The following is a 55,258-nucleotide window of genomic DNA, read 5'->3' on the forward strand; positions in this document are numbered from 1 at the left end:
ACTGATCGTCGCCAAATCGGCGCCGATGGCAGCCTGACGAGAATGCTTCGGCGGCGGTTGCGGCCCAATCGCTGCCGTCTGCTCACGCGTTCGTAGCGCGCAGACGCTCTCAGCAGACGAAGTCGGGCGAGTTGGCCCAGAAGGTAAGGAACGACCACGTCTGTGCGGCGACGATGCCGTCGACCGTAATCTCGGCGCACTTCTGGAATCTCTTGGTTGCCGCTTCGGTGACCGGACCGAAGGATCCGTCCTCGAGCAGCTTGTCCCCTTGCATCGACAGGTTGAGGTAGCACTGCGCCTGCTTGACCGCCTCCCCCGACGAACCAAGCTTGAGCGTCGGGCGGTTGATGGTGAAGTTGCACGGTTGACTGTCCGTGGTGGTCACGACGAGTTCCCCTTCTGTGTGTGCGTGAACGCAGTCATGCAACGATGAACTTGACGACGGGTATAGCCATGACGTGCGCCATGGCAGGTCATGAGCTTGCCGCCGCAAGCAATCGCTCTGACCCCTCTCAGAGAAGCACGGGACCGTACACGCCGCGCGACAAGGAGTTCCGTCGGGGTGATGGCCTGTGAGTGCCCACGCTCTGGCCGGCCGAACTGTGTGCAGGTATCACCCGGCCGGGGCTTGTGGATCGTGGTGGGGTTCTCCCCGGCCGGGGTTCGGCCCTCCAACGGAGTTCAGTACGGCCTGGGCCTGCTTGTCGACGAATCTGGTGAAGAGTTGCTGGGCGTAGCCGAAAATGACCGCCCAGGCGAGACCTGAGCCGACGAGTCGAGAGCTCTCAGGCCGGGAACGCACTCCCCGCGCATGAGGAGCAGCCCGAGCAGGGCGGTGAGCGCGCCAGTCGGAAGCTTCAGCAACGCGACTGCGACGGGAACGTTGTGCGAGGTGAGGTGCCCCGGATTCGCCGCTGTCGACGCGACCGCGGCGAAAGCGGCGGCCACGAGCCCGATGAACTCGACGACGAGGTAGTCCCACCGGGATGCCACCTTGGCGTACAGCTCATCGACATCGCCACGGGTCTCACGGCTCTGGTCGGACGTGTCGCTCGCCGTGGGGCAGACGACTCCGATCCCTTCGGGCTGGAAACACAAGGTCGCCGTATTCGGCCACAGACTGCCGAATACGGCGACCAGAACGACAGTGACCGCCAGGGCGATGGATACCCCGTAGACGATGTACATGAAGCTGCGGACCCGCAGGTTCTCTCTCAGATGCGCTTGCCGGGCGATGGCCATCGCGTCAACGAGCACTTCGCGCTGTCCCTGGTCGAGATCACCGCCCTTCCGGGCCGCCAGCGTGATCTCCTCACCGTGGACTCTCCGCTCATCACTGACGGGGAGGTGCTCCCGGATGAAGGCCACCAGGCCGGTGAACGGAGCGCGCACCATGACCGGCGTGTACCCGGACCTGACCTGCTGGGGAAAAGGCATCGGCGGCGGCCTACCTGTCTCCGCGCTGTCCGGCCACCGCTCGCTGATGGAGCTCGGCGATCACGCCCGGCCACTTCGCGGCCGACCCCCGCTGTTCCTGCTCTCGACTACCCACGGAAGCAACGGTGCAGGTCCCGCCGCCATGGTCGCCACCGCTACCGAGATCGCTGCGTGGAGACGAAGCCTCTGTGCCCCGCCGACCCCACCGGCCTGACCGGCATCGGTCGCCGTCTCCACGATGTCGCACTCGCCGACGGTCAGGAAGAGGTCGCCAGCGTGTTGACCTACGTCTTCGGCGATGCGACCTGCCCGGACTGTGAAACGGGACTTCTCAGTGGCTGCTCAGATCAGTCCCAGCCGGCCTGCCACACTGGGATGATCCGGCCGCTGCTTCGATGAGCATGGCAGTATGGCAACCGTCGATTGAACTCGGCTTTGAAGCGTTCGAACTTCGCGTTTCGGCGAGTGCGAGCTTTCGCCAGTGCGGGGAGGCGTAGAGCGGGATCGTCTCGATGTTTCTGGATGGACGGCGACATACCGGCGCGGGTCGAAGGGTTGGACTCGGGCCGTTGACCGGAGACGGCTCATCGGGGACAAGCCTCAGCGGGACGGCCAAACGATCACCCTGAAATTCGCCGCATCAGGATCCACGCATCGCAACGTGAGTTGCTTGCCACGCCGCCGAGGTGTCCAGCCATGGTGGAGCAACGCCTCGCGGATGACAGCCGAAACCAATCCCGGCGCGATCACAACTCCGTGCTCGACCCACGTCACCATGCGCTGCCCGTCCGCTTCTCCGTGCACGACGACGATAGCCAGACCGGGCTCGTCGTTGGGCGCAACCACCCAGCGATAGCTGTCCCCGTCGACAACAATCATCCGCGTGCCCTGTTTCGCTATGCCCATACAGCGCAGAATTCCACAACTCGCACGGTTGAGGACACGGGTCTCCTGCTCCGCGCCGGAGCCCAGCCACCCGGCACGTACGGAGAACACCTGCCTGCCGGGCGCCTGTCCCCGTCGGGCGAGGGCGAGGTGCAGCTGGTGTGGCCTGAGCCGGAGCTGCCACCACCGTCCCGGCAATCAGCGCGGTAGCCGCTAAGGCTGAAGCGAAGCTCCCGGCGAACAGCTTCTTTGTCCTGACCACGAGGACTCCCCCTGGTATCTCCAGTAGTTGGTGGAAATTCAGCCTCTTATCCAGGGCAGCAGACACACCAGGACGCTTATCGGCCACATCAGACCGACCCCGAGATTTCGATAGATCTGAGTGGGTCTTCTGTGAGTGCTTAGTGGAGTCGTAGTGCTTGAGGGCGGTTATCCGGTTCCTGGGCTTCCGAACTGGCCGGGGATGCCGTGCCCTGAGTCCTCCGCCAACTTGAAGTCGCAGGTCAAGGCTGGTGTGACCGGCTCTTGGGGTGCTCACACTGGCCGTGGGGCGGCAGTCTGCGGAGTGGATCGTCTGTCAGCACGGTTGGCTCGACTAACTCCGCTACGACACCGCGCTCGCCCGAGGCTGGTCGATTGCCACCGGCGCCGTCAAGGGCGCCTGTTGCCACCCGTTCGGCGGCGACCGCCTCGACATTCCTGGCGCGCGCTGGGGACTGACCGGCGTCGAGGCCGTGCTCAGGCTCCGCCCTCTGATCGGCAACGGCGACTTTGACGCTTGATGGCGTTACCACCTCGTTCACGAGCACCGCCGTGTCCACCCGGATCCCGGTGCGCTGAGATCCGCCGTCGCTGCCTGATTGTCACCAGCGCCCCTCACGCGGTGGACAGTTGGGACAGGAAGGTGCGCACAGTGGCGGCGAACTGGTCGGGAGCGTCGCGATGCACGACGTGGCCGGCTGGGAGTTCGGCCAGCTGAGCCTGTCCGGCCCGACGGGCGATCATTTCCCGGGCATGGTCCTGCGCCAGTACAACGCTGCCCGTTCCCCGGATCAGCAGGGTCGGGCAGATCACCGACTCCCAGTCGCTCCAGTGGTCGCCGGTGAGGGCTTTGTGGGACAGCACTGTGTGATCGATGTCGAACGAGTATCCCCAGCCGTCATCGAACTGACGGAAGGAACACTCGAGATAGGGTGCCGTCGAGCCGAGAGCCGAGGCCAATGCCTGGCGGGACTGTGCATTGCGAGGCAGCCGCGTAGTCAACGACCAGTCGGCGTTCACTACGGCGCCGATGTCCTCGACGATCAGGGCTGTGACCTGGCCTGCGTGCCGGGCGGTGTATTGATAGGCGTTCACGCCGCCCAAGGAGTGACCGAGAACCGCCACCGGGCCGAGTCCCAGATGGCGATGGAAAGCCGCGATGTCAGCGACGTAGTCGGCCCGGTGATAGCTCTGGGCCCGGTCGGACTCACCATGCCCACGCTGGTCCAGAGCAATCACTCGCCACCGCGGCGCCAGCGCCTGAGCCAGCGGGGCGAACACCGACGCCTCGTTGTAATGCCCGTGAAACGCCAGCATCGGGAGACCAGAACCACCGAAGTCCAGAAACGACAACCGCTGCTGATCGACTGTGAAGAACTCACGCATGACGCGCATGCTAGCCCCGACACTCAGCTTTCCGTTGACGGTCCGGCATCGAACGCGACTCGAACGCGCAGTGCTGAAAGGACCACGTCGACGGCAAGGACGTCGTCGTGACCAGATGATCGCGGCGCAAGCCCCGCTCTCCAGGACTCCGTTGGAGAATCCTTTAAGGAGGAGAGCGCGCCAATGCGTTTTCGTGACATCCCCGCTCGACGGCGTAGTAGGCAGTCGGCGAGACGCCTGGCGAACGGTCAGGCGGCGCGGCAGAGCTCTGCGGGGCCGGTCGGGGCCGAGGTGCGGGCCACGGTCGCGTGCACGGGGTGGGCGGTGCGGACGGTGGTCGCGGCGTGCGCGTGGTTCCGCGCGAAGACGACGAGGCGCAGCACCACGAATCGCGCGATGCCGGCGAGTGCGGAGGCGGAGAGGTAGATGACCTGCTCGAGCGCCGCACCGGGTGCCGCCACCAGCTGTTGCAGGACGAGCATCGCCGTGCAGGTCACCGCGTACGCGGCTGCCGCGGAGCCGGCCGACTGTGCGTGCTGGCGCCGGGTCGCGCGTCCGCCGGCGCCGAAGGTGAAGCGGGCGTGCAGCTCGGTGGCGAGGAGTGTGGAAACCACGGTGATCAGGGCGTTGGCCAGGACCCAGGGAATCCAGGAGGCGACGGCCGTCACGGCGAAGCTGGAGGCGATCCCCACCCCGCCGCCGCAGAGCACGAAGCGGGCGAAGGCGCTGAAGGCGCCGGCCGCCACCTGCTCCTGGCTCTGTACTGTCTCCATGATCCGACCCCTTTGATGGCTCACCCCGCAAAACGCGCGCCCCTCGGCCTGCAAGGCCGAGGGGCGCGCTGCCCATGACACCATCATGGTGCACACATGGCGCCACGGCGAGCCATTTATGGCGCCATAGGCCCACGATCTGACCATGCCCCATAAAGCCCGCAGGTCAGAAGCCGCCCCCCTCCAGTTCCAACGCGACCAAATTGTTTGCGAACTCCATGGGTGGTCAGTAGCTCCCGAGCCCTCCGCACCCATTCAGCCCCTGCCGGTGATCGATGCGGCTGCAGTCGGGGCGCGTCAGGGGTGCGCAGCAGACGCAGGCCGACCTCGACCGCCGCCCGGCGAAGCACTCAAGATCCCGGTCGACCCGGAACATCTCGAAGTGGGCCAGGAAATCAAATGCATGCGCTAATGCGGCCATGGGGCCCGCCACCTTCCCCCACGACCTGGTGCAGGCCCAGCGAGACTGGTTTGCCGTCTGTGAAGCACTCGCCGCACCGCGTCCGCACGCCACTGCGGCGCTGCGCCGCCGCTTGATGCGGCTGTCCGCCCGGGTCTGGGGCCACCCCTTCTGGTCCTCCGGCCGGGGCCGTTCGCCGGCGGCCCGGGTGGAGCTGCGCCGTCTCGTCCGCTCACAGCAGCGGGAAGGGGCGGGAACGCCGTGAGGGATTGCCCGACCGAGCGCCAGCACCAGGTCCTGACTGTGATCCGGGAGTGGATCGCGGAGTATGGAGAGGGCCAGACCGTGAGGAGATCGGCGACCGGGCCGGCCTGTCGAGCACAGGGTCGGTTGCCTACCACCTCGACCGGCTGGAGGAGCACGGACCGATCCGCCGCGACCGGCGTTGGCGTTCGCTCCGCCTGGGAAACTGACACACCATGACGCCTCCGCAGCCGCCCGTTAAGGGCGACTCAAATACGGTGAGAGAGCCGGCGGGGCACCTGTACCAGTACGGTGGTTGCCCGGCCGCCGCGCGGCTCGGCCCGCCGGAGGTGCGCCGGCGAGGAGGACTGTTCCGATGTCCCATTGGCTGGGAATCTCGCGGAGTGGGCGCCTTCGCAACCGTCGCCGTTTCGTCAACCGGTGAGGACGCCGCCGGAGGAGGGCACGGGGGTGACCTTGTCGGGGGCCGGGGCCACCGCCTCCACGGGCTTGCCGAAGTCCGCGAGGTTCATCGTCACTGTGACACTGACCGGACCCATGGCGCAGGAGAGCAGGGTGCGGGCCACCCGTCCGTTCCGGTCCACCCAGACGTCCGCGAAGACGGGAATCTCACCGATCTGCTTCTTTCCGGCGGCCCACTTCGCCCGCATGTCCTGCGCCAGCCGGAGCGTGACCATGTCGTCCTCGAGGATGCCGCGGTAATGGACGGCGGGCGTGCCGTTCATCTTCTCCTCGCCGACCTTCGAGATCTTGCGCATGCCGGCTGCCTGGCGCAGGACGTGCTCGGGGTCGTTCAGCGGTGCGCGAAGCAAGTAGTGGGCCTCGGCCTCGTCCCGGGCGATCGAGCCCCAGGAGTCCCCCACCCCCAGGAACCCGCCCACGTAGACGGTGCCGTCGGTGAATACCTCGTCCACGTGCCGGGGGCCCGGTGCATCCAGCATGTCCACCGCCAGGCGGCCCTTGTCGCCCGCCAGGTCGAAGGCGCCCTTGACGGCGAGGGTGTAGGTGCGGGTGCCATCACCTATCTTGATCTGTTCGTCGATCCGGGCACTGGTCTTACCCGTGGCAGCCACGGCGGCCCGCACCGTCGGCCCGTGGTCCACGGCCGGAGCGGAGGCGGCTGCCTTCGCGGGCCGCTTCGGCTCATCGGCCACGCGGCCCCAGGAACACCCCGCGCACAGCAGGACAACGGCGCTGAGGGGGATGACGGAACGCCGCATTCATTTCTCCGGGAGGCTATGTGGTGACATGTCACAGACATCGAACACATGATCATACTTTCAGGATCCGGCGTGAAGTCGGGTGGGGGTGCGCCGCTTCCGCCGGCACCGGCCGCAGACCGACGGGCTCAGGCAGGCGGCACCTGCTCCTCGACTGCTCCTACAGGTCAAAGGGCCACTGGGCGGACACGCCCCGAACCACTCATGAGGACCGGACCTCTGGAACGAATCCCCCACACGGTATTGAATGACGTACGGGCTCGCTTTGAACACGAAGGCTCACCGCCCGCCAAGGTCGACCCCCGCGTGACCGCCTGCTGGTTGCGCATACCGCGACACGCCAATGCATGCGGTGCACCCCTACTACGCGGTGACCTGACCGTCCCCGTCCTCGGGGGCGCAGACCTGCCTGGCGAGATCGTTTTCCTGCGCAAAGTCGCTAAGGCAGACACATCCCCCAGATCCGCGAACTCGCCGTCCGCCTGGCCCGCCCAATAGCGACACCATGAGATCGGAGACCCTTTTCAACATGGAAATTCAAGGCAGCTGCAGCGACCAGTTCAGCGCAGTACGGGAGGTATTCGCCGACTCCCTGCGCAGCGGGGCGGACGTCGGTGCCTCGGTGGCGGTCTACCTCGACGGCGAACCCGTCGTTGACCTGTGGGGAGGGTATGCCGACCCGGCCCGCACCCAGCCGTGGCAGCGCGACACCATTACCAACGTGTGGTCCATCACGAAGACGATGACTGCACTGTGTGCCCTCCTCCTCGTCGACCGCGGCGAACTCGACCTCTGTGCGCCGGTCGCGAAGTACTGGCCCGAGTTCGGTACCGCAGGAAAGGACCGTGTCGAGGTCCGGCACCTGCTCAGTCACACCGCCGGCCTCCCCGACTGGGACCAGCCCATGACACTCGACGACCTGTGCGACTGGGAGAAGGCCACCACCCTGCTGGGCCGCCAGACGCCCCGCTGGTTACCCGGCACGGCGTCCGGCTACCACCGGTTCACCCATGGCTTCCTGATCGGCGAAGTCGTCCGCCGCATCTCCCAGCAGTCAACCGGCGCATTCTTCGCCGACCAGATCGCTGCCCCACTGGACGCCGATTTCCACATCGGCCTCCCCTCGGAAGACGACCACCGGGTCTCCGAGGTCATCCCCGCACCCGGCCCCGCACCCGCAGCCAACCCCCGCGTAACCATCCCGGTCGGCGCCTACGTGACCACCCAGGACACCTGGACCCCCCAGTGGCACCGCGCCGAAATCCCTGCCGCAGCAGGCTACGGCAACGCACGATCCGTAGCCGCAATCCAATCCGTACTCGCCTCCGGAGGCCAGACACCCTCCACCCGCCTCCTGTCCGAAGCCACCTGCCACACGGTATTCGACGAACAATCCCACGGCATCGACCTCGTGCTCGGCATCCCCCTACGCTTCGGCACCGGCTACGCCCTGAGCAGCGCCGACGCCCCCGTCAGCACACCCAACCCCAACACCGCCTACTGGGGCGGAAGAGGCGGATCACTGATCGTCAACGACCTCGACGCACGCATGACCATCACCTACGTAATGAACCAGATGACCCACCTCGGCCTCACCGACCCACGCGGCCAAAAGCTCCTCCAAGCCGCCTACAAAGCACTGCCACACTGACCCTGTCGGTTCATTCACACGCAGCGCTGACAACGAGCAAGCGTCAGTTGTTCATCTGCGCCCGGGGAGTCGAGGTCTGCGGCGAGGAGTACTGTCGCCTCCTCCCGCGACTTCTCCCGCAACCGCGTCCTGCCATGGGCGGGCCGTCGACCCAAGTGGCCGATGGTGACCAAGTTGTCCCGGGACCGCAACGGGCGGATAGTGCCCGGCAGTACCCGACTCGAAGGCCATAGCACCGTCCACGGTGCGCCTTCTGATACGGCCTGAGGGTGCAGACCGCCTCTGCCCGCCCCCGAGCCGACGCCGGCCACCTCCACCGCACCCGCCCCGCGCAACATGCCGGAGACCGGCGAGGTCCAGATTCCGGAGAAGGTCCCGGGCGGAGCCCCCCTGCTAACCGCACGCGCGTGGGGATGTTCCCGCCATCCCGGGTCGGCGTCGACCTCTCCAACTGCTCCCCGCCTACGTGGGGGGGGGACCCGGGATCGCGTTCGGCATGGACCTGGGGTCTTTCCTGCTGTCGTTGCTGGGCTGATGGCGGTGATTCAACCCGTCGGGTGAACGGACCGGCCGTTGCCTGGCCACCGGGTGCTGAACAGCGGGGCGGTTCTCAAGCGATCGCCCGGCCTTCGTGCGTTAGAAGACGGGCGGCCTGCCGGCGAGGGTCAGCCGTGCCACGGTGCGCCAGCTCATCGGCGTCCTGGTACCGCAATTGGTGCGCACTCCTTCTCGGAAGCCAGCCAGGGAGGTGCGCAGGACTTTGAGGTCACGGAAGCGCCACAAGGTCAGCAGGGTCCAGACGGCGAGGTTGACGGGTACCAGGACGCGCGGGAGGTTTCGGCGAGCCAGCCAGACCCGGTTGCGGGCGTTCATCCGGTAGAACATCGCGTGCCGTGCTGGGTTGGTGGCCGGGTGGTGCACGGTCACGTCCGGCAGGTAGTAGCCGGTGTATCCGTGGTCCCAGCATCGCCAGGCGAGGTCGATGCCCTCGTGGAAGAGGAAGAAGTGCCCCGGCCAGCCGCCGACGCGCTCGAACGCCTCGCGGCGCATCAGCATGATGCCTTCGGCCATAACGGTCACGGTGCCCGGGCGTGTGGCGTCGGCACGCAGGCGGGGCACCCAGCGGCGCAAAGTGACGCCGGTGTCCGGGTCGGCGATGCGCGGCTGTACGTACGCCAGGCTGGGGTCCTGCTGCAGGCGGGCGGCGAGCCGGGCAATACTGTCCGGCTCGGGGAGGATGGCGTCGTTGTCGAAGAACAGCAGCAGGTCGCCCTTGACCCTCTCGGCTCCGACGTTGCGGCCTCCGGGGATGCCCACGTTCTCCGGCAGCGCCACGGTGCGGACGCCGGGCGGTACAAGTTCTGGTTCGACGCCGTTGCCCACCACGACGACGTCGAGGTCCACCCCTTCCTGGGCCAGGAGCGAGTCCATAGCCCGGGTGAACTCCTCTTTGCGGTCGTTCATGGTCAGGACGACGGCGCCGATCGTCGGGGGCGGTGTACTCAACGGTCGCTTCCTCTCCCGGGGTCCTGTCGCGGCAGCGTACACACCAGAGGGCCGCCGACGGCGCCGCCGTTCACTCCCGCGTCGCCTGGACGCCGATAGCCCGGCGTCTGCCGGACACCGGCAGGCGTACGTGGCCTGCGGCCTTTCCGGTGCCGTGGCAGGCAACGTTTGCCCTGTCGATGGCCGTGTGTAGGCGCCGGTCGTCGGCGTGGCGGTTTCGCCAGATGATGTAGCGGCGGATCATGCTGCCCTGCTCCTTGTTGGTCGGCATGGTCGGGTGCCGTCGAGGGTGACGTAGCGCAGGGCGGTGAACTGGGCCTCGATCCGGTTCAGCCAGGAGGAGTTGGTCAGGGGGTAGACGATCTCGGTTTGCTGGCCCGCAGCAGTCGTCGCCCCTCGTCGTCATCACAACACGGTGACGGAGAAGTGGGACGCCAGCGCGGCCGGCCATCAGGCTTTCTGCAGCTTGACATCAGTAATGCGGCCTTCGTTGACTCCGGAGTTGTAAGGGGTACTGATTCCCTGGTCGACGGCATGCCGGTCTTCGCGCAGAGCTCCGGCAAGGCCGGCGAGAGGGGCCAGTCCGTTGTTTGCAAGGTCGTTCAACCAGCCTGGCAAGGGCGTCGCGTCACGGTTGTCGAGCATGGTGGCGAACCGGCGGACAAGGTCGTGGGTGTGCCTGAGTTCAGGGCACTGGTCGAGGAGCCGGGGCAGGCGACGCTGCTGTGTGGGCCGCTGCGGTCCGGATGGGTGGTGATCCAGCGGGCGGCTTCACACGGGGAGGGCGGTCGTCGTGTGGCCCGTCCAGGGGCAGGTCCCGTCTCAGGGGTACGACGTGGGCGGCGCATCACCTGGTTCCAAGGTCGCTGTCGAGATGGGTCCATTGGCCGATGCCCGCATCGACCACCGAAGTGATCATGAGGGTTGTTCGCTCGAGGGGCGGCAGTTCCGCGCTCGTACACGTGCAACTCGAAGCAAGAGGACCAGAAATGACCAAGGCAGACGACGGAAACCTGAAGCTCTCCTACACCGACGGGCGGCGTGCCACGATCGGCATCGATGCCGTCAACCAGGTCCTGCGCGCCGTGGGTGTTCACGTCAGCCAGACCCCGATTCCGGCGGAAGCGCACCCGATTCTGAACGCGTCCAGGACCCGGGCGCTCACGGAAGACGAGAACGCGAAACTGATCTCGCTGTTCAGCCTGCACCGCGGGGACCTGCTGGCACACGTCCAGCTGGCGGGGCGCGAGCCGGATGCGCACCGCGGCGGCTTCCTGAACCCCTCCGAGTACGGGGTCGCCCCCTACCCGAAGGTCTACGACATGAAGACCATGGATACCGACGCGCGGCACGCCGTGCAGGAGCGGTTCGGACGGCTCCACGTCAACAGCTCCGATCACGGTGTCGGCATCGACGAAGTGATGACGGTCGTCTCCGGCGGCCCGTGGACGTGGTTCTACCGGCTGCCCGACGGCGTGGTCGCCAAGCTGTCGGTGCCCGCCGTGGAGATCGGCGACGCGGCCTGGCGTGTCAGCTACCCCGGCATCCGCCCCCACGGCGCCTTCCTCGACGCCGAGCACGGCCTCATCGTGGCGTACGCCCACGGCCCCGAGAAGTTCGTCATGCGCTACGAGGAGCCGAGCGTGGAAGGAGCGGAGGCACTGGGCACGAACCCGTGGATCGACTTCAGCGGCGACGCCCCGCGGCTGCTGACCGAAATGACGTCCCATTGACCCGTACCCGAGGTGAACAGCCTGGCTGGTAGGGCTTGGTCAGGTCGATGTGCGTGTGGGTTTGTCGCGGTGGCTGGTGGGGCAGGTGCCGGTCCGGTTGCGAGGAGTGTCTGCAGGGGGCAGCCGCCTCCGCCCTCTCCAAGCCTCCTGTCCTGAGGCCGCTGGAAAGCCCGGACCGCTTTGGTCGGGATGGCAAGCTGGGCCAGCACCCTCTGCTTGCGCCGATTCGCGCCGCCGACAACGCCTCGCATCTCGGTCAGGCACGCGCGGCTGCCTGGCAGTTGGCCGACCGTCTTCGGCACGATGAGGGCCCGCATCACCCTCACACCGTTTCGGCTGACGAGCTACAGTCCCACTCCGCGCCGACCAGCAGCGGTGGGCGCTGGGAGCGGTCCGCCGCCCGATCGTCGACGACAGCCGCGCGGCCCGCGTCGGGGAGCGCGTCGGCACTGTCCGGGACGTACGAGATTTCGCCGTAGCGGAAGAGGTGACGCGCCAGCCGCCCGCTCCCGGGCCGCTGGCCGCGCACGTGCCCATCAGCGCTCATCAGCGGGCCGTCAGGACGCCCGCTTGCCCAGGGGCCCGGCAGACTGATGCCGCCACGGGGTACGAGCGTTCCCACCCGCACGATCCACTCCCGCGCGTGTGGCGGCAGACCGATCACACGGGCGGCAGCCTGCGGGCGAAGACGTTGCCGTTCGCGCCGAAGAGCACGGTCGTGCCGGTCCCGTCCACGAACGGGGAGGAGGAGGGCCAGGAGGTCTGCGAGCCGTCCCCGGCCACGCCGACCCGCTCGATCCCGCCGGTCCGCAGATCGCGCCGGAAGATGTCCGAGACGCCGTTGGTGTCACCGGGAACCAGACTGTCGGCGCCCGAGGCGAAGAACACCGAACGGTTGTCGGCCGTCATGGTGGCGCGGAAGGAGTCGAGGACGGTTTTGGTGCCGGGCAGCGGAGTGGCCACCTTCGTGACCGTCCCCAGCCGCAGATCGCGGACGTAGAGCTCCTTGTGCACCGCGTCCGGGTCCGTCCCGTAGCCGGGTTCGAAGATCCTGTACATGGCGTACCGCCCGTCAGGACTCAGGGTTCCGTCCGGGGCCGCGTCGCGCAGCACGCCGGCGGGGTCGACGCTGGCGCCCTGGATCCGGCCGGTGCGCGCGTCGTACACGTAGAAGGGGAACATGTGGCGTGCCGGAGGAGGCTTCGAACCGGCGAGGGCCGCGGGGGTGGGCCGTGCGTCGGCCGCCTCGGGCGGCCGTGCGGCGGGGGTCCGGCCTCTGGACAGCAGGTTGGTCGCTTTCGAACGGAAGCCGATGGTGGTGCCGTCCGCGCTGATCACCGGCTCGTAGGACGTGTTGTCGGCAGGGGAGCCGTCGGCGCCGGCTGTGACCAGTCGGGTGGTCCCCTTCCAGCGGTCGGTGACGTAGATGTTCCGGCCCGGCCCGGGCTTCTCGGCGGGCACCAGGTCGCTCCGGTCGGAGGAGTACGCCACGTACCGGCCGTCCCCGCTGATGGCGGGGCTGTGGGAGCTCCCGCTCCTGTCGCTGCCGGTCGGGCTTCCGCCGGCGACGAGCTCGGTGTGTCCGGTCCGGCGGTCGCGGACGAAGATGTTCGAGCCGCCGTTCGCGGGCTGTCCCGCCACGACGTCCTTGGCATCGGAGCTGAACGCCACGTACCTGCCGTCGCCGCTGATTGCCGCCTGACTCGTGGACCCGTTCAACTGCGAGCCGTCGTCGGTGACACTGACCCGCTCGGTACGCCGGGTCCGTAAGTCCCGGACGAACACGTCGTACAGGCGGTTGGTGTCGCCGGGCACCAGATTGGACGCCAGGGATGAGAAGAGGCCGTATCTGCCGTCCGCGCTCAGCCCGAGCGGTTCCGACCAGTCGTCGGGCTGCGCGCCGCCGAGGCCGAGGCTCACCTGGACGGTGCCGTCCCCCTCCGTGTCCGCCTGCACCGGTGCGGCTGCCCCCGCCAGGACGAGAGTCGCGAGAAAGCAGCTCCCGCGCCTCAGCCGACGCCCTCTGGCCCCGCCGTTCGTCCGTCTCGCCAGTCTCGTCCGTCTCACGATGATCTGTCCTCCCCTGTGGCCGGGCCGGCTCGCGTTTGCGCCCCGGACGGCTCCGGCGAAAATGATCCAGTCCGTGCGCGATTCGCACATATGATCTTTCCACTCATATCCTTCTTCATACGGGGGACTCTGCTCTGTGACCGCATCTCCGCGCGCGCTGCGCGCGTTGGTCTTGCTGGCCTGCTTCTATCTGGTCATCCTCGTCGTACTCGGCGCGCTCGTCGGGACCGATGTCGCGGCCTGGATCTGGGCGCCGCCCCCGGTCGCGATCAAGGTGACCCTCGTCTCCGCCTTGCTGGGATTCCCGGTCGTGCGGGGCGTCTTCGCGCTGGGCGCGAGCACCTGGGACGAGAGGGAAGCGCTGCCGGTCACCGAGACCGAGCAGCCCGAACTATGGGGCACCGTACGCTCGTTGGCCGAGCGCTCCGGGACCCGGCCGCCCGACGAGATCCTCCTCACCGGGGAGGTGAACGCGGCGGTATCCGAGGACGCCCGGTTGCTGGGCCTGTTGCCCGGGCGACGTCGCCTGTACCTCGGCGTGCCGCTGCTGAGCGGCCTGAGCGAGCCGCAGCTCCACTCGGTGATCGCCCATGAGCTGGGCCACTACGGCAACGCGGACACCCGCTTCTCGGGCATCACCCGGCGCGGCCGCGACTGCGTGCTGCGGACCGTTGCGGCATTCCAGGAGCAGGAGCGGAAGCGGATCGGCAAGGAGCGTTCCCGGCAGGAGAAGGCGAACGCAAAGCGTCGGCGCATGGGCAAGAAGGCTAAGGGCGTCGACACCGGACGCACCGGGCTCCGGTACCGGCTCATGGCCAAGCCGTTCCAGGCGTACGCGCGGTTCTACCTGCGGGTCACCAGCGGCGTGGGCCGGCAGCAGGAGCTCGCCGCCGACCGGATGGCGATCCGCGTCGCGGGCCGGGACGCGACGGCCTCGGCGCTGCGGGAGATCGCGGCGCTCGACGCCGCCCACGACTTCTACCAGAGCCGGTACGCCCTGCTGGGCATCGAGGCGGGCCTCCTCCCGCCGCGCGGTGAGGTCTTCGGCGGTCTGCGCCATCTGCTCGCCGACCCCCGGTGCCGGTCCACCCTGGCGGAGCTGCGCGGCGAACTGCCGGCCGAAGAGGAGTCCCCGTACGACTCGCACCCCCCGGTGGCCGAGCGGGTGCGGCTGATCGAGGCGCAGCCCGACGACGGCCGTGGGACGGGCCCGCAGCGGCCCGCACTGGCGCTGCTTCGCGACGCCGAGCGGGTGCTGATGCAGCTGGAGGACGTCCTCCTCACACCGGAGGCCCTGGCCATGGAGCGGGCGGAATGGCCGGAACTGGCGCACAGAGCGATGCACGCGCGGGCGACGGCGGCCGCCGGGTCGCTGCGGACGGCACTGGCCGCCGCGGGGATCGCCGCGGGCAGCGCGTCGGGCGCCCTCGCGGCCCTGCTGGACTCCGCCGACGCGGGACGACTGTGGCTGGTCGCGGGGCACTTGCCCAAGTCGTCGGAGGCGGCACAGGCGACAGGCCGGGCGGCGCGGGAGTTCCTGCGGCCGGCGCTGGAGGCCGGGACGTACGGGCTGGCGGAGCTGGCACTGGTGGAGAGGGCCGGGGCGTACTGGGAGCTCTCCTGGTCCGAGCAGGTGCGGCTACGGCTGCCGGGGACCGCATACACCGGTGACACGCAGGAGGCGCCTGAGGTGGAGGAGGCGCTGACGGCCGCGGTGCGGGCGGCCACCGCGGACACTCCGGACACCACGCCGCTACGCACGCTCCTCGCCCACTGAGCTCGCGGACCCGCCAATCCGCACCTCTGCACCTCTGCACCTCTATTGAACTCACGACTGATCGGACCGTAGAACCCATGTCAGGGAAGATCCTCCCGTTCGTCATCGTCACCGTCATGCTCTGCTTCTGGCTGCGGTCCAAGAGGCTCGCCAAGCGCGCGGAGAGACTCGCCGCCGAAATCGGCGCGGACCTGCTGCCGCCGGAGCGCCAGAACACGGACCGGGCGTACCCGGACCCCGAGGCGGAAGCCGTGCTGGCAGCCCTCTCCCAGGGCGATTGGCAGCCCGCCGCCCAGGCGCTCACCGCCACGGGCACCGACTGGGAACGCCGCTCCTACCTCGTCGGCGTCATCGCGAGGCGGGCGGCCGACGACGACACCTGGCTGCGGGCCTGGCAGGCCGCGCGCCCCGACGACCCGGACGCGGCCGTGGTCCACGCGGACGCCAAGGTGTCGCTGGCCTGGCAGATCCGTGGCGGGGCCTGGGCCAAGGACACCTCCGCCGAGCAGTTCGCCGGCTTCCACCGGGTGCTGAAGGAAGCCAGGGAGGACTTCGACCGTGCCACGTCCCTGGCCCACCCCGACGACCCGACGCCGTACGTCCTTCAGATCCCGCTGTACATGGGCCTGAGCGCCCCGCACGAGGCGCTGCACCAGCTGTGGGCCGAGGTCACCGCCCGCGCCCCGTACCACTACCAGGCTCATTGGCGCGCGCTCCAGTACTGGAGCGCGAAGTGGTGCGGCTCCGCGGACCTCGCCCGCAACTTCGCCGCGCAGGCCGCGGCGACGGCTCCGCGCGGTAGCCTGCTGACGATGTTCCCGCTGGTCAGCTGGTACGCACACAACGACGACGAGGCCCCGGACGAGGCCTACGGCTGGCCGGAGATGATGGCGCTGACCGAGGCCGCCCTGGCGGATGTCGCCGCGGCTCGGCCGGACCACCCCAGGGCCGCGGAGGTCCGGCACCTGCTGGCCTACTGCCTGACCAAGCAGGGCCGCCATGAGGCCGCCCTGGAACAGTTCCGGCTGGTGGACGGCTATGTGGAGGCCGTTCCGTGGCGCTATTACGACAACCCGGCCGAGGCCTACTGCCGCGTCAGGGACGTAGCGCTGAAGGGCGCGGCAGCGTCGAGGCTCGCCGGCTGAGTCGTCTCGGGATAACCGGCGGCAATTCACTCACGTCCAGGCGCGTCACCGAACCGCCGGTGGATTCCACGGCTGTGGTGATCGGGCCGACCGAGGTCCCGCTCGCCGGAGCCCTCCGGCCGGACCGTCATCGAGTATGACGGCACACGATCACCAGGTCTCCACGTGGTGCGTCGGCCGGACGCGGCGCGTGGACACCAGACTGCTCCGGCCGCGTCTGTGCTGGTAGTGAGAGGTGCCCGCCCCTCACGGGCGGCACCGTCGCCCGCTGCGGGCGGTCGGACCGCCCGCAGCGGAAGGGTTGGCCAAGCAATCGGCGGTGCATGCGGGACCTTGGTACGCGCGCTTGGCGGGGAGGCCAACGTGACAGGCACCATCGCGACACACTCGGCCGGGCCGGTTCGCCCGGAGCGGTGCCGCCCGAGCTGGTCGCGGTTCTTGCTCTGCAGCAACTCCCGTCAAGGAGTGTCACCGACCAGTCCCAACGACGCCGGTCGCCGGGGAGCGGGTCGCACCGGTGTCGATCTCGTCCCGTGCCCAGCCGGTGATGTCGAACAGCGGTAGTCCAGCGGGCCCCGACCAACTCGGCGTTTACGGCGTAGAACAGATCACGTGGGACTCGGCTTGTTTGAAGATGTTGCTGGGGTTGTTGACCACAACTGTCCAATTGTCGGGCTGCGCAAATGAGGACAGTACGTCGACCCCCGGAGAGTTGTTGAACCCTCCGCCCGTCGGCACGGTGCCTGGGTCGCACGGCACCCTGATGATTGCCGTCTCCCCTGGGCCCACGTTCCTTTGGACGGAATGTCGGATGAACGGCGCCTTCACGGCGGCGCCGGAATCTGCCTGCGCGACCGCAAGACCCAGCCCTCCAGCGAGAATTGCAGTCGCCAGGGCGATCGAGGTTCGTCTCATCTCAGCCTCCGGGCCCACGAATGGAGATGCCTGTACCTCTGAACTGCCCGTGCTCCACCAGACGGATGCAAGCCGTCACCCCAAAGGAGCAACAGCAGACTCGTCCAGTGCCACTCTCCGCCGCCACCTCGCACCTTGGCGAAGAAGAACTGCCCTTTCAGGGCCGGGTCAAGTTGACTGCGTGGTCCGTGCCTCGGCTTCGGGCTGTGGCTGGCTGAGGCTGGCGAGGAGCCGCAGAGTGATGCCGGCGTCCGAGCCGGGCGGTGCGCTGTAGATCATCATGGTCATGTCGGGGTCGTCCGGGGCGCGCATGGCCACGTAGTCGAGGGTGAGGTCGCCGAGCTGGGGGTGGGCGAAGCGCTTCTTGCCGCGGGTCTTGCCGTGGACGTTGTGGTCGGCCCAGAGGCGGCGGAAGCGTTCACTGCCCAGGGAGAGCTCGCCGATGAGGCCGGCCAGCCGGGGGTCGTCCGGGTGGCGGCCGGCGTCGAGGCGGAGGTTGGAGACGGTGTCGCGGGCCTTGAGCTCCCAGTCCGGGTAGAGGTCCTTGGAGGCGTCGTCGAGGAAGACCATCCGGGCCATGTTGCGCTCGGCGGCCGGCATCGCGGGGAAGTCGGCTATCAAAGCCCGGGCCATGTCGTTCCAGGCCAGGATGTCCAGGCGGCGGCCGATGATGTAGGCGGGGGCGGCGGTGAGCGCGTCCAGGGCCTGGCGCATCTCGGCGCCGACCTGCTGCGGGCGGCTGGGGCGCTTGCGGCTGGTGGTGGGGCGGGCGAGGTTGCGCAGGTGGGCACGTTCGTCACCGTCGAGGCGCAGTGCGCGGGCGACGGCGTCCAGGACGTCGGAGGAGACGTTGCGGGCCCGGCCCTGTTCCAGGCGGGTGTAGTAATCGACGCTGACGCCGGCCAGCAGGGCGAGCTCTTCGCGGCGCAGGCCAGGCACTCGGCGCTGACGGCCGAAATCAGGGACGCCGACGTCTTCCGGGCGCAGGCGGCCCCGCCGGGTCTGCAGGAACTCGCTGAGCTGCTGTGCACGATCCATGGTCGCAGTGTTGCGGATGTCCGGATCCTTCTGCCTGGTCCTGGCAGACCCAGGCAGGCAGGACCGCGGTTGATCGCAGCCCTGGGTGGATACGGGGCGGGCGCGCAGCATGGATGTCGTCCGCCCGACGAACAGAATCGCAAGACCCGAATCAACTGGAGTTGCCTCATGTCGAACACCCTCACCCTCGTCGCCGGCTTCATCGCCAAGCCGGGCCAGGAGCAGCGGCTGCGGGATGAGCTCAACGCGATGATCGCGCCTTCGGTCGCCGAGGAAGGCTGCCTGGGATATCAGCCCTTCGCCGACCCCGATCGGCCCGAGCGCATGATCATCCTTGAGGAGTGGGTCAGCAGCGAAGCGCTGGAGTACCACTTCGCACTGCCGCACTTCCAGCACGTCGCAAGGGTCCTGGACGAGATCCTCGCCGAGCCCTTCACCCTCCGGCGACTGACCGACATCCCCACCTGACCACCCGGCCCTGCCGTCCTGCCGCCCTGCCGCCCTGCCGTCCTGCTGCACGAGCCTGCTTGGGACCCGGGCCTGGCCCTTCACCCGTCGTTGTCGCTCTCCTTGTAGAGCAGCCAGGTGAAGTCGTCGAAGTAGGGCGAGAGGATCGAGGGGGCATTCTTGTCGGGCGGCCCGCTGATCACTCCGTTCACGGTGCCCTTCTGGGTAGCGGCATCGTAGCCGTCGTACCAGGGGCCACCGCTCGAGGTGGGCTCGAATCGGCAATCGACCTGTATTCGGGATTCAGGCGGGAACAGGAACGGCCGCGTCTGGCCGAAGCACTCGGCGGGGCTGTCGTGGTACAGGTACGACCACAGGGTGCGCGAGGCGACGAAGGGCGCGTTGACCATGAAGTCGTTCTCTCCGACCACCTCTCCGGCCTGTCGCCCGTCCTTGCCCGGATGGAGGATGAGGAACCCGTAGTCGTAGCGGAGGTCTCCCTTGGCGGCGTAGGCGTAGTTGACCATCGGCTGCTTGCCGGCGAACACCCCGTACGGGGGCGCCTGCCCCTTTCGGTGGCCTGGCACGAAGGTGAAGTCCTTGTAGTACTTCTCCTTGCCGCCTCCGCCCGCGTGCAAGCAGTGTGCCGCCGTGATGACCAGGTTGTGGTGCTTGCTCGGCACCAAGGCGGCCGCACACGCCTCGAGTTCGGGCGTGTGCATGTACAACCGGCCCATCCTCATGTTGGGACCCGGATTGACGCTGGCCTTGGGAGCGGCGTCCGCCCTGGCAGTGACCGGCTCCTGGCCCAGGGCCACCCTCAGCCCCGGCTGTGGCATCGCCCCAGGTACGGACAGCTCGTAGCCGACCGGAAACGCAGCCCTGTTCACACCTCCCCGGTCGGCGGCGGGAGCCGGGACCTGTTGCACCGCTCCGACAACGAGGGCGCCGGCGATGAACGCACTGACGAGTCCTCTCATGGCGGGGAGTGTGGCGTATGACAGGGCAGATGAGAATCCCTGGCATGGTCGAGACCCAACGACCAGAGGGTTCGAGCCATTCATGGCCCACCAGGGGTTTCCCGGACAGACCCACCGTGGAGTGAGGCGCTCGCGCACGCCGGACCAGAAGCGGAATTATCGCCACCACGGAATCCGGCATCATTACCGACGCCACCCCTTCCACCGCTTCAGCCAAGTGGGGTTTGCGGCCCAGGGCGCCAGGACCGCAGGCGGTCAGCGATGGCCGACAGGCAGTGCCATCGGCTGGCTCAGGCTCAACCGCAAATAGCCGCTGAGTAGCTTTCGTATCGTCAAGGAAAGGTGCCGCTGCTGGGGGCAGGATGGACCGTCATGGAACGTGGAGGGCCTGGCCGGGGACCGCGACGTGTGCGGCGCTGACGCTGGTTCGGTACTCCGGTGGAGAGACAGTCGCGACGGGGTGGCGGTGCTGCTGGGCCTGCCAGCGGCCTATCTCGCCTGGGCGGCGTTCCGGACCAGGGAGGCGATGTCGCACAGGCTCGTCTCTTGGTTGCGCAGGTGGAGGGCCATGGAGAGCATTGCGTCGTCGGCGACGTCGGCCCCGCCGATGGTCTTGCCCCGCTTGCGGGCGCTCTCGTGGCCTTCGAGGGTGCGGTCGCAGATGCACTCGCACCTCCGCCCATGCGGCGAGGGGACCCCTTCGCCCCGCCGGACGATCCGGCTCCGGGCGGCCCACCTCCGCTCGCGCGAGGGCATGCCCAAGGCCGGGATAGAGACCCGCTGCCAGAGACGGGTCCCGGGTATTACTTCCGCAAGGCCGCCAGCCCAGCCATCACCCCTGTACACCAACGCGGCACCTGACAACCCCCGCGCCACCCACCACCCCACCCGCAGCCCACACCAGCACAAACGCCGCCGGCCACACCCCAAGCACATGGACCCCATCTTCACCGCCATCTGGCTCCGCAACCGCGCCCGCGACGGGCTCGCCATCGACTGAGCAGCGCCAGCGGCTGACCTGTGCCTGCGCGGAGCGGACCGAGCTCCCCCGTCCCGTCCAGGCCCCGCTACTTCCTTCGGTAGCGGGGCTGTTGGCTGTTATGCCTGCCGGGTGTGCGCCGTTCGGGCCACTCCGCGTACAGGTCACCCAACTGACCCCACAGAGCAGTGTCGGGGTCGCGTGGCCGCGCTGAGCGCGGTTACCAGGGATCAGGCAGCGTCTAGTGCTCCCGAAGTCCACTGGAAGACGTACGCGAGAACGGCCACGCGCGCACTTTGCGGACACGCCCCAGCGCTGTGACCGCATAGGTTCGCCGAGTTGCTCGTTGATCTCACTCAAGGGCAAGTGCCGGTGCCTGTTTCAGGGGCGTGTCACGTTCTCCGACGAGCTGCCGAGGCCTGCCACTCCCGCCGGAGCATGGCGTACACCAGGTCGTCGCGCCATGCCCCCTTGAAGAACTCCGTTCCGATGAAACGGGCCTCCCGGCGCATGCCCAGCCGTTCGAGGAGTCCGGCGGAAGCGGCGTTGTCCGCGTGGCAGCGGCCGATCACCCGGTGCAGCCCCAGCGCGTCGAATCCCAGGCCCAGGACGGCGAACGCGGCCTCGGTGGCGAAACCCTTGCCCTGGTGGGCGGGGTGGAAGACATAGCCAAGCTCACCCTGGCGGTGTTCCGCGCTGAGCAGGACCAGTTCGACCTGACCGACGACCGTCCCCGTGCCCGGCTCGACGACCGCCAGGCTGAGACAGTCGCCGTCCGAGGCCAGTTCGGTCTCCCGGGCCATCTGCTCCACCGCCACCCGGACGTCCTCCGGTCCTCGCGGCTCCCACCGCATGAAGCGGGCGACGTCGGGCCGGCGCTGGTAATCACAAACGGCCTCGGCATCCTCGGGCCGGAACGGACGGAGTATCAGCCGGGCGGTGGCAATAGGGAAGTCGATGCGCAGCATCGGGCGACTGTACCTGGGCCACTCCGCCGACCGATCGCCGGTGGCCGGTCGCCGTGCCACCGGACCGGTGGTGCGCGCGGCTGTTTCCGCCGCGTCCGGAGCGTGGGCACTCCTCGCTCGCCCATACCCCGTCCCCTGATCACCCAGTGGCCCCGACGATGGGACGCACGCCCGACCAGCCCCGCGCTGTTCGTTCGATCGCGCGCAAAGCCGGGGAGGCGCCCGGCGGGGAGGCGGGCAAGCCCGCGCGGGATTGCTCGTGGGGGTGGTGCGCCTGCCGACGGCGAACCGCCCCAGTGATCGGCACCAGCTGGATGTCACGACGGCGTCCTTGCCCGTCGACGTGGTCCTTGCACCACTCTGCGCGTGCGAGTTGCGTTCGACGCAGGCCCAAGCGACAAGCTAAGGCGTGGCGGAAAATCGCACGGGGAGTGCCTGCAACTCCCGGAACATGGTTCCGCGCCAGCGGAGATCGCCCTCGTCGCAGGCGAGGTGGATCTCGGGGAATCGGTCGAGCAGTGCGGTGAAGGCGATGCGTCCCTCCAGGCGGGCCAGTGGTGCGCCGACGCAGTAGTGGATGCCGTGGCCGAAGGCGAGGTGGCCGGTGGGGGTGCGGGTGACGTCGAGGCGGGTGGCGTCGGGAAAGTGGGCGTCGTCCCTGTTGGCGGAGGCGAGGGCCACAGAGACCAGGTCGTGCCGGGGGATGGTGACTCCACCGATGTCGATGGGCTCGGTGGTGTAGCGCAGGCTGGCCGTGTTGAGCGGGCCCTCGTAGCGGAGGAACTCCTCGATGGCCGAGGGCATCAAGGACGGGTCGGCGCGCAGGGCGGCGAGTTGGTCTGGGTGGCGCAGGAGTGCGAGGGTGCCGTTGCCGATGAGGTTGACGGTCGTCTCATGGCCGGCGACCAGGAGGAGGAAGGTCATGGCGACCAGTTCCTGGGGGCTGAGCCGGCCGTCGTCGTCGCTGGCGTGGACCAGGTCGGTGAGGAGGTCTGCCGCGGGTGTGCGGCGCTTGGCTTCGACGAGCTGGTGGAGGTAGCCGAGGAGACTGGGCGCGGCGGCCATCATGCGCGCCGGGTCGTCGGACATCCGGGCCTGGACCCAGCCGTGGAAGTGGTCGCGATCGGGAACAGGGACGCCCAGCAGTTCGCACAGGACGGACATGGGCAGGGGGTAGGCGAAGTCGCGCATGAGATCTGCGGGCTGCTGCCGGGCCATGGCGTCCAGCGTCTCGTGGGTGATCGCTTCGATCCCGGGACGCAGGCGTTCGACGGCGCGGGGGGGTGAAGACCTTGTTCACGAGGCCGCGGAGGCGAGTGTGGTCGGGCGGGTCGGAGTTAAGCATGTGGGAAACCAGCTCCATGGCGAACGTCATGAGGCCGGCCTTCGCCGTGGTGTTGCGCATGATGGCCTGTCGGCCGATTTCGACGTCCTTGGAGATCCGGGGGTCCGCCAGCACCGCACGCGCGTCGTCGTACCGGCTGATGAGCCACACCTTGAGGCCGCCGGGCACGACGACCTGACGGACCGCCGCTTCGGCGCGCATGGTCGCGTAGAAGGTGTGTGGATCTTCACCGTAGGTTGATTCGTCGATGTGCATCAGCTCTACGCCATCGCATTCGGCCGCCATGATTCGCGCCTCCAAGGCACACGGGTCGGGTAGGTCTCCGCGCACGGTGACGCGGCACCACAAGGTCTGAAGCGGTCAGGCGCAAGCGTTCCCCAATACCGGACGGGTGGAAATCAAACGGCTCACGGCCGCATACATCCAGCGCCAGAACAAGAATTCTGGTGCCCGCTCGTGCCCGCTCGTTCGATGGTCGCACTTTCGTTGCATGGTAAACGCGATCCGCCCGAAGGAATCCCCGACTCCTTTGACGTGCACTTAATGTGTGAAATACAGTGGCGCACGATTGACGTACGATCGCAGGCTTCCTGTCGATCCGGGGGATTCGTATGGCCAGTTCCGCTTCCGTGGTGGCCGGTGTCGGTTCTCACCTCCCTCCGCGCGTGATCCGTAACGACGACCCCGCGCTTGCGAATCTCGGTTCGAGTGACGAGTGGATTCGCAGCAGGACAGGGATCGAATGCCGACGGTGGGTGGAGCCGGGGATCAGCACCGGAGACCTCGCGGTCGAAGCGGGCCGTGCGGCCTTGCAGAGTGCCGGCGATCCGGTCGTGGATCTCGTCGTACTGGCGACCACGACGCCTGACCACCACTCACCGGCGACGGCTCCGTGGGTTGCCGCCCAGCTGGGGCTGGGCACCTTGCCGGCGTTCGATGTCGCAGCCGCCTGTTCGGGGTTCACCTACGGGCTGGCCGTGGGCGACGCGTGGATCCGGTCGGGGATGGCGGAGGGTGTACTGGTCCTGGCCGCGGAGACACTTTCGACGATCACCGATCCCTCGGACCGCGGCACCGCCGTGGTCTTCGCCGACGGTGCCGGGGCCGTGGTGTTGCGCAGCGGCGAACAGGGCGAGCCCGGCGCCGTTCAGGCGACCTGCCTGGGCAGCGACGGCACGCAGAAGGACCTTGCCGTGGTCGAAGCCGGCGGCTCCCGCCGACCCGACCACGGCGGTGTCGCGTCGGAGGCGGAGCGCTGTCTGCGGATGCAGGGCCCGCACATGTTCGCCCACGCGGTGCGCCGGATGACCGAAGTGTCCCGGGAATTGCTGGAGAGGGCGGGGTGGCCGGTGGATTCCATCGGCGCATTCATCGGACATCAGGCCAACCAGCGGATCCTGGACAAGGTGGCCGACTTGGTGGGTGTGCCCGACGCCAGCCGCTTCGGGAACATTCACCGAGTCGGCAATACCTCGTCGGCATCGATTCCTCTGGTCATGGACGACTTGGTCAAGGCCCAGGCCGTCGCCCCCGGTACGCGGACGCTGCTGACCGCGTTCGGAGGCGGTGCCGTGTGGGGGGCGGTCGCGTTGTCCTGGCCCGATCTCAAACCCGCACGACGGTAGGGAGTTTTCATGGGGGAGCCGGTTCAGCGGCCGTTCGACTTCATTCGCAACTACCTGGCGACCACCTACGACCTGAATCCCGAGGAACTGACCGGTGGCCGTTCGTTCGACAGTCTCGAACTGGACTCCATCGCGCAGGTGGAAATGTTCGTGACCGTTTCCGACCACTACAGGATCCAGCTGAACGACTCGCTGGCCTCCGGGAACACCACTCTCCAGGAGACGGCCGATCTCGTTCAGCAGGCCCTGGACGCGGCCTGCGTCCGGCGGCCGGACGCGTCTGCGATCGGCGGTCTCCGAACGACCCGACCCTGCGATGGAGAGCTGTGACCAGGGCGATCACCCACACCCTGCAACTGGACGGGCTCTCGTTTTCCTACCAGGTGGTGAACAGTGAGGCCCCCGTCATCGAGCCCGTGCTCGTCCTCGGAGGCGTTCTGCAAGGCATGCACGGCTGGTCCATCATGGAGCGTCACGTCCTACCCCACGCCGGCCTGATCTCGGTGGACCTCCCCGGCGCCGGCGAATCCACGCCGCTGCGGCCCGAGCAGGACATGGAGACCATGTGCCGGGCCACCGAGATCATCATCGACGACCTCGGTCTGGAGCGCGTCAATTTCCTCGGCTACTCCTTCGGATCAGCGGTCGCCTTCCGCTGCGCCCAAAGACGCCCGGACCGGTACGCCAGGCTGGCATTGGGCGGCGTGCCCGTCCGCATCAGCGACAAACTCATCGACCTGTGGATGCGCGGCGCCCAGCGGATGCTGTCCGGGGATGCGAACGGGTTCGTCGACGTCCTGGCGGAGATGTTCCTGTGCTCCAACACCGAGGTGACCGTCAGAAACCGGGATGTGGTGCGTCAACTGGTCAAGCGGATGACCCTGCGGGCCGTCACCAACAGCGCGCACGGGTTCCGGACGATGGAGCGTTCGGTCCTGGAGAACCTGGATCCCCAGGGCGGTCTGAACGGTGTTCCCACGCTGGTGTTCTGCGGCGAGCACGACACCATCAGCTCCCTGCAGGAGCAGAAGGAGTTCGCAGCCACGATCGAGGACTGCACGTTCGCGGCGATCGGTGAAGCCGATCACTGGGTGTTCCTGCAGCGGCGCTACGAAGCGAGTGACTTGGTGATGCGGTTCTTCACCGGTCGGCCACTCACCGATCTCGACTACCTGATCGAACCGTCCATGGCTGTCGGGTGACGACCACCCACCACCCCGCCTCAACGGAAAGAATCGTGGCAGAAGAGCAGAAGATGAACACCGTGCTGGTGGGACTGGGGTGCTGGCTGCCGCCGACCGTGGTGACCAACGCAGATCTCATGAGCCCCGTGATGGACGACTTCGTACGGCGGCGGATCGGCATCGCCCGCCGGCACCGCGTCAGCGACGGCGAGGCCACCGTTCACCTGGCCACGGAGGCAGGCGCCCGCGCTCTGGCCTCGGCAGGCGCGTCGCGCGTCGATGCGCTCATCCTGGCCACCACGACCCCGGACCGGCTCTGCCCCGCCGGAGCTCCCGAAGTCGCCAGCCGTCTGGGCATGACCGGCGCCCCCGCCTTCGACCTGAACGCCGGCTGCTCCGGGTTCCTCTACGGCTGCGAGCTCGCCCGCGGGCTGATCGCCGCCGGCACCGCGAGAACGGTTCTGGTGATCGGCGCCGAAAGCTCCTCCACCATGATCAATCCTCAGGACTCCAGCACCGCCCCGATCTTCGGCGACGGCGCTGGCGCAGCCGTGCTGCGACGGGCCGAACCGGGTGAGTTCCCTACCTTCGGCCCGTCGGTTTGGGGCAGTGACGGCACCTTCGCCGACGCCATCGCCATCCCGGCCGGCGGCTCCCGGCGGCGCACGCCCGCACCGGACCTCGGCGGAGCCGATGCGTACCTGCATCTGCGCGGCGCCGAAGTGGTGCGCAACGCGGTCAAGCGCATGAGCGCCGCCGCGATCGCCGCCGCCGAGGCCGCGCGCTGGAGTCTGGAGGACGTCGACGTGCTCGTGGCCCACCAGGCGAACGCGGCGATCACTCAGGCCGTGGCCGCGACCCTGTCCTTCCCGGCCGCCCGCATGCCGACCAACATCGAGCACGTCGGCAACACCGCCGCAGCGTCCGTTCCGATCCTGCTCGCACACGCCGCCTCCGACGGCGCGATCAAATCGGACCAGCGGGTGCTGATGGTGGCCTTCGGCAGCGGCCTGTCATGGGCCGCCGCCACCGCCACGTGGCCGCACGCTCTCACTCCCCATCTGTGACTCATGCACGCACCCCCCGCCTGTGACCCACGGTCTCAACTCCCCACCTGTGACCCACGGTTCGCAACCCTCATCCGTCACTTCCGGAAGGTCAGGCGCATGGACGACACGCAGAAGACGGTCATCGGCATTCTGACCCGGAAGGCCGGACTGCCGCCCGGGCCGGTCACCCCGGAGGCCACATTGACGGAAGCCGGCGTGGATTCCATGGCCGTCGCCGTACTCGCCATGGTCATCGAGGACGAGTACGGCCTGGTGATCACCGAAGCCGACCTGTCGGCCAACTCCACCGTCGCCGACCTCGCGGCACTCATCGGAAGGCACCTGGCGGCAAAGGCGTGACCCGACAAGGCTCCCCATTCCTCTCCGCCCATGCCGGCGCGCACGACCACCGCATCCCCTGGAGGGCCGCGGATTACCCGTGCAGGACCGTCGTCGCGCACGGCCCGGCGAGCGCCGAACCGCTCCTCGTCCTCAGCGGCGGCCTGCAGACCAGGCACTCGTGGGGACGCTTCGAGCGCCACGTGGCCTCCCGGTTCCCCCTCGTCATCCCCGACCTGCCGCCCGCCCGCACGCCCGGGCAGGCAGCGCAGAGCCTGAGCTGGGACGACCTCACCGACGCCGCCCTGCACGCCACGCACCGGCTCCGCATCAGCCGCTTCGCCGTACTCGGTGTCTCCTCCGGCTATCCCATCGGATACCGACTCGCCCAGCGCCACCCCGACCGGGTCACGCGGTTGATGCTCTTCGGCGCTGCGCCCCGGCCCGCCCCTCGCCTGGCGGAACTGATCAGCAAAGGGCTGCACCGGGAGGCCGACTCCCGGAGCCCGTGCTCCGCCGAAGGCCCGCCCGATCGGCTGCGAGCCGCCCGAGAGCTGGTCAGCGTCCTGACCAACACCGAGGCGGCAGAACGACACCTGCTGATCAAAGCCGCAGGGCGCGTCGTGCTCGACCAGCTCGCCGCATCCGCCGACGACCCCCTCATCCGCTACGTCCACGACCGCGGGTTCCTTCTGCTGCGCAATCCGCTGCCCCCGGGCGGCGTCCGCGGCGTTCCCTCGCTCGTCGGAGTGGGCGAGTTCGACACCGCCACCACCGTCGCCGACAACCGGGCCGTCGCAGCCACCATCAGCGGCGCGACCTTCATCGTCATGAAGAACGCCGACCACCTGCTGCACATGGAGCGCGACGCCGACTTCGCCACTCTCGTTGCTCTCTTCCTCGACGGCAGGCCGCTCAGCACCCTGCAGCACTGCACGATCGAGACGATGCCGTGAGCCCCTGGCGCTCCGCCGCGCCCCACCCCTCAGGAGCCTGCAGCCGTGGAATCCGCCGTGAAGCCTCGCGTCCTCCTGGCCACCTGGGGTACCACCGGCGACATCGCCCCCTACACCGGCCTCGCAACCGGCCTGAGCAGGGCCGGCCACCAGGTGACCGTGGTGACCTCACGACGGTACGCGGCGCTCTTCCGCGAACACGGGCTCCGGGTACGGGCCATGCCCCTGGACGAACAGGAAGCGGCGGTCGGAGCGCACAAGGCGCGCCGCGCACGCATCGGCAACGGCCGGGACATGGCGCTCACCGCAGGCAAAGTGCTTCTGGAAGCCGCCGGTGAAGGCACCGACGTTCTGCTCGCCCATCCCCTGCTGCACCCGCAGGCGGCCGTCATCGGCGAGGGGCTCGGGCTGCCGTGCCACGGCGTCTACACCGTCTCGCACGCCATGATGCTCCCCCGCCTGATCGCCGGGACCCCACGCCTGCGCTACACAGTCGCCGACGCGCTGGTCAAAGGCATCCTCAGCCCGCTGTACGCACCGGTGATCAGCGCCCTACGGCGCGAACTCGGCCTGCGTCACCGCTTCACCGGCGACGCCCTGATCTCTTCCGCCCGTCGCCACACCGTCTACTACGGCTTCAGCAGCGCTCTGCTGCCCGACCGCATGCCCCTGCCTGCCACACACAAGATGGTCGGCAGCTGGCAGCCCGCTCAGCCGCCGAACTGGCACCCTGATGACCGTCTCACCGATTTCCTCGCTTCCGGGCCCGTGCCTGTGTATTTCGGCTTCGGCAGCATGGGCCGAGACCAGGCGGAACGGTTGTCCCGAATCATCACCCGCACCGTCCGCCGGCTCAGGATCCGCGCCGTCGTCCAAGGCGGCTGGGCCGGTCTGACAGGCGACGGCGGCGACGACATCCTCACCATCGGGGAATGCCCGCACGCCTGGCTCTTCCCGCGCATGGCCGCCGCCGTCCACCACGCGGGGCCGGGAACCACTCACGCCTCCCTGCAAGCCGCTCTTCCCACCCTCCCCGTTCCCTTCAAGCTCGACCAGCCCTTCTGGGCCGCCCGGCTCCGCTCCCTCGGTCTCTCCCCCGCCGCCATCCCGATGCCCCGCCTCGACAGCGGCAGCCTCAGCCTCGCCCTCACACGGCTCCTCGCCGACAGCCGCTACCGCGAACGGACCCGCCGCATCGGGGCGGTGATCAAACGGCAGGACGGCACTGCGGGGGTCGTCCGCGCACTCGGCCTCACCGGGTAGCCCCGGCACCTGCCTGATGAAGATCCGCCGATCACACGCAGCACCGGTGACGGCACCCGCGACGGCGCGGGGCCTCCCCCGGTCCTGGCCGCGGCGGACAGGCGGCCCGTCGGCACCGCCGGCGCGCACTCCTTCGAGCTCACCCTGCCCGGTGAGACCCTCGTCCCGGCCGCCGGGGTGACCGCCGTCGGCGTCCTGCCCTCGCACCGGCGCCAGGGCGTGCTCAGCGCGATGATGCGGCATCAGCTCGCCGAGTTACGGGCCCGCGGGGAGTTCCTCTCCGTGCTGCTGGCCTCTGAGTCCCCGATCTACGGCCGGTTCGGCTACGGACCGGCGACCTACACGGCGCAGCTGACGGTGCCGCACCACCAGGCCGCCCTCGCCGCTCCCCGGGCGAGCGGAACGGCCGACGCACCAGCAACCGGCTCGGACACCGGCTCGGTCGAGGTGCTGCGTCGTGCCGAGTGCGGAGAGATCCTGGAAGAGGTCTACGACCGGTACCGCCGCGCCCAGCCCGGCGCTGTCCCGGCCGCACCGCTGGTGGGCCTTGCGCGCGGGGCAGCCCCCGATCTCGCGGGCGCCGCGCTACGTCGCCGTCCACCGGGACGCCGACGGCGTCCCGGACGGGTACGCCAGCTACTCGATCGGCGACCTGCTGACCGTCCGTGACGGCAAGGCCGACTGCGTCCCGACGGATCGGGAGCCCGACCTGTCCCTGCACGTGCGCGACCTGGGCTCGGTCTACCTCGGCGGCACCGCCCCGAGCACGCTCGTGCGTGCCGGACACGTCCGGGCCCACCGCCCGGGCGCGGCCGCCCTCGCTGACGCCCTCTTCCGCGCCGAGCGCTCCCCGCACTGCCTGCACTGGTTCTGACCGCGCGCTCGCCGACGGGCTGGGCGCGAAGCAACGGGCCCTACTACTACCGCGTCCGGAACGGCGGCAGTAGGCGCGTCCTCGACAACCACGGAGCCGACTTCCCCCGTCGAACTGTGCCAGTGGGACACAACAAAGCCGCTTCCCGGAACTGGCTCCTCGGACGTGGTCACACGGACGCACACGCCGGGACGGGAACGGGAAAGGCTGTCATGGTCGCCACCAGGTGGTCGCCACAACCGGCCCATCAGCGCCATGTCCTGCCGGGCTCCCCGGTCCGACTCCCGGGAGCGTTGCAGGCGAACTGTATGCGCCGGGGCTGGTGGGCCAGGCGCAGACCGGTCAGGCTTCGGTGTCCGGTCCGGGGGCGTTGTCGAGGAGCTGGGGGCCGTTGTTACGGACGTTGTTCACCGCGGTGGTCACCGCGCGTGCGTCGAGGTCGCCGTGCGCGGGGGTGCCGAGGAGGGCGCGGAGTTCGTCGGGGTCCTGGTGTGCGGGGTCGAGCCAGGCTTCGTAGTCCGCCGGGGAGATGGCCAGGGGCATGCGGGAGTGGATGCGACCAGCGGAGTCGGTGGCTTCGGTGGTGATGACGGTGCACGTGGTCCACCACGCCGCCGGGTCCTCGTCTCCGGCCACCGCGGGGTCGCGCCAGAACTCGTACAGCCCCGCCATCGCCATCACCTGCCCGTCGGCGGGGCTGATGAAGTACGGCTGCTTACGGGCCTTCGCCGTCGCGGTCGCCGGGACGGTCTGCCATTCGTAGAAGCCGTCCGCAGGGAGCAGGCAGCGGCGCTTGGCGAACGCACGACGGTAGGCCGGCTTCTCGTGCACCGTCTCCACCCGCGCATTGATCATCTTCGCGCCGGTGTTCAGGCTCTTCGCCCAGGACGGCACCAGCCCCCACCGCAACGCCCGCAGCTGCCGCTCCAGCACACCACTCTCACGGCCGGGGCGCTCCAGCACCGCCCACACATCGTCGGTCGGGGCGACGTTCCAGCTCGGCTCCACGAGCTGCTCCGGGTTCCAGCCCGCGACCTGGAACAGACCGGCCAGATCCTGGGGGCTACGGGTGGAGACGTATCGACCACACATGACACCCACCCTGCCACCCCAACCCTCCCCCAGCCGAGCGGCAGGCGGAGCCCGCCGCCGACGGCACCACGGCTCGCCGGGAAGTCACCGCCCTCGGCCGTGCTCGCGGCTTGGGAATGCCCCGCGGTGGTTCTGCCGTGGGGGTGTCAGCTCGCGGTGGGCCAGGAGCGCAGGAGCGTTGCGATCTGGGGTGCGGTGCAGTTGGGGTTGAGGAGCAGGTCGCGAAGGGCGGCAGCGTCGGTATGGGTGGGTTTGACGGAGATGCCGGAGGCTTCGAGGTACATCACGCCACTGGCCGCGGCGACGGTGAGGTTCGAGCGCTCCAGCCAGCGGCAACGGCCCAGCGTGTGGATCAGGGCGGCAGCGCGAGCGTAAGGGCCGTCATAGACGGGGCGGTCGAGAAGCTCGGCCTGGTGGCGGGCGCATGCGGCAACCGGCACTCCGTAATCGTCGGGTGAGGGGTCCCGGACGCCGGCGATCTGGGCGACCTGCAGGATCCAGGCCACATCGATATGCAGCTCCATCAGGCGGCGCGCGTCCCTGGCCCGGCTTGCTGGGCCTCTTCGGCCTCGTCGAAAACAGCACCGTGATCCTCGATGAACCGCGCGGCCGCGGCCATGGCACGCTCACGGATCCCGCTCGCGTCCTCCATCACCAGCTGCGCCAGATAGTCGCCGAGAGACAGGTTGCGGTCCGCTGCCCGCCGACGGGCCAGTTCCGCGACCTCTTCATCGACCCGCGCTCCGAGTTGTGTCTTCGCCATCCTCGTACGGTAACAGCTGTTACCACCCCCGGAGGGGCGGATTCGCGGATCTCACTGACCAGCCGCAGACCCTTGCGTACCGGGCATCGACGCAGCGGCCTGGTCGACGGGGCCGCGGGACAACGCACGGCTACTTGGCCCGCGGGGTCAGCAGGAGTCCGGGGCCTGATCGACAGGCTCCCGCGGGGCCTGTCATCGAAAGCCCGCCGTCCGTGTGGGAGCCAGCTGTCCGTGTGGGAGCCAGCTGGCGATCGGGCGAGTAGCCGGGACGGCTCATCTGGGGACAAAGGTGACTTGGAACATGTGGGGCCAGAGTTTGCCGGTGATCAGAAAACCGTCGGTTCCCGGTACGGCGGCGATGCCGTTCAGTCGTTGGGCTCCGCGGCTTTCGGATGCGGTCAGGAGTCCGGCTGCGTCGATGTGCGCAGTGACGGTACCGGTGTGCGGGTCGATGCGCAGGATCGTGTCCGTCGCGTACACGTTGGCGTAGACGAAGCCGTCGGACGTGCACTCCAGTTCGTTGAGCCCAGTCGCGGGCGCGCCGTCCTGGCGCACGTTGACGCCGCCCGTCGCCGTGAACGTGTCGGGGTCACGGAAGGTGAGCCGGTCGGTGCCGTCGCTCATCACCAGCCGTTCCCGCCCGGCGACGCGCTGGTGGCACAGACCCCAGCCTTCGCCCCGGTAGCTGACTCGGCGACGCTCCGCGAGCGTGGTGGGGTCGCGCTCGATCGCGATGCCGTTACGCCAGGTGAGCTGCCACAGCTTGGCACCGGACAGCGTGATGCCCTCGCCGAACAATGGCGCCGGCAGTTCGACGTACCGGGTGGACGGCTTGCCGGGGGGTCCGGCGCGCAGGGAGGACTGGCCGACCACCCCCGTGCTCTCGTAGAGGGTGGCGCCGCGGAACTCCAGACCTTGGGTGAACGCTCGGGGATCGTGGGGAAGCGTGTCGCGCACCACCGCCCGCAGTGACTGGATCCGAGGGCCGGCGGCATTGCCGGGCGCGGTTGCCATCGTCCGTCCGCGGATCGGCATGCGGCCATGGTCGGCAGAGGCGGAGGCCAACAGCAGCACGATGCCCAACCCCATGATGGTGAGGAGGGAGGACCTACGCCGCTTGAACCCTTGAGTACGCATGGTGTTCTCCGGTCCTGTGGGCCGCCGCCGTGTTGCTGCTGCATACGCGAAGGAAACGGCAGCGCGGATGTGATTCGTGAATGCCGAACGGAAAACGTCTCGAGGTGTGGCTGGACACGCGGAGACCCCCTGCCTCACCTGATCGCCACGGCGGTAGCCCCTGGCGCCAGATCACCACCACCGCGCCGGACACCGCCGCCCGCAGCACGGCCTCCTCCACCGCGGCCCGCAGCACGGCCTCCTCCACCGCGGCCCACAACGCGGCCACATCCAGGTCCGCGTCGTGCTCGGCCACGCGATCCAGCTCCTCCACCAGGATCTTCGACGCCCGCGTCCCGGCGTCCGCGCCGCCTTCTCCAGTTGCGGCAGCACCGCAAGGCGTTCTGTGGGTCCCGGTTCAGGCGGCCGGACGGGTGGTCTGGGTGTCGAGGGCGGTGCGGAGCCAGTCGTGTGCGGCGCCGGGGGTCGGTTCCGACGGGCCCGACACCTCGGCGACGAGTCGCCAGTAGCCGTCGATACGGGGGTCCGCGGCGAGCTGGCCGCTGAGCCCCTGGCGGAAGGCAGGAGTGTCGCGCGCACCACAGGCGTGGGCATAGGCGGAGACGAAGCAGTCAAGCGCCTCGCCCTGGTGCGGTGCCCGCTGTGCCCGCAGCTCCGGCGAAGCCAACGCGAACGCCTCGACGAGACCGTCGTAGAGCACGGCCGGGCGGTAGCCCTTGCCGGACCGGTGCGCCGCGGGCTGTCCCTGATCGGTGCCGCGGCAGTCGCCGGAGACGAAGGCGTGCAACCGGGCGAAGGCCAGCACCTGGGGAGGGGTCGGGTCCGCCGGCGGTTGCGGAACCGCCTGTTCGACGATGGCGGAGACCAGCCGGGCCGGGAGCCGCGGGGGCAGCCACCGCCGCCAGAAGCGCGCCAGCGGGGCCGTGCTGGGCGGTGTGGTCATCGCCCCGATCAGGCGCAACCGATCGACGCGTTCCTCGGGGGCGCAGTCCCGGAGCAGTTGGAGGGCGGCCTCCCGCCAGCGCAGGGCGGCCATCCGTGAGCCGATCTCCCGCAGCTGCCCGGCGATGGCGTCCTCCAGCGTGTCCTCTTGGTCGAGGATCCGGCCCACTTCCGGGACGGGGAGGTCGAGGGTGCGCAGGGAACGGATCAGGCGCAGCCGGTCGAGCGCCTCGGGCCCGTACCGCCGGTGACCCCCGGCGCTGCGGCCGGCTTCCGGCAGCAGACCCCGGTCCGAGTAGAAGCGGACGGTCTTGACGGTGACGCCCGCGTGCTCGGCGAGCTCTCCGATGCTCCACGTGCGGTCGGCGCTCCGCATGCTGTCGGACGACACGACTTGAACCTCCCCCAACTGGAGTTCTTACCGTACCGGTGAGCGCGGACGGCCTGGTCGGCCGGCCGTGCGGGCCAACGCGTACGAGGAGATGTTCATGACGGCATTCATCCTGGTGTCCGGCGCCTACACCGGCGGCTGGGTATGGCGGGAAGTGGCGGCTCGGCTGCGGGAGTCGGGGGCCGAGGTGCATCCGGTGACGCTCACCGGCATGGGTGACCGCCGCCATCCGGCGGGACCCGAGACGGACCTGGAGACGCATATCCAGGATCTGGTGCGGTTGATCGACCATGTGGATGCGCCGGAGGTGGTGATCGTCGGCCACTGTTACGGCATCCACCCGGTGCTCGGCGCCGCCGACCGGCGCCCGGAGCGGATCGCCCGGATCGTCTACCTGGACGCGGGCATGCCCCGGGACGGCGATCCGGCCCTTGAGCTGGTGCCCGACCGGGCGGTCCGTGACCGGCTGCTGCACCGGGCGGAGCAGACCGAGGACGACGGGTTGATCGCCCCGCCGTCCCTCGACGAGTGGCAGCGCTGGGGCAGCACCGCCGGCATACCCGCGGACGCGCTGGAACGGCTGGTCCGTCGTGCCGCACCGCAGCCGCTGGGCACGCTCACCCAGCCGCTCCGGCTGTCGGAGGCGGTTTCCGGGCTGCCGATGACCGGCGTCCTGTGCACCGACAATGGTTCGGGCATCGCCATGGTCGAGTCGCTGGTGGGATTGGGGGACCCCCGCTTCCAAGCGCTCATCGACCCGCAGGTGAGCTTCTTCGAACTCGACACCGGACACTGGCCGATGCTGTCCACCCCCGACGAACTGGCCGAGGTGCTGCTCCGCGCCGCCGCGGGGGAAGGGCACCGACTGGCCGCGCCGAGCGGACATCCCGCGCACCTTCGCCGTTTCCTCATGGAGGTACCGGAGCGGCCCCGCGAGCGGGTGGGGCGGGTCGACCTCTACCTGCCGGATGCCGACCGGCCTCGTCCGGCGGTGGTGTTCGTCCATGGCGGCCCGGTTCCGGCCGGCGTGCGGCCGACGCCGCGCGACTGGCCGACCTATGTCGGCTACGGCCGGTACGTGGCGAGTCTGGGGGCGGTCGGGGTGACGCTGGACCACCGGCTGCACGATCTCGCCGATTTCGAACGTGCCGCCGAGGACGTCGCCGAAGCGGTCGAGCTCGTACGAGCTGATCCGCGCGTCGACGGGGAACGCGTCGCGCTGTGGTACTTCTCCAGCGGCGGGCTGCTGTCGGCGGACTGGCTCGCGGCACCCCCGCCGTGGTTGCGGTGTGTGGCGGCGACGTATCCGATTCTCGCGCCGCCGCCGAACTGGGGGCTGGCCCATCCCCGGTTCCGTCCTGCGGCCGCGGTGCGTGCCGCCGGGCGATTGCCGATCGTGCTGACGCGGGTGGGCCTGGAGAATGCGGGGATCGCGATGACGGTCGAGGAGTTCCTGACCGCGGCCAAGGAGTGCGAAGCCGATGTCGAGGTGATCGACGTACCGCTCGGTCACCACGGGTTCGAGACGGTCGACCACACCGAGCAGGCGCGCGAGGCCGTGGAGCGCGCGGTGCGATCCGTGCTGGGGCACCTGCGGAACTGAGGCGTCGCCGGACTGGGCGGCCCCGGGGCCGCCCGGTCCGGGTGGAACCGGCCCACATGGCTATGGCGGGGGCGGGTGCCGGTGTCTAGCCCAACTCCAGCTCCCCCACCGTCTGGTCCCCGCTCATCTCCCCTGTCGTCCTGAAACCGAGCCCCAGGTAGAAGCCTTCGGGCCCGTCCTCGCCCGGGTGCCAGGTGGCGGTGAGGCGGGTGCCGCCACGGCGGCGGATCTCAGCGGCCACGGACTCGACCGCGAAGCGGCCGTAGCCACGCCCCTGTTCCCCGGCCGCGATGTTGAGGCGCCACAGGCCCGATCGGATGTCGGTGCCCGTACCGTCGCCGGCGAAGTCGATGTCGAGGAAGGCCATGAGGAAGCCGACGGGCCTGTCGCCGTCGAGGATGAGGCGAGGCCAGGCAGTATCGGGGTGCACGTACGCCTCGGCGAGGGACTTCAGGACAGGCGCGACCAGGTGCTCCTGGTCGGGGCGGACCGTGAGTCCGATCGCCGCGTCGAAGTTGTCGGCAGTGATCTTCTCCAGGCGGAGTGCGGTCGTCATACGGGAACCCTATGACGCCTGATCAAGTGATTTATGAGGAGCCGGCCGTCCCCTCAAGCGGTGGGGGCACCGGCCACGCGGCGCTCGCCGCCGTTGCGCTCCTGCCAGAACTTGTACACCTCGACCGCGGCGTCGTGGGCCTCGTGGCGCATGGGCAGGCGCCGCTCGGTGTGGTCCTTGGTGAACTCGCCGTAGAAGGTGTCGAGCTCGAAGTACTTGCGGTCGTCCACGTAGTGCGGCTCGTAGGCGTCGCGGGTGGTGAGGAAGACGACCTCGTCCGGGGAGCAGTAGTACAGCGACCCCAGGCACATCGGGCAGGGGTGGGCGAGCACGTAGATGGTGGTGCCGGTCAGGTGCTCGGTGCCCAGCTTCACGCAGGCCTCGCGGATAGCGAGGATTTCGGCGTGGGCGGTCGGGTCGTCGGTCTGGGCGACCAGGTTGGGGCTCTCGGCCAGGATCTTCCCGTCCTTGACGATGACGGTCGCGAACGGGCGGCCGCCCTCTTCGACGTTGCGGCGGGCGATGTCGATCGTGCGCTGTGCGAAGTTCATGAGGGTTCCTTCCGGGCGGGGGCGGGCCGGCGGCCTCGTCGCCACGGGCCCGCCCCGGGGGGTCTGTCGGATCAGCCGGATCAGAAGGGCTTGGTCGGCAGGTACTTGCCGTCCAGGGTGATCACCGCGCGCTCGCCGCCCTCGGGGTCGGCGACCTTCTTCACGTCCAGCTTGAAGTTGATCGCGCTGATGATGCCGTCGCCGAACTGCTCGTGGACCAGGGCCTTGAGCGTGGTGCCGTAGACCTGCAGCATCTCGTAGAAGCGGTAGATGGTCGGGTCGGTCGGAACGGCGCCGGGGATGGAACCGCGCGTCGGGATGGTCTGCAGCAGCATCGCCGCGTCGTCGTCCAGGTCCAGGAGCTCGGCGACGGCCTTGGCCGAGGTCTCCGGCAGGGGGTGCTGGCCGAGCACGGCGGCGGTGACGAAGGCGACCGACAGGCCCGCGGCGTCGGCGATCTGCTGCCAGGAAAGGTCCTTGCGCACCTTGGACTCGACGGCCTTGACGGCGAGGGCCTGACGGGCGGTGGGGTCGAACTGGGCGTGCACCATGAGAAGGGTTTCCTTTCGGGGTGTGCCGCTCCCGAGGAGAAAGAGGGAACGGCAGGTTCTGGGGTGGAGAGGGGTGATCCCGGGCCGTCGGGAGGGCTCCAGGGGATCGGGATGGGGGGCCTGGGTCAGGCTGCGCGGGCAGCCTGACGACCGGGGGCGGCGACGTCCTCGACCGAGCCGGTGGGGATGTCGTAGACCCAGCCGTGCAGGGTGACCGTGTGCTCCGCCAGGGCGCGGGCCACCGAGGGGTGGGTGGCCAGGTTCGCCAGCTGGGCGAGCACGTTCTCGCGCACCAGGGCGTCCACCTTCCGCGCGCCGGTTTCGGCGGTGGCACGGGCCCGGGAGGCGTCCGCGTGGCGCAGCCAGTCGGCGATCGCGGGCGCACCGCTCAGGTCGTGGTTCTCGGCGAGGGCGGTCATCGCGCCGCAGGCGGAGTGCCCGCACACCACGATGTCGCGCACGCCCAGGACGGCCACGGCGTATTCGATGCTGGCCGCCACCCCGTCCGAGCCGGGGGTGTAGGCGGGGACGAGGTTTCCGGCGGTGCGGATGACGAAGAGCTCTCCCGGCTCGCTCTGGGTGAGCAGCTCCGGCACCACACGGGCGTCGGAGCAGCTGATGAACAGCGTCGTCGGCCGGTGCGTCGCGGCCAGGTGGGCGAAGAGCTCCGCCTTGGCCGGGTAGATGTCCCGCTGGAACCGCGCGACACCCTCGGTGAGGTCTTGCATGGTCACTCCCTTCGGTGGCTGTCTGCCCCGTGGGGCTGACGAGATCCACCATGCATGACCTGCTCCTATAGCGTCCAATACCCAATACACATGACAGTCATCGATGACATCTATAGTTGTGGTCATGGCTCTGGAACTCCGTCACCTGCGCTATCTGCTCGCCGTCGCCGAGCACGCCAACTTCACCCGTGCCGCCGAGGACCTGCACATCTCCCAGCCCACGCTTTCCCAACAGATCAAACAGCTCGAGCGCACCGTCGGCGCCCAGCTTCTCGACCGCACCGGCCGTACCGTCCGCCTCACGGACGTCGGCGAAACGTATGTGCACTACGCCCGCCGCGCCCTGCGCGACCTCGCCGCCGCCGAGCGTGCCGTGGTGGACGTGGCCGACCTCTCCCGCGGCCATCTCCGTCTGGCCTTCACCCCCACCTTCACCGCCTACCTCATCGGCCCCCTCGCCGCTGAGCTGCACGCCCGTCATCCCGGCATCACCCTGGACCTCAAGGAGCTGCCCCAGGACCGCATGGAGGCGGGCCTGCTGGCCGACGAACTGGACCTCGGCATCGCGTTCCACGGCTCCCACTTGCCCGGCATCACGGCAACCGCGCTGTTCACCGAGACTCTCGGCCTCGTCACCGGCACCCGACGGTCCGGCACCGACGGGCGGGATCCACTGCCGGTACGGGACCTCTCCGGCCGCCATCTCGCCCTGCTCAGCGGCGACTTCGCCACCCGCGGGCACATCGACGCCTACTTCGCGACCCACCACGTCACGCCGCGCATCGTGGTGGAGGCCAACTCCATCCAGGCCCTGACCGAAATCGTCCAGCGCACCACCCTCGCCACGGTCCTGCCCGACGCCATCACCCACGACCACGCCCGCCTCACCCCCGTCCCCCTCGAACCCGCCCTCCCCGCACGTACCGTCACCCTTCTGCGCCGCGAAAGCGCCTACCAAAGCGCTGCCGCCCGGGCCTTCACCCAGCTCACGCAGGACCATGTACACGCCCGCGGCTACACCCCCGCCTGAAGGCACCGTGAGTTGACCTTCAAGCTGGATGAACGTCGATCATCGTGGTCATGGACAGCACCACGGAAATGTTGAGCATCAGCGCCTTCGCACGACGGGTCGGTCTCGCCCCGAGCGCTCTGCGCTTCTACGACGACTGCCGCGTTCTGCGGCCCGCGTACGTCGATGGGGCGACCGGCTACCGCTATTACCGCCCGGACCAGGAAAACCGTGCCCGTCTGTTGCGGAGTCTGCGGGAGGCGGACCTGCCGCTGGCCGATGTCGCCGCGGTACTCGACGGGCCCGGCGAAGAGGCCCGCGCCGTGCTGGAGCGGCACCGCGACAGGGTGCGGGACCAGACACACGCCGCTGTCGCCACGATCGCGGAGGTGCTGCGCGACCTCGCCGGACCAGGGGCCCCCACCCGGGTGCGACTCGGCGGCGTCGAGCTGGCCAGTGCTGTCCGCCAGGTGGCGCCGGCCGTCGGCCGCGACGAGCAACACCCTGTGCTCGGGTGTGTCCTCGTCGAGGTCGATGACTGCGAGGTCCGGCTGGTGGCCACCGATCGCTATCGCTTCTCGATGCGCACCCTGAAAGCGGCAGCGGTGGAGGGGCCGTCCTGCCGATTCCTGGTGGATGCGGCTGCCCTGATCGGGACCGGGGCGTGGGCCGCGCGTTCCTCCGAGGTGACCATCGAGGTCGGGCCGGAAGGGGTCAGCGCACACGGCACGTCCGAGTCCCGCACGCTTCCCGTGGTGGACGGCCGGTTCCCCGCCTACCGCGACATGTTGTCGGACCTGGCTCCCCCCGAAAGCCGGGCGATCGTGGACCGGCTGGCCCTGCTCGAAGCGGTCAATGACTGCGGCGAGACGCCAGGCATCGCCCTGCGTCTCGGCGAGGACGAGATCGTCGTCTCACGCCCTGATCACTCCGGCGCGACGGTTCTGCCTGCCGTCCGCCAGGAGGCCCTGCCGTTCCGGATCGGCTTCGACCCCGCCGTCCTGGCGCCGGCCCTGGAAGCCGGTGTCGGACCGGACGTCCTGCTCGAGATCTCCGCCGTGACGCAACCGGTCGTGGTGCGTTCCGCGGACCAGGGCACCTTCACCACCTTGGTCATGCCGATCGGTCTCGACGCCCACGTCTGACCTGCCCCCGACACCTCACACCCGATCCCCGAGGAGCCGAGATGGACCCCCACAACGCTGTCGTGCGACTGTGCGCACAGGGCATGAGCGCCGAGGCCGAAGGCCGGGAGGCCGACGCACGCGATCTGTTCCTGCGAGCGTGGGAAGCCGCGGAGAACGACTACGGCGCCTGCGTCGCCGCGCATTACGTCGCCCGGCACCAACCGACGCCGCAGGAGACGCTGCGCTGGAACCAGGAATGCCTGACCCGCGCCGACCGGGTCGGCGACGACCGCGTCCGCGGCTTCTACGCCTCGCTCCATGCCAACATGGGCCGCGCCCATCTGGACCTCGGACAGCCCGAAAAGGCCCGTGAGCACTTCGAGTCCGCGGCCGAAGGCCTGGCCGACGTTCCGGCGGGCCAGTACGGAGAGTGGCTCCGTCTCCGCATTGCCAGAGGGCTGCGGGTCACGGCTGCGGCGGGGGCAGCGCAGGAAGACCCGATTCGGGGCCTCCTGATGCGGTTCTGCGAACGCGCCGACCTCGAATCGCTGAGTCTGCTGCTCCCCGCCTACCTGGGCGGGCTCGGCCGGCCCGAGGACGAGGAACGCATCACCACCGCCCTGCGCATGCTCCACGCCGAGCGCCGCCTCCCCGAACCGGAGCAAGCCGCTCTCGGCCACGCGATCACCCTCCGGTCCGCCGCCTAGGACGCCCGCGGTCACGCTCACGACGGCCGGCGGGCAGCCCCTTTTCGTTCATCGGCCGGGGTCCGCTCATTCGGCCCGGTAGCCCGGGACGGACGGCCAGCGGACCGTCAGCACGACGGATTCCTCCTCGGCACACCAGGAGTGGTCGACACCCCTGCCCCAGACGACGTAGTCGCCCTGCCGCACCAACAGCACACTGCGCCCGGGAAGTTCCACGCGGAAGCGGCCGCTGATGAGGACCAGCAGGGCGGTACGTTCCTCGCCGTTCACCCATCGTGTGCGTTTGTCGCCCCGCGGATGAACACCCCACTTGATCTCGACGTCCTCGCTGTGCCGGGGGTCCGCGGTGTCCTTGAAGTGTCCGAGCAGCCATCCTCGGTCCAGCGCCGCGTCCCGCCCCGCGTTGCCCACATACACGCTGTCGTCCATCGCACGGAAGGTAGCAGCGGCAACCCACCGCTCGTGTGCCGGGCCCGTCCACCCGCCGCCTTCAGCGTGACGGCGTGGTCGGCGTCGTCGGCGTCGTCGAATTCGGCTCGTATGTACGTAATGAGCGCGTCGTTGGCGATCCCGCTCCAGCAGGCGATCGGCCGACAAAAGTGGTGTCGGTGTACTCCACTGTGTCCCCTGCACATCAAAGGTGATTTTTGATCAGTTGTCCGCGGCCTAAATCCTCAAGTCGGCTCGTTATCCAATCCATTCGCTTTCGTACGAATGCCTCAAGAGGCCTCGGCTCGGCATCAATACCGCGCATCAACAGCCCGGAACCGGGCACGCCTCTGGTGTGTCAATAATGGGTGCGCCCCGCGAAGGCGAGGCGCACCGAACCACGAGAGCACCGTTACAGGGGGCACACGAATGAAGAGCGATCAGCCACACCAGGGAAGGCGACGACGACGCCTGGCCCGTAGGGTTTCCATGCTCATCGCCCTTACGCTGGGCGCCGCCCTGCTGGCAACGCCCGCATCGGCCGCCGGCGTGCACACCCCGGCCGAAATCGGGCACCACTCCCCCCTCAGCAGCACGGACGCCCGTCCGGTGACCGCCGGCGCGGTGGGCACCACAGCATCGCTGCACGGATCCGTCTCCTCGACGCACCACAAGACGGCCGATCACAAGAAGCTGGCCAAGGACAAGGACAAGGACAAGAAGAAAAAGAAAAAGAAGAAGGGCTTCTTCCGTAAGCTGGGTGCTGCCCTGCTGGTGGTCCTGATCCTCGGCGTCCTCTTCGTCGTGGCGCTGATCGTGCTGGTGATCTTCCTGATTCGCCGGGCCTCCCGGCGTCGCCGTTCCTGATAGCGGATCACGAAATGGCCCGCGGTGAAATCGCGGGCCCTTTCACATACCCGATTGCCCTGGCGACGGGGGAAAGCCGCGCCCGTGGACACAAAAAGGCGGGCCCCTGCTCCCTCCACGGCAGGCCACCGGCCAGAGGCCGGCCACCGCCGCAGTCCGGCGTCCGCACCGCGCCTGACCTCCCGCCCCGCGGCAACGGTTCGATGGCGATCTCCCCCGCGGTCGCCTCTTGCCCAGCTGACGGATACGCGACAAGATGCCGGTGAACGCGCAGCCCGCTCACCGTGCACAGCAGCCTCGCCATCGAACCGGAATTATTTTCTCCGCTCCGTCACGCATTCCCGTTCCGATACTCCGACCTCCGTTTACTCATGAGTAAGAATCCCGCATTCCCTCGGAGAGGCCGAGTAAGGGCCCATCCCTGCTGTGCCGACAGGTGTTCGCGGCCATCGAGAGATATCCAGTGAGCATGTCGATAGGACTGGTGTGAATTGAACAGCCAATTACGTCAGCTGTGGGGCAACCGTACGGCGATCGCGGCCGTCCGAAGACGGATCTCCGCGATGGTGGGAGCAGTCGCACTGATCGCGGCCGTCCTCACCGGCGCCGCCACCGGCACAGCCGCCGCCACGACCGGCACAGCCGCGGTTGCGGCCGGCGAGTCCAAGGCCGCCGCGGGCGGGTGGTCCTGCTCCGGGGCGCCCGTTCCGGCCGGGTACGTCATCACCATGTACGACCGCAACGGCTGCAAGGGCGCAGGTGCCTGGTTCCAGCAGCCCGCCCGCGATGGGATCTGGACCTGCTCCGGCTCGCCGATCGTCTCCGGGTACGTCATCAGCATGTACGACCGCAACGGCTGCAGCGGCATCGGTGCCTGGTACCACCAGCTGGCCCGTGACGGCATCTGGACCTGCTCCGGCTCGCCCATCGTCTCCGGGTACGTGACCACCATGTACGACCGCAACGGCTGCAGCGGCATCGGCGCCTGGTACCACCAGCTGGTCCGCAACGGCATCTGGACCTGCCCGGGCTCGCCCATCCCGGCCGGCTACCGCAGCACCACCTACAACGCGACCGGGTGCAGCGGCCTCGGCGCGTGGTACACCGTACGCGCCTGACGTCGAACGCACTTGACGTCTGACGCACCTGACTTCTCGCGTGCCTGACTTCTGGCGCGCACACCGAAGGCACCGCGCACCCCGCGGTGCCTTCGGCACGCACGCCGAGGCTTCTCGTCAGCCGAGGACCGTCGACGCCTGCTCCTTCGCCCGGCGGCGGGCGGCGGCGGCCTGGGCCGTGTCGCCGAGGTGATCCGCGAGTCGCGCCCGGGCCACCCAGTTGTAGGGACTCACCGGGCGCAGGCCGGTGCGCTCGCTCAGCAGCGTACGGGCCACGTCGTCCCGTCCGGCGCGAAGAGCCGCTTCCACCAAGGTCCGCTGCACGGCGTCCCGCTGGGCGTGACTGCCCCCGAAGGCGTGCAGGCGGTACCGCAGCGGGAGCAGGAGTTCGACCACCTCGTCGTACCGCTGCCGCCCGTACGCGAGCAGCGCCCGGCTCACCGGCAGTCCGACCTCGGCGGTCATCGCCACGTTGGAGACGTCCGGACCCGTGGAGCGGACCCAGGCCTCCCGGTCACGGATGAGGCGTTCGGCCTCGGAGGTGCGGTCCGCGCCGACGTAGGCCATGACGGCGTGCATGTCGTTGAAGACGTAGTAGGCGCCGTCCTGGCGTCCGGCCCAGGCGTCGGCGAGCGCCGCCCAGCGGCCGCCGGTGTCGATGTCGGCCAGATACAGCCGCCACAGCAAGGACGCCGCGTCCAGCAGCTCCATCGCCGCCCCTGCCGATCCCTCGTGGTGAACGGCGTCGTCGTAGACCTCCAGCACCTGGTCCGTGCGCCCCGTCTCGAGTACGTAGAGGGCGTAGTGCCACCAGTTGTGGACTTTGAGGTAGTTGCCGTCCGTCCAGTCTCCGGCGCGGTCGTCCAGGTAGCGGATGCCCTCGGTGAACCGGCCCTGCATCTCGTAGGCGTGGACCACGGCGTGGATGCCCCACACGTCGCGCGCATTGCGTTCGACGGCCGCCAGCCCCACCTGTTCCGAACGGCTGTAGTGGCCTGCCTCCTCCAGGCCGAACGCGTACATGCCGAGCAACAGCCCGAAGTGCGGGTCGTCCTCGTCCCAGGCGGACAGCGCCCCGCCGACGCGGTCACGCAGCAGTGCGGCGCTGCCGGTGAAGAAGTCGATCTGGTGGCCCACCGCCAGGGCCAGTGCGTCCCGCGGGTTCGCCACGCTGATCTCGCCGAGGATGCGGCCGGCCCGGTGGATGTCGCCGTCCAGCCAGGAGGACGCGGCCGCGAGGTGCATACGCTCCCGAGGCGTCACGTCCGTCAGGCGTACGCCCCGGCGGAACGCGTCGAAGGACGTCCGGGCCTCGGCCGCGTCCTTCTCCTCCGTCCCGAGCAGGCCGAGGTAGGCCGTGAGGACGTTCCCCATGACCGAGTGCGGGGAGGCACGGACCGCCGCCCGGGCCTCGGTGGTCACCTCTTCCCGGAAGAAGAGCAGATGCTCCAGCGCCTTCTCGTAGTGCCGCACCGCATCGGCACTGGTGTGCGTCATCGCCTGAGCGTGCCGGTCCGTTCCCACTCCGGTTCCTCCCGTGCGACCGCCGCGTCACCGCGGCAGCCCTCTTGACGTGTGCTCGGCCGCCTGCCGGACATCGCGGCGGCCTTTCATGCCTGCCCCCTCGCACGGGTCCGGAAGCGGCCGGAGGGCATGGACGCCGTCCGCCCGGCGGCGGGTGAACGTACGGGCGTACGGAGCACACCGCGCCCGGGCCCCGCAATCTGGGCGCCCCGTTTCACGCTCTGCCGAAAACCCGGTCTACGCGACACTCTGGCACAATCTGGACTGGAGTTCTGGAAGGGCCTGTTGATGCCACGAGGTTCGCCGCAGACCACCGCGAGCACCACGAGCCACGCCGTCCGCCCGGCCGGACCGGTGCGGTGATCCCGGCGCAGGGCACCCGGCCCGACCGGGACGCGCACGTCGTGGTCGTCGGAGCGGGCTTCTCCGGAATCGGCGCCGCCGTCCGACTGCGCCGGGCGGGGTTCCGCGACGTGCTCGTCCTGGAGAAGGGGCCACAACTCGGCGGCACCTGGAGGGACAACACCTACCCGGGCTGCGCCTGCGACGTGCCCTCGACGCTCTACAGCTACTCCTTCACCCCGGACACCGCCTGGACGAGGGTGTTCGCCGGGCAGCAGGAGATACACGCCTATCTGCGGTCGACGGCCGAGCGGTACGGGCTCGGCGACGTGCTGCGCTGCGGGGTGCGGGTCCTGGGAGCCCGGTGGGACCCGGCCCTCGGGCGCTGGCGGCTGGAGACCAGCGACGGGCCCCGTACCGCCGCGATACTGGTCCTGGCCACCGGGCCGTGGCACGTCCCGCGCCACCTCGACGTGCCCGGCGTCGAGGAATTCCCCGGGCCCGTACTCCACACCGCCCGGTGGGACCACGACGTCGATCTGGCCGGCCGCCGCGTGGCCGTGGTGGGGAGCGGCGCCTCCGCGATCCAGCTCGTCCCGGCCATCCAGTCCCGCGCTTCGGCGGTGCATCTCTTCCAGCGGACCGCCCCATGGGTGCTACCCAAACCGGACCTGCCGGTCCCCGCCGCGTTCAACCGGTGCCTGGACCGTGTGCCCAAGGCCCGGCGGGCCTTGCGCGCCGGGCAGTACGGGCTGCAGGAGAGCCTCGGCTGCGCCTTCCGCCACCCGGAGCTCGCGCGCCTCGTCGAGGCCGGCGCCCGCGCGCACCTGCGGCTCACGGTCCGTGACCGGCGGCTGCGCCGGGCGCTCACACCGGACTACCGGCTGGGCTGCAAGCGCCTCCTGACGTCCAGTACCTACTACCCGGCCCTGGCCCGGCCGCACGTTCACCTTCACCCCACGGCCGTGGCGGCTGTCCGTGGCCGCGAGATCGTCGGCGCCGACGGCACCGCGGTCCCGGCCGACGTGCTCGTCACGGCCACGGGCTTCCGTGTCGGTGAGCTGCCACTGGCCCGGAGCCTGCACGGCGCGGACGGCCGTACCCTCCACGAGGCCTGGGGCGGGGAGCCGCGGGCCTACCTGGGTACCAGCGTCAGCGGATTCCCCAACCTCTTCGTGCTCCTGGGACCCAATCTGCTCGGCGGCTCCACCTCCGCGATCACCGTCCTCGAAGCGCAACTGACATACCTCACCTCGGCCCTGACCCATCTCGACCGCAGCGGCCACGCCGCCCTGGACGTCCGGCCGGGCGCGCAGGCCGCGTACAACACGGCGGTACAGGAGGCGCTGCGGACCACCGTGTACAACTCCGGCGGCTGCACCAGCTACTACCTCGCCCCCAGCGGGCGGAACACCTTCGCCTGGCCCTGGTCGACCGGGCGGCTCGTCCACCGGCTGAGCCGCTTCGATCCCGGCGCCTACACCTGGTACACGCCGACCGGGCCGGCCCTCCTGCCCGCTCCCGCGGCGCCGCGGGACGGCCACCACGCGACGCCCACGCCAGGAGAGCAGCGAGGAGAGCGGCCATGACACGGCGTCCACACCTGCGGCCCTATGACCGGGAGGTCCACGGCCACCTGCCCCCGGGCGTCGTTCCCGAGCCGGTCGCAAGCCCCACCGGCTGGTACTTCGCGCGGTTCAGCAAGCACCTGCGACGTGGCCAGGTGGTACCGGTCACTTATATGTCGCACGAGTACGCCCTGTTCCGAACGGCCAGTGGGCAGGTCGGCATGATCGAGAGTCAGTGCTGCCACATGGGCGCGCATCTGGCCCGGGGCGGATACGTCCGCGAGGAGAGCCTGACCTGCGGATTCCACGCCTGGGAATTCGACGTCGCAGGCCGCTGCGTGAAGATCCCCGGCGGTTGCCGCATCCCGTCCCGGGCGGCGCAGCGCAGTCTCACGGTGAGGGAACACAGCGGATGCGTCTGGTTCTGGCACGGACCCGGTCCCGCGGAGCCGTTCACCGACCTCGACCACGCGCGGGACCGCCGGCGGTACCTGTACCTGCCCGGTGAGGTGCACGTCTGCCACTCGGACCTGCTGACCGTCAGCGAGCACGTCACCGATGTCGCGCACTGGCCCTGTGCGCACGGCGCGCCGGGGCCGATGACGTACGTTCCCCTGCGTGACGAAGGCCGTCACTTCTCCTTCGTGATCCGGCCGGTCGACATGAACGTCACCCGGGTGCAGCGCTTCCGCCCGTATGCCCGGGTCACGATGGCGAGCCCGACCCTGGCTCTGGTCAGCGCCCAGTCCCGGCCGGAGCCGGACACCAGGCCGCCGATGCTCACGGTGATCGCCGCCGTGAGCCCTGTGCGTCCCGATCTGACGATCGCGATCTGGGCCGTCGTCGTACGCAAGCTCGGCCCGGACTGGCTGCTGTGGCCGGTCAACCGGCTGTGGGCGGCATTCCTTCGGCGTGTGGTGCGGCGCAACGCGGCGTCCGATGTGGACGTCCTGCGGTGGCGACGCCCCGTGGCCAAGGACCTGTGGTCGGCGGCGGACGGCGACTCGGTTCGCGCGTACCGGCGCTTCTACCGGCGCAACCTCCCTCCGGGCCCGTAGGGCCGCGGATCAGTTCACGTCGACGTCGTCGAAGAGTTCCAGCATCCGGCCGAGGACCTGTACGCAGGTCGTGACGTCGGCGTCGGTGAGGTCGCCGCCGACCTGGCGCAGCAGAGCGTGTTCGTGGTGGAGCACGGCATTGATGGCCGCCCGCCCGTCGTCGGTCAACGAGATGAGCGAGGACCGCTGGTGGGCCGGGTTCGGGAGGATGTCGACGAGGTGCCGTGCCGCGGCGTCGTTGACCATGCGCTGCACGAACTGGCGGCTCAGCGCTTGGGCGCGGCCCATCTGCGGGACGGTCATGGGTCCGTGCTCGCGGAGCAGCTCCAGGACGCCCCGCACTCCGACGGAGATCCCCTGGATCGGCGCGTCCTGCTCGACCTTGCGCTGGACGCGCCGGTACAGCGGCCCCACCAGGGCGAAGACCTCCATGAGTCGGGGAGCGAGGTCGTCGGGCGGGAGGGGCGGGTCAGTGTCGGTCATCCGACCATGATGACACCTGGGGTGCCGTCTTTCGGAAAAGAACATGACACCTGAGTTGTCGAATCCCTCGGAGTATGGCACCTTGGTTGTCATGAACGACGCCTCCGACATCCGCACGTTCGAGAGCCACGACGGCTCCCTCGCCTACCGCGACACCGGCAGCGGTCAGCCCCTGGTGCTGCTGCACGCGGGCTTCATGGACCACACCCTGTGGGACGACCAGATACCGGCCCTCGCGCGCCACCACCGGGTGATCGCCCCGGATGCCCGCGGACACGGCTGGTCCTCCAACGCGAGCGGCCCGTTCCGCCAGGCCGACGACGTCGCCGCGCTGTTGCGTCACCTCGCCGTCGGCCCCGCGGTCCTCGTCGGGGTGTCGATGGGGGCGAACATCGCGGTCGACACCGCTCTGGAACACCCCGGCCTGGTGCGGGCCCTGGTCCTCAGCGGTGGCGGCACCCCCGGCCCCGGTGCCCCCTGGATCGAGGAGCTGCGAGCCGCCCAGTTCGGCGCGCTGGGCGCGGGGGACATCGGGGGCTGGCTCGACACCTTCGCGCGCAGCGCGGCCGGCCCGCACCGCACACCCGACGCCGTCCACCCCGACGTCGTACGACGGCTGCGGGAGATGGCCGGGCGGACCATCGCCAAGCACACCGCCGCCGAACCGGACTTCAACGTCCCCGTGACCGACACCCGGACGCGCGCGAAGGAGATCTCCGTTCCCGTCCTGGCGCTCAACGGCGCACTCGACGCGCCCGACCTCATCGGCATGGCCGAACACGTCGCGCACGCCGTCGCCGACGGCCGCGTCACGGCCGTCGAGAACACCGGCCACTTCCCCAACATGGAGGAGCCGGACGCCTTCAACCGGACTCTCGAGGAGTTCCTGCACACGCTGTAGCAGCTCATCGGTGAGCCCGGCGACCGCCTGTCGCGGCGGGCGTCCGGCGCCCGGGAGGACGTGACCCATCGGCAGACGCGAGACGCCCGGTGGCTCGGTGCTCCCGGGCACCGAGCCACCACAGGGCGTGCGGGGCGGGACTCACACCTTGGGCACGCGCAGCTTCGTCCAGCTCGCCCTGCCGGGGGTGCCGTCCGCGTCCGAACCGGAGTAGCCGAGTTTGCGCTGCCACGCCGCGTACGACTTGCGGTCGGCCTCGGTCCACTCGGGACCGGGGCCTTCCTCGTAGCGGCCGCATCCCTCCGCCACCAGCCGTCTGCCCATCGCGGTGACGACGCGGCTGTTGCGGCCCGCGCGGAAGAAGTCCCCGCCGGGGAAGGGCTCGTACTGCGGTGGCTTCGGCTGGGGCCCCGGCCCGCCCGGCTTCCCCTTGAGGCAGCCGGCTATCCGGGTGCGCATCGAGCTCATCGTGAAGCCCTTGGGATCGATCTTGTTGTTGGTCCACTCCTTGTGGCCGATCACCGAGCGCTCGGTCCAGCCATGGGCCCGGCAGATCGCCGCCGACACCTTCTCGATGGCTTCCAACTGTGCGGCGGGCCACGGGTCCTCCCCGTCGCCGAGATTGATGCACTCGAACCCGTAGAAGCGCGCATTGCCGTCGGTGTCGTTCTCGTTGGGCGCGGGCAGCGACCGCTCCTCGATCACCGCGCTGAGGACGTCGCCGTCGCCCAGTCCCGCGTGGTTGGCTCTGCCGTTGCCCACGAGGTGGACCGTGCCGTCCTTGGCGATGACGCCGTGGCACAACGGCCCGGGCAGCTCCGAGTAACCGTCGTAGCAGAGATCGACCGACTCGTCCGTCCCCGAGGTGACGGTGTGGTGGATGACCACCCCGTGCACGGGACCCCACGCCCCCTTGCCGTTACGGTTGTGGGTACGCCAACTGCGGTGCTCCTGGACCTTCACACCCTCCTGACGGAGAGCCTCGACCAGTCGGTCGGCGGACAGGGGCTGTGCCATGACTTCCTCCTTGACTACGTACAAAGTCGTACTCGCGTGCGGAACAGCGGACCGTCCGGGACGTCAGTCCCGGGAGGCGCCCTCGATGTGCTCGATCGGCGCGGCCAACGGCCGGAACGTGTACCGCAAGTCGGTCACCGCGCTCTCGCCGCCCACCACCCAGGCCAGCGGGGCGTAGTGCGCGTCGACGCCCGCCGGGGGCTGGAGCAGTGGCCGCCCGTCCGCCGCCGCGGGCCACTCCACCGTGCCGGTGGCGGTGCGGGCGGGTGCGGCCCAGTAGTCCCCCGGCCGGTACCGGCCACCGGGTTCGAACCAGAGCTGTATGCCGTCCTCCAGGTCGATCCACGTGCCTTCGACGAGCTTCAGGGCGCCGTTGCGGTGGTGTCTGGCCGTGCCGCGGCCGCCGGGGGCGCGGTGGTCCCAGCGGCGCAGGAAGGGGTGCAGGCCGGGCAGCCTGCCGGTGCCCGGGCCGGGCTCGGCGTTCAACCGCACCCGGCGGCCCGGCAGGTCGACCTCCTCGACCCGCAGCAGATCGGCGGGCTCACCGCGGCTGGTGTAGGCGGAGTCGGCGAGTTCCACCCGGTCCCCGGCACCCAGGTCGAGCTTGTCGTCGTTGCCGAGCGTGGCCAGTTCCACCCAGGTGCCGTCGAGGGCGGCCACGGGGAAGACGACGGACCCGTTCTCCCTGGACCATTTGAAGGTGGCGGTCTCGGCCGTGCCGCCGGTGTGGATCTCCACGCGGTACAGCTGGTTCTCCGGGCCCCGGTAGCGGTGGTCGGGCCGGGTGAGGCAGGGCTCGTCGTCGGAGCGCTCCGGGCGTTCGGTGCGGAACGCGGCCGTCGCGGTCGGGGTGCGGTGTGCGTCGGCCCAGGTGCGGAAGGCCGTACGCACCTGGTCGGCCGTCGGATTGGCCGGGGCGCCCAGGTCGGTGCCGGCCAGGGGCAGGACCTGCCAGACGGTCTTGATCCTGGCCGCCGTGTCCGGCAGTGCGGCCCCGAGAGCCACCTCCCGGATCTCGGGGTCCTCGGCGGCGGTGACCGTCCGCTCCCACACCTTGAGGTAGACCAGGTAGGGGAATTGCGCGGGCAGCCGGTCGGCGGGCTTCTCCGGGTCCCGGTAGGCGTCGGGCTGGTCCCAGTACGTCCAGACGGTTCCGTCGGTGCACGGGTGGTGTTCGCCGCCCGTGTCGCCGTCGGAGCCGGTGGAACCCTCGGATCCCGCCGGGGCGTCGGCACCGGCCGGAGCGTCGTGCGGCGTCGTGGTGGGCGCCTGCCCGGCCGGTGTCCCCGCCGGCGGCCGGTCGGCGTCGCACAGGATGCCGTCGACGTAGTAACGCCCGCCGTGGACGGCCAGGTTGTCGAGCTTGTTCTCACCCGGGCAGTAGTCGATGCGGAAGCCGGTGGCGCCGTGCGGGCCCCCGTGCTGCCCGATCAGGTCGGCGGCCAGGGCGCGCGCCTGGTGTTGCGTGATCGCCGTCTGCTCGTTGGCGTCGGCGTCGAGCTGGACCCGGCCCTGCTGGGCGAGCACACCGGAGTAGTGCTTGGCGGGCCGGAAGGTGACGCGGGAGAGGTCTGCGTGCATGAGTTCGTTCCCCTTGTGTTCGTTCCCCTGGATCCGTCGGGCGGGGTCAGGTGACGTGGATGATCCCGGCGTCCGTGCCGGCCGGTGAGAACTCCTCCAGGCGGGCCCGCAGACTGTCCTCGCGCTGGGGCTGGAAGAGATCGTGGAACGCGCCGAGTTCGGAGCCGTCCTCGGCCCCGCGGGTGACCTCCGGCGCGCAGCCGTCGGCCAGTTGGCCGTAGGCCGGGCCGCCGTAGCGGACGCCGGTGAACACCGGCCGGACGCGGGCGGCCTCGGCGTCCTGCAGTGCGGGGAGGTCGGCCGGGTCGATGCCGCCCTGCTCGGCCCGTTCCCGCACGGCGGCGCGCACCCCGTCCGGCTGGCAGTGGTAGCGGCGGGGTGTGCGCGAGCCCGGCGGCACGTAGCAGAACCGCATGCAGCCGATGCCGCGCCGGGCCGCGTTGACGCGGCCGGTGAACATGCTGTCCTCGGCGATCTCGACGGCGTGGACGTGGACTTCCCCGATCACCGTGGTGCGGTGGGCGTGCAGCACGGCGTGGGCGTGTCGGCATTCGGGCCCGGAGAGGGCCTCGCGGTCGGAGCCGGTGGCGTCCAGGACGCTGTCGGCGATGTGGATCTCCAGCGGGTCGGTGCCGGCCTCGTCGCCGACGACCTCGATCGTGCCGAGGACGCTGCGTTCGATCTGCACACAGGCCGTGGTGCACTCCAGGACCAGGCTGGGCTCCTGCGGCGAGTGCGGCTCACATCGCGGCTCCAGCGACCAGCCGGGCACCAGCGTGCAGTGCCGGACGACGACGGAGCCGACGGGGCCGGTCACGTTGATGCCCCGTCCGGTGACGAGCAGTCCGTCCAGGACGACGCGCGGCCCCGGCCCGTCGCCGGGATTGCCGTGGATGTTGAGCGCGTCAGGCCGGTTGCTGTACCAGTCGAGCAGACGGATCACCGGCCGGGCGCCCTCGGCGGCGCGCAGCTCCAGCCGCTCCCCCGGGGACAGGTCGAAGTCCAGCTGCTCCTGGTGGGCGCCGCTGTGGGTGAGCTCGATGACGGCTTCGGCGCCGCCGTCGGAGCGCCATTGCTCGTAGGCGTCCATGATGCGCTCGTGGGGGCGGCCCGGTCCGACCTGGTAGACGGTGGACCGGGGCGGTGTGTCGCGTTCGCGCGGGTACTCCCCGCCGCCGGTGTCGTCGCTGAACGCGTAGTGGTAGCTGACCCATGCCCCGTGGCGGGGCGCGCAGCGGGTGCCGAAGGCGATCCGGCCGAGTTCGGGGTCGACGACGACCTGGCCGCGCCGGGCCCGGTAGGTCCAGTCGGACAGGTCGGCGACGACGATGTCGGCGGGCGGCACCGGCTCCTCGTCGTCGTCGCGCCAGACGGTGAACGAGCGGCCGGGTCCGTACGTGTCGGTGAGCCGGTCGGCGAGCTGTCGGCGGCGGATGAGGACGGGGACGTTGTCCATGGTCGCCAGGTGCGAGGCCGAGGGCTCGGGTTCGGGCTTGGCCACCAGTGGGCTGTCGTTGCCGAGGATGGAGAAGGTGTAGAGGTTGCGGGCCCGGTCGATGCAGTACGCGGGGGCGCGGGTCACCGAGTAGGGCTTCAGGCGCCATACGAACAGGCCGACGCCCGCCGGGGTGTACCCGCTCTGTCGGCGGGCGGATCCGGCCCGTCGTACGTCGGCGCTGTGTGCGGCCGCGTCGAAGGCGCCGCCGAGCAGGTCCAGCGTGGCCCCCTCACGAACGTCGAGCAGCCGTCCCCGGGTCAGCCGGGTCGCGGTGGCCGCTTCCTGGCCCGCCCCGAACAGGCGCACCGGCTGGTGGGCGCCGAGCAGTCGGGAGAACTCCACCGCTCTGGCGGGCCAGTCGGCCACCGACGCCGACAGTTGTTCCAGCAGTGCCAGGGTGCCTTTGCGCCGCCGGTTGGCGACGGTGTCCGCCACGTCGCGGCGGGGGGCGAGGCGGGCGGCGAGGCGCCGCCGGGACTCGGCCCGTCCCCCGCCGGGGCCGCCCGGGGACAGGCCGGTGGTCAGCACTTCTTCGTAGCCGGGCAGGATGCGGTAGCCGACGAGGTCGCCGAGGTAGGGCACGGCCCAGTCGGCGCAGGTCTCGACGAACCAGTCCTCGTAGCCCTGCTCCACGCCCGAGCGCACCAGATCGACCTGCTCGGCGATCACGGCCAGCAGGGCCCGCAGCGGCTCCCCGGCCTCGGCGTCGCGCAGTTGGTGCCACTGCGGGAGCAGTTCCAGCAGGCCGTCGGGCTCACGGTTCACGCCCGTGCCTCCTTAAGGATCAGTGTGTCCGGCACGTCCGGGGAGAGCAGTGCGAACTGCGCCGGGCGGATGCCGCGGAAGACGAACACCGTGCGGCCCTTGGGCAGTGGCCTGGTGTCGGTGATGTCGGGGTTGAGCCGCAGCAGTTCGGCGACGGTGATGCCGTTCTTCGCGGCCACCGCGGTGAGCGTCTCGGTGGTCTCCTGGCCCGGGGGCGACACCCGGTAGCGGTCCTCGTCGTACGCGGCGAGCCGGGACCCGACCACCGCCTGAGGGCGCTTCAGTCTCTCGGGCAGTTTCTCCAGGCCTTCGGGGGTCAGGCTGCCGGGCACCCCGGTGAAGGCGTCCACGTCCACGTAGTCCACGCCCGGTACCGACTGGGCGGTCGCCAGCACCTCCGACAGGTACGCGGGCCGGCCGAGTTCGCGTGCCGGGTAGCCGAGCCGGGCCAGCAGGGCGCGGCGCAGCGCCGGTTCGACC

56 protein-coding genes and 3 pseudogenes (1 of these 59 running past the window's edge) are annotated in these 55,258 nt (G+C 69.7%); 26 read left to right on the top strand and 33 right to left on the bottom strand.

The genetic code is table 11. From position 1 onward, the window contains the following. Positions 1-109 precede the first annotated feature (109 nt). The 3 genes from FHS38_RS20570 to FHS38_RS20580 form a co-directional block, all read right to left on the bottom strand. Positions 110-385, bottom strand: coding sequence for a peptidoglycan-binding domain-containing protein (locus FHS38_RS20570; protein ID WP_184735445.1), 276 nt, complete (start codon positions 383-385; stop codon positions 110-112). A gap of 296 nt (positions 386-681) precedes the next feature. Beyond that, a complete protein-coding gene (locus FHS38_RS20575; RefSeq protein ID WP_184735447.1) occupies positions 682-1,395 on the bottom strand; it encodes a hypothetical protein in 714 nt (237 codons plus the stop codon). A gap of 642 nt (positions 1,396-2,037) precedes the next feature. Next, positions 2,038-2,343, bottom strand: a complete 306-nt coding sequence (locus tag FHS38_RS20580; RefSeq protein ID WP_184735449.1) for a hypothetical protein — start codon at positions 2,341-2,343, stop codon at positions 2,038-2,040. Positions 2,344-2,921: 578 nt separating this feature from the next. Here FHS38_RS20580 and FHS38_RS35520 point away from each other — a divergent pair. Next, a pseudogene (locus tag FHS38_RS35520) lies at positions 2,922-3,101 on the top strand (ISKra4 family transposase); the annotation flags it as partial. 97 nt (positions 3,102-3,198) lie between these two features. Here FHS38_RS35520 and FHS38_RS20585 read toward each other — a convergent pair. After that, entirely contained in the window at positions 3,199-3,969 is a 771-nt protein-coding gene (locus FHS38_RS20585; RefSeq protein WP_308433550.1) for an alpha/beta fold hydrolase, read from the bottom strand. A 248-nt stretch (positions 3,970-4,217) separates the two neighbouring features. After that, positions 4,218-4,742 carry a GtrA domain-containing protein gene (locus FHS38_RS20590; protein WP_184735453.1) on the bottom strand — a complete coding sequence of 175 codons (525 nt, stop codon included), beginning with the start codon at positions 4,740-4,742 and terminating at the stop codon, positions 4,218-4,220. Positions 4,743-5,161: 419 nt separating this feature from the next. Between FHS38_RS20590 and FHS38_RS20595 the strand changes: the two genes are divergently transcribed. Together FHS38_RS20595 and FHS38_RS20600 are read left to right on the top strand one after the other, a co-directional pair. After that, positions 5,162-5,407 (top strand): DUF8825 domain-containing protein, encoded by a 246-nt coding sequence (locus FHS38_RS20595; protein WP_184735455.1) that lies wholly within the window; start codon positions 5,162-5,164, stop codon positions 5,405-5,407. Positions 5,408-5,456: 49 nt separating this feature from the next. Further along, positions 5,457-5,615 (top strand): LexA family protein, encoded by a 159-nt coding sequence (locus FHS38_RS20600; RefSeq protein WP_229822631.1) that lies wholly within the window; start codon positions 5,457-5,459, stop codon positions 5,613-5,615. Between the two features lie 204 nt (positions 5,616-5,819). On the opposite strand, the gene FHS38_RS20605 is transcribed toward FHS38_RS20600, so the two are convergent. Continuing rightward, complete coding sequence (locus FHS38_RS20605; RefSeq protein WP_184735458.1) at positions 5,820-6,626, bottom strand: SCO4651 family lipoprotein; 807 nt, start codon at positions 6,624-6,626, stop codon at positions 5,820-5,822. A 505-nt stretch (positions 6,627-7,131) separates the two neighbouring features. On the opposite strand from FHS38_RS20605, the gene FHS38_RS20610 reads away from it, so the two are divergent. Then, entirely contained in the window at positions 7,132-8,277 is a 1,146-nt protein-coding gene (locus FHS38_RS20610) for a serine hydrolase domain-containing protein (protein WP_229822630.1), read from the top strand. A 636-nt stretch (positions 8,278-8,913) separates the two neighbouring features. Here FHS38_RS20610 and FHS38_RS20615 read toward each other — a convergent pair. The 3 genes and pseudogenes from FHS38_RS20615 to FHS38_RS34885 form a co-directional block, all read right to left on the bottom strand. Next, positions 8,914-9,783 carry a glycosyltransferase family 2 protein gene (locus FHS38_RS20615; protein ID WP_260420832.1) on the bottom strand — a complete coding sequence of 290 codons (870 nt, stop codon included), beginning with the start codon at positions 9,781-9,783 and terminating at the stop codon, positions 8,914-8,916. A 160-nt stretch (positions 9,784-9,943) separates the two neighbouring features. Then, positions 9,944-10,185, bottom strand: a pseudogene (locus tag FHS38_RS36140) (IS630 family transposase); the annotation flags it as partial. A gap of 48 nt (positions 10,186-10,233) precedes the next feature. Beyond that, complete coding sequence (locus tag FHS38_RS34885) at positions 10,234-10,428, bottom strand: hypothetical protein (RefSeq protein WP_221495184.1); 195 nt, start codon at positions 10,426-10,428, stop codon at positions 10,234-10,236. A gap of 344 nt (positions 10,429-10,772) precedes the next feature. Here FHS38_RS34885 and FHS38_RS20630 point away from each other — a divergent pair, with 344 nt between their 5' ends. Beyond that, a complete protein-coding gene (locus FHS38_RS20630) occupies positions 10,773-11,516 on the top strand; it encodes a hypothetical protein (RefSeq protein WP_184735462.1) in 744 nt (247 codons plus the stop codon). Positions 11,517-11,838: 322 nt separating this feature from the next. Here FHS38_RS20630 and FHS38_RS20635 read toward each other — a convergent pair whose 3' ends face one another. Both FHS38_RS20635 and FHS38_RS20640 read right to left on the bottom strand, forming a co-directional pair. After that, positions 11,839-12,063, bottom strand: a complete 225-nt coding sequence (locus FHS38_RS20635; RefSeq protein ID WP_184735464.1) for a hypothetical protein — start codon at positions 12,061-12,063, stop codon at positions 11,839-11,841. Between the two features lie 113 nt (positions 12,064-12,176). Further along, positions 12,177-13,472, bottom strand: a complete 1,296-nt coding sequence (locus FHS38_RS20640) for a TolB family protein (protein ID WP_184735466.1) — start codon at positions 13,470-13,472, stop codon at positions 12,177-12,179. Between the two features lie 250 nt (positions 13,473-13,722). On the opposite strand from FHS38_RS20640, the gene FHS38_RS20645 reads away from it, so the two are divergent. Both FHS38_RS20645 and FHS38_RS20650 read left to right on the top strand, forming a co-directional pair. After that, complete coding sequence (locus tag FHS38_RS20645; RefSeq protein ID WP_184735468.1) at positions 13,723-15,363, top strand: M48 family metalloprotease; 1,641 nt, start codon at positions 13,723-13,725, stop codon at positions 15,361-15,363. A gap of 77 nt (positions 15,364-15,440) precedes the next feature. Then, positions 15,441-16,508 (top strand): hypothetical protein, encoded by a 1,068-nt coding sequence (locus tag FHS38_RS20650; RefSeq protein WP_221495185.1) that lies wholly within the window; start codon positions 15,441-15,443, stop codon positions 16,506-16,508. A gap of 1,083 nt (positions 16,509-17,591) precedes the next feature. On the opposite strand, the gene FHS38_RS20655 is transcribed toward FHS38_RS20650, so the two are convergent. After that, positions 17,592-18,461 carry a helix-turn-helix transcriptional regulator gene (locus FHS38_RS20655; protein WP_184735470.1) on the bottom strand — a complete coding sequence of 290 codons (870 nt, stop codon included), beginning with the start codon at positions 18,459-18,461 and terminating at the stop codon, positions 17,592-17,594. Positions 18,462-18,629: 168 nt separating this feature from the next. Here FHS38_RS20655 and FHS38_RS20660 point away from each other — a divergent pair, with 168 nt between their 5' ends. Further along, positions 18,630-18,929: a putative quinol monooxygenase gene (locus FHS38_RS20660; protein ID WP_184735471.1), complete on the top strand. Its 300-nt coding sequence runs from the start codon at positions 18,630-18,632 to the stop codon at positions 18,927-18,929. Positions 18,930-19,009: 80 nt separating this feature from the next. Here the strand turns inward: FHS38_RS20660 and FHS38_RS20665 are convergent, their stop codons facing one another. The 4 genes from FHS38_RS20665 to FHS38_RS20680 form a co-directional block, all read right to left on the bottom strand. Beyond that, positions 19,010-19,888, bottom strand: a complete 879-nt coding sequence (locus tag FHS38_RS20665; protein ID WP_184735473.1) for a trypsin-like serine peptidase — start codon at positions 19,886-19,888, stop codon at positions 19,010-19,012. Positions 19,889-20,377: 489 nt separating this feature from the next. Next, positions 20,378-20,644: a hypothetical protein gene (locus FHS38_RS20670; RefSeq protein WP_184735688.1), complete on the bottom strand. Its 267-nt coding sequence runs from the start codon at positions 20,642-20,644 to the stop codon at positions 20,378-20,380. 615 nt (positions 20,645-21,259) lie between these two features. Beyond that, positions 21,260-21,835: a GNAT family N-acetyltransferase gene (locus tag FHS38_RS20675; protein WP_184735475.1), complete on the bottom strand. Its 576-nt coding sequence runs from the start codon at positions 21,833-21,835 to the stop codon at positions 21,260-21,262. A gap of 402 nt (positions 21,836-22,237) precedes the next feature. After that, entirely contained in the window at positions 22,238-23,053 is an 816-nt protein-coding gene (locus FHS38_RS20680; protein ID WP_229822627.1) for a cytochrome P450 family protein, read from the bottom strand. Between the two features lie 19 nt (positions 23,054-23,072). Here FHS38_RS20680 and FHS38_RS35530 point away from each other — a divergent pair, with 19 nt between their 5' ends. The 9 genes and pseudogenes from FHS38_RS35530 to FHS38_RS20720 all read left to right on the top strand — a co-directional run. Beyond that, positions 23,073-23,420: a hypothetical protein gene (locus FHS38_RS35530; RefSeq protein WP_229822624.1), complete on the top strand. Its 348-nt coding sequence runs from the start codon at positions 23,073-23,075 to the stop codon at positions 23,418-23,420. A 371-nt stretch (positions 23,421-23,791) separates the two neighbouring features. Next, complete coding sequence (locus FHS38_RS20685) at positions 23,792-24,805, top strand: beta-ketoacyl-ACP synthase III (RefSeq protein ID WP_184735476.1); 1,014 nt, start codon at positions 23,792-23,794, stop codon at positions 24,803-24,805. Between the two features lie 9 nt (positions 24,806-24,814). After that, positions 24,815-25,135, top strand: a complete 321-nt coding sequence (locus FHS38_RS20690; RefSeq protein WP_184735478.1) for an acyl carrier protein — start codon at positions 24,815-24,817, stop codon at positions 25,133-25,135. Continuing rightward, positions 25,132-26,007: an alpha/beta fold hydrolase gene (locus FHS38_RS20695; RefSeq protein ID WP_184735480.1), complete on the top strand. Its 876-nt coding sequence runs from the start codon at positions 25,132-25,134 to the stop codon at positions 26,005-26,007. Before FHS38_RS20690 ends, FHS38_RS20695 begins: the two co-directional genes overlap by 4 nt. A gap of 35 nt (positions 26,008-26,042) precedes the next feature. Then, positions 26,043-27,056: a 3-oxoacyl-ACP synthase III family protein gene (locus FHS38_RS20700; protein WP_311775278.1), complete on the top strand. Its 1,014-nt coding sequence runs from the start codon at positions 26,043-26,045 to the stop codon at positions 27,054-27,056. Positions 27,057-27,155: 99 nt separating this feature from the next. Continuing rightward, entirely contained in the window at positions 27,156-27,398 is a 243-nt protein-coding gene (locus tag FHS38_RS20705) for an acyl carrier protein (RefSeq protein ID WP_184735482.1), read from the top strand. Further along, positions 27,395-28,333: an alpha/beta fold hydrolase gene (locus FHS38_RS20710; RefSeq protein ID WP_184735484.1), complete on the top strand. Its 939-nt coding sequence runs from the start codon at positions 27,395-27,397 to the stop codon at positions 28,331-28,333. The genes FHS38_RS20705 and FHS38_RS20710 overlap by 4 nt, the downstream gene beginning before the upstream one ends. 45 nt (positions 28,334-28,378) lie before the next feature. After that, positions 28,379-29,596: a glycosyltransferase gene (locus tag FHS38_RS20715; protein WP_184735486.1), complete on the top strand. Its 1,218-nt coding sequence runs from the start codon at positions 28,379-28,381 to the stop codon at positions 29,594-29,596. Positions 29,597-29,689: 93 nt separating this feature from the next. Continuing rightward, positions 29,690-30,470 (top strand): annotated as a pseudogene (locus FHS38_RS20720) (GNAT family N-acetyltransferase); the annotation flags it as partial. A gap of 342 nt (positions 30,471-30,812) precedes the next feature. Here the strand turns inward: FHS38_RS20720 and FHS38_RS20725 are convergent. The 6 genes from FHS38_RS20725 to FHS38_RS20750 form a co-directional block, all read right to left on the bottom strand. Beyond that, positions 30,813-31,562, bottom strand: coding sequence for an SOS response-associated peptidase (locus FHS38_RS20725; protein WP_184735488.1), 750 nt, complete (start codon positions 31,560-31,562; stop codon positions 30,813-30,815). 146 nt (positions 31,563-31,708) lie between these two features. After that, a complete protein-coding gene (locus tag FHS38_RS20730) occupies positions 31,709-32,086 on the bottom strand; it encodes a fic family toxin-antitoxin system, toxin component (RefSeq protein WP_184735491.1) in 378 nt (125 codons plus the stop codon). Beyond that, entirely contained in the window at positions 32,086-32,325 is a 240-nt protein-coding gene (locus FHS38_RS20735) for a hypothetical protein (RefSeq protein WP_184735493.1), read from the bottom strand. Before FHS38_RS20735 ends, FHS38_RS20730 begins: the two co-directional genes overlap by 1 nt. Before the next feature lie 273 nt (positions 32,326-32,598). Then, on the bottom strand, positions 32,599-33,414 hold the full coding sequence (locus tag FHS38_RS20740; RefSeq protein WP_184735676.1) for a glutaminyl-peptide cyclotransferase: 816 nt from the start codon (positions 33,412-33,414) through the stop codon (positions 32,599-32,601). Positions 33,415-33,433: 19 nt separating this feature from the next. Further along, on the bottom strand, positions 33,434-33,757 hold the full coding sequence (locus FHS38_RS20745; RefSeq protein ID WP_184735494.1) for a hypothetical protein: 324 nt from the start codon (positions 33,755-33,757) through the stop codon (positions 33,434-33,436). Positions 33,758-33,859: 102 nt separating this feature from the next. Beyond that, positions 33,860-34,780, bottom strand: a complete 921-nt coding sequence (locus tag FHS38_RS20750; RefSeq protein WP_184735678.1) for a helix-turn-helix domain-containing protein — start codon at positions 34,778-34,780, stop codon at positions 33,860-33,862. Between the two features lie 112 nt (positions 34,781-34,892). Here FHS38_RS20750 and FHS38_RS20755 point away from each other — a divergent pair, with 112 nt between their 5' ends. Continuing rightward, positions 34,893-36,398, top strand: coding sequence for an alpha/beta fold hydrolase (locus tag FHS38_RS20755; RefSeq protein WP_184735496.1), 1,506 nt, complete (start codon positions 34,893-34,895; stop codon positions 36,396-36,398). 85 nt (positions 36,399-36,483) lie between these two features. Here FHS38_RS20755 and FHS38_RS20760 read toward each other — a convergent pair whose 3' ends face one another. The 4 genes from FHS38_RS20760 to FHS38_RS20775 all read right to left on the bottom strand — a co-directional run bounded on the left by FHS38_RS20760 (position 36,484) and on the right by FHS38_RS20775 (position 38,784). Then, entirely contained in the window at positions 36,484-36,954 is a 471-nt protein-coding gene (locus FHS38_RS20760; protein ID WP_184735498.1) for a GNAT family N-acetyltransferase, read from the bottom strand. A 53-nt stretch (positions 36,955-37,007) separates the two neighbouring features. Beyond that, positions 37,008-37,505: a nucleoside deaminase gene (locus tag FHS38_RS20765; RefSeq protein ID WP_184735499.1), complete on the bottom strand. Its 498-nt coding sequence runs from the start codon at positions 37,503-37,505 to the stop codon at positions 37,008-37,010. A gap of 80 nt (positions 37,506-37,585) precedes the next feature. Next, entirely contained in the window at positions 37,586-38,056 is a 471-nt protein-coding gene (gene cynS / locus FHS38_RS20770) for a cyanase (RefSeq protein ID WP_184735501.1), read from the bottom strand. A 125-nt stretch (positions 38,057-38,181) separates the two neighbouring features. Next, complete coding sequence (locus FHS38_RS20775; protein WP_184735503.1) at positions 38,182-38,784, bottom strand: carbonic anhydrase; 603 nt, start codon at positions 38,782-38,784, stop codon at positions 38,182-38,184. A 124-nt stretch (positions 38,785-38,908) separates the two neighbouring features. Here FHS38_RS20775 and cynR point away from each other — a divergent pair, with 124 nt between their 5' ends. Genes cynR through FHS38_RS20790 form a run of 3 tightly spaced genes read left to right on the top strand, consistent with a single transcriptional unit; the run spans position 38,909 to position 41,627 of the window. Continuing rightward, on the top strand, positions 38,909-39,814 hold the full coding sequence (cynR, locus tag FHS38_RS20780) for a transcriptional regulator CynR (RefSeq protein WP_184735504.1): 906 nt from the start codon (positions 38,909-38,911) through the stop codon (positions 39,812-39,814). Positions 39,815-39,864: 50 nt separating this feature from the next. Then, positions 39,865-40,938 carry a DNA polymerase III subunit beta family protein gene (locus FHS38_RS20785; protein WP_184735506.1) on the top strand — a complete coding sequence of 358 codons (1,074 nt, stop codon included), beginning with the start codon at positions 39,865-39,867 and terminating at the stop codon, positions 40,936-40,938. A 41-nt stretch (positions 40,939-40,979) separates the two neighbouring features. Next, complete coding sequence (locus FHS38_RS20790; RefSeq protein ID WP_184735508.1) at positions 40,980-41,627, top strand: hypothetical protein; 648 nt, start codon at positions 40,980-40,982, stop codon at positions 41,625-41,627. Positions 41,628-41,693: 66 nt separating this feature from the next. On the opposite strand, the gene FHS38_RS20795 is transcribed toward FHS38_RS20790, so the two are convergent. Beyond that, the gene (locus FHS38_RS20795) at positions 41,694-42,056 is read right to left on the bottom strand and encodes a cupin domain-containing protein (RefSeq protein ID WP_184735510.1); all 363 of its coding nucleotides are present in this window, start codon (positions 42,054-42,056) and stop codon (positions 41,694-41,696) included. A 489-nt stretch (positions 42,057-42,545) separates the two neighbouring features. On the opposite strand from FHS38_RS20795, the gene FHS38_RS20800 reads away from it, so the two are divergent. Both FHS38_RS20800 and FHS38_RS20805 read left to right on the top strand, forming a co-directional pair. After that, positions 42,546-42,923, top strand: coding sequence for a hypothetical protein (locus tag FHS38_RS20800; RefSeq protein ID WP_184735512.1), 378 nt, complete (start codon positions 42,546-42,548; stop codon positions 42,921-42,923). Positions 42,924-43,486: 563 nt separating this feature from the next. Further along, positions 43,487-44,041: a hypothetical protein gene (locus FHS38_RS20805; RefSeq protein ID WP_184735514.1), complete on the top strand. Its 555-nt coding sequence runs from the start codon at positions 43,487-43,489 to the stop codon at positions 44,039-44,041. Positions 44,042-44,158: 117 nt separating this feature from the next. On the opposite strand, the gene FHS38_RS20810 is transcribed toward FHS38_RS20805, so the two are convergent. Further along, positions 44,159-45,538 (bottom strand): tetratricopeptide repeat protein, encoded by a 1,380-nt coding sequence (locus tag FHS38_RS20810; protein WP_221495186.1) that lies wholly within the window; start codon positions 45,536-45,538, stop codon positions 44,159-44,161. A gap of 386 nt (positions 45,539-45,924) precedes the next feature. Here FHS38_RS20810 and FHS38_RS20815 point away from each other — a divergent pair, with 386 nt between their 5' ends. After that, positions 45,925-47,496 (top strand): flavin-containing monooxygenase, encoded by a 1,572-nt coding sequence (locus tag FHS38_RS20815; protein ID WP_184735518.1) that lies wholly within the window; start codon positions 45,925-45,927, stop codon positions 47,494-47,496. Beyond that, on the top strand, positions 47,493-48,533 hold the full coding sequence (locus tag FHS38_RS20820; RefSeq protein WP_184735520.1) for a Rieske 2Fe-2S domain-containing protein: 1,041 nt from the start codon (positions 47,493-47,495) through the stop codon (positions 48,531-48,533). The genes FHS38_RS20815 and FHS38_RS20820 overlap by 4 nt, the downstream gene beginning before the upstream one ends. 9 nt (positions 48,534-48,542) lie before the next feature. Here FHS38_RS20820 and FHS38_RS20825 read toward each other — a convergent pair whose 3' ends face one another. After that, positions 48,543-49,016 (bottom strand): MarR family winged helix-turn-helix transcriptional regulator, encoded by a 474-nt coding sequence (locus FHS38_RS20825; protein ID WP_184735522.1) that lies wholly within the window; start codon positions 49,014-49,016, stop codon positions 48,543-48,545. Between the two features lie 91 nt (positions 49,017-49,107). Between FHS38_RS20825 and FHS38_RS20830 the strand changes: the two genes are divergently transcribed. Next, positions 49,108-49,917, top strand: a complete 810-nt coding sequence (locus FHS38_RS20830; RefSeq protein ID WP_184735524.1) for an alpha/beta fold hydrolase — start codon at positions 49,108-49,110, stop codon at positions 49,915-49,917. Positions 49,918-50,058: 141 nt separating this feature from the next. On the opposite strand, the gene FHS38_RS20835 is transcribed toward FHS38_RS20830, so the two are convergent. From FHS38_RS20835 to FHS38_RS20850, 4 genes are all read right to left on the bottom strand, one after another. Next, positions 50,059-50,934: a peptidoglycan-binding protein gene (locus FHS38_RS20835; RefSeq protein ID WP_184735526.1), complete on the bottom strand. Its 876-nt coding sequence runs from the start codon at positions 50,932-50,934 to the stop codon at positions 50,059-50,061. 63 nt (positions 50,935-50,997) lie between these two features. Next, positions 50,998-52,515 carry a DUF6519 domain-containing protein gene (locus FHS38_RS20840; protein WP_184735528.1) on the bottom strand — a complete coding sequence of 506 codons (1,518 nt, stop codon included), beginning with the start codon at positions 52,513-52,515 and terminating at the stop codon, positions 50,998-51,000. A gap of 46 nt (positions 52,516-52,561) precedes the next feature. Continuing rightward, a complete protein-coding gene (locus FHS38_RS20845; RefSeq protein ID WP_184735529.1) occupies positions 52,562-54,778 on the bottom strand; it encodes a hypothetical protein in 2,217 nt (738 codons plus the stop codon). Continuing rightward, positions 54,775-55,258, bottom strand: partial view of a putative baseplate assembly protein gene (locus FHS38_RS20850; protein ID WP_184735531.1) — the 3' portion only. 3,401 nt of this gene lie beyond the right edge of the window; the window shows 484 of its 3,885 coding nt (coding positions 3,402-3,885); the start codon falls outside the window, past its right edge; the stop codon is at positions 54,775-54,777. Before FHS38_RS20850 ends, FHS38_RS20845 begins: the two co-directional genes overlap by 4 nt.

The organism is Streptomyces netropsis (genome assembly GCF_014203545.1).
Classification (GTDB): Bacteria; Actinomycetota; Actinomycetes; order Streptomycetales; family Streptomycetaceae; genus Streptomyces; species Streptomyces netropsis.

What these genes read in the sequence shown, in the direction of transcription:
- FHS38_RS20670 (WP_184735688.1), bottom strand. Translation starts at nt 20,644, where the DNA reads ATGCCCTCGCGCGAGCGGAGGTGGGCCGCCCGGAGCCGGATCGTCCGG.
- FHS38_RS20610 (WP_229822630.1), top strand. Translation starts at nt 7,132, where the DNA reads ATGAGATCGGAGACCCTTTTCAACATGGAAATTCAAGGCAGCTGCAGC.
- cynR (WP_184735504.1), top strand. Translation starts at nt 38,909, where the DNA reads ATGGCTCTGGAACTCCGTCACCTGCGCTATCTGCTCGCCGTCGCCGAG.
- FHS38_RS20650 (WP_221495185.1), top strand. Translation starts at nt 15,441, where the DNA reads ATGTCAGGGAAGATCCTCCCGTTCGTCATCGTCACCGTCATGCTCTGC.
- FHS38_RS20725 (WP_184735488.1), bottom strand. Translation starts at nt 31,562, where the DNA reads ATGTGTGGTCGATACGTCTCCACCCGTAGCCCCCAGGATCTGGCCGGT.
- FHS38_RS20730 (WP_184735491.1), bottom strand. Translation starts at nt 32,086, where the DNA reads ATGGAGCTGCATATCGATGTGGCCTGGATCCTGCAGGTCGCCCAGATC.
- FHS38_RS20605 (WP_184735458.1), bottom strand. Translation starts at nt 6,626, where the DNA reads ATGCGGCGTTCCGTCATCCCCCTCAGCGCCGTTGTCCTGCTGTGCGCG.
- FHS38_RS20705 (WP_184735482.1), top strand. Translation starts at nt 27,156, where the DNA reads ATGGACGACACGCAGAAGACGGTCATCGGCATTCTGACCCGGAAGGCC.
- FHS38_RS20790 (WP_184735508.1), top strand. Translation starts at nt 40,980, where the DNA reads ATGGACCCCCACAACGCTGTCGTGCGACTGTGCGCACAGGGCATGAGC.
- FHS38_RS20685 (WP_184735476.1), top strand. Translation starts at nt 23,792, where the DNA reads ATGGCCAGTTCCGCTTCCGTGGTGGCCGGTGTCGGTTCTCACCTCCCT.
- FHS38_RS20760 (WP_184735498.1), bottom strand. Translation starts at nt 36,954, where the DNA reads ATGACGACCGCACTCCGCCTGGAGAAGATCACTGCCGACAACTTCGAC.
- FHS38_RS20675 (WP_184735475.1), bottom strand. Translation starts at nt 21,835, where the DNA reads ATGCTGCGCATCGACTTCCCTATTGCCACCGCCCGGCTGATACTCCGT.
- FHS38_RS20765 (WP_184735499.1), bottom strand. Translation starts at nt 37,505, where the DNA reads ATGAACTTCGCACAGCGCACGATCGACATCGCCCGCCGCAACGTCGAA.
- FHS38_RS20755 (WP_184735496.1), top strand. Translation starts at nt 34,893, where the DNA reads ATGACGGCATTCATCCTGGTGTCCGGCGCCTACACCGGCGGCTGGGTA.
- FHS38_RS20590 (WP_184735453.1), bottom strand. Translation starts at nt 4,742, where the DNA reads ATGGAGACAGTACAGAGCCAGGAGCAGGTGGCGGCCGGCGCCTTCAGC.
- FHS38_RS20750 (WP_184735678.1), bottom strand. Translation starts at nt 34,780, where the DNA reads ATGCGGAGCGCCGACCGCACGTGGAGCATCGGAGAGCTCGCCGAGCAC.
- FHS38_RS20655 (WP_184735470.1), bottom strand. Translation starts at nt 18,461, where the DNA reads ATGGATCGTGCACAGCAGCTCAGCGAGTTCCTGCAGACCCGGCGGGGC.
- FHS38_RS20740 (WP_184735676.1), bottom strand. Translation starts at nt 33,414, where the DNA reads ATGGGGTTGGGCATCGTGCTGCTGTTGGCCTCCGCCTCTGCCGACCAT.
- FHS38_RS20775 (WP_184735503.1), bottom strand. Translation starts at nt 38,784, where the DNA reads ATGCAAGACCTCACCGAGGGTGTCGCGCGGTTCCAGCGGGACATCTAC.
- FHS38_RS20835 (WP_184735526.1), bottom strand. Translation starts at nt 50,934, where the DNA reads ATGGCACAGCCCCTGTCCGCCGACCGACTGGTCGAGGCTCTCCGTCAG.
- FHS38_RS20585 (WP_308433550.1), bottom strand. Translation starts at nt 3,969, where the DNA reads ATGCGTGAGTTCTTCACAGTCGATCAGCAGCGGTTGTCGTTTCTGGAC.
- FHS38_RS20595 (WP_184735455.1), top strand. Translation starts at nt 5,162, where the DNA reads ATGGGGCCCGCCACCTTCCCCCACGACCTGGTGCAGGCCCAGCGAGAC.
- FHS38_RS20635 (WP_184735464.1), bottom strand. Translation starts at nt 12,063, where the DNA reads ATGAGCGCTGATGGGCACGTGCGCGGCCAGCGGCCCGGGAGCGGGCGG.
- FHS38_RS20735 (WP_184735493.1), bottom strand. Translation starts at nt 32,325, where the DNA reads ATGGCGAAGACACAACTCGGAGCGCGGGTCGATGAAGAGGTCGCGGAA.
- FHS38_RS20630 (WP_184735462.1), top strand. Translation starts at nt 10,773, where the DNA reads ATGACCAAGGCAGACGACGGAAACCTGAAGCTCTCCTACACCGACGGG.
- FHS38_RS20810 (WP_221495186.1), bottom strand. Translation starts at nt 45,538, where the DNA reads ATGACGCACACCAGTGCCGATGCGGTGCGGCACTACGAGAAGGCGCTG.
- FHS38_RS20830 (WP_184735524.1), top strand. Translation starts at nt 49,108, where the DNA reads ATGAACGACGCCTCCGACATCCGCACGTTCGAGAGCCACGACGGCTCC.
- FHS38_RS20800 (WP_184735512.1), top strand. Translation starts at nt 42,546, where the DNA reads ATGCTCATCGCCCTTACGCTGGGCGCCGCCCTGCTGGCAACGCCCGCA.
- FHS38_RS20690 (WP_184735478.1), top strand. Translation starts at nt 24,815, where the DNA reads ATGGGGGAGCCGGTTCAGCGGCCGTTCGACTTCATTCGCAACTACCTG.
- FHS38_RS20840 (WP_184735528.1), bottom strand. Translation starts at nt 52,515, where the DNA reads ATGCACGCAGACCTCTCCCGCGTCACCTTCCGGCCCGCCAAGCACTAC.
- FHS38_RS20805 (WP_184735514.1), top strand. Translation starts at nt 43,487, where the DNA reads ATGGTGGGAGCAGTCGCACTGATCGCGGCCGTCCTCACCGGCGCCGCC.
- cynS (WP_184735501.1), bottom strand. Translation starts at nt 38,056, where the DNA reads ATGGTGCACGCCCAGTTCGACCCCACCGCCCGTCAGGCCCTCGCCGTC.
- FHS38_RS34885 (WP_221495184.1), bottom strand. Translation starts at nt 10,428, where the DNA reads ATGCTCGACAACCGTGACGCGACGCCCTTGCCAGGCTGGTTGAACGAC.
- FHS38_RS20785 (WP_184735506.1), top strand. Translation starts at nt 39,865, where the DNA reads ATGGACAGCACCACGGAAATGTTGAGCATCAGCGCCTTCGCACGACGG.
- FHS38_RS20665 (WP_184735473.1), bottom strand. Translation starts at nt 19,888, where the DNA reads ATGAGAGGACTCGTCAGTGCGTTCATCGCCGGCGCCCTCGTTGTCGGA.
- FHS38_RS20580 (WP_184735449.1), bottom strand. Translation starts at nt 2,343, where the DNA reads ATGGGCATAGCGAAACAGGGCACGCGGATGATTGTTGTCGACGGGGAC.
- FHS38_RS20795 (WP_184735510.1), bottom strand. Translation starts at nt 42,056, where the DNA reads ATGGACGACAGCGTGTATGTGGGCAACGCGGGGCGGGACGCGGCGCTG.
- FHS38_RS20820 (WP_184735520.1), top strand. Translation starts at nt 47,493, where the DNA reads ATGACACGGCGTCCACACCTGCGGCCCTATGACCGGGAGGTCCACGGC.
- FHS38_RS20680 (WP_229822627.1), bottom strand. Translation starts at nt 23,053, where the DNA reads ATGGCCCGGCAGCAGCCCGCAGATCTCATGCGCGACTTCGCCTACCCC.
- FHS38_RS20825 (WP_184735522.1), bottom strand. Translation starts at nt 49,016, where the DNA reads ATGACCGACACTGACCCGCCCCTCCCGCCCGACGACCTCGCTCCCCGA.
- FHS38_RS20575 (WP_184735447.1), bottom strand. Translation starts at nt 1,395, where the DNA reads ATGGTGCGCGCTCCGTTCACCGGCCTGGTGGCCTTCATCCGGGAGCAC.
- FHS38_RS20660 (WP_184735471.1), top strand. Translation starts at nt 18,630, where the DNA reads ATGTCGAACACCCTCACCCTCGTCGCCGGCTTCATCGCCAAGCCGGGC.